The sequence below is a fragment of the Micromonospora phytophila genome (assembly GCF_023656545.1).
Taxonomy (GTDB): domain Bacteria; phylum Actinomycetota; class Actinomycetes; order Mycobacteriales; family Micromonosporaceae; genus Micromonospora; species Micromonospora phytophila.
This window is the reverse complement of sequence record NZ_JAMOKF010000007.1, coordinates 1-56090: the sequence shown is the minus strand read 5'-3', so window position 1 is coordinate 56090 and position 56090 is coordinate 1. Positions and strand designations below refer to the sequence as shown.

General features: G+C 68.6%; 57 protein-coding genes and 10 pseudogenes (1 of these 67 running past the window's edge). 30 read left to right on the top strand and 37 right to left on the bottom strand.

The annotated features are described in order from the left end of the window. Positions 1-89, top strand: a pseudogene (locus tag NCC78_RS02620) (mechanosensitive ion channel domain-containing protein) (its annotated part extends 304 nt beyond the left edge of the window); the annotation flags it as partial. Positions 90-720: 631 nt separating this feature from the next. Here NCC78_RS02620 and NCC78_RS02615 read toward each other — a convergent pair. The 4 genes and pseudogenes from NCC78_RS02615 to NCC78_RS02600 all read right to left on the bottom strand — a co-directional run. Then, the gene (locus tag NCC78_RS02615; RefSeq protein WP_250791491.1) at positions 721-990 is read right to left on the bottom strand and encodes a cytochrome ubiquinol oxidase subunit I; all 270 of its coding nucleotides are present in this window, start codon (positions 988-990) and stop codon (positions 721-723) included. A 66-nt stretch (positions 991-1056) separates the two neighbouring features. Next, positions 1057-1197: a cytochrome ubiquinol oxidase subunit I gene (locus tag NCC78_RS02610; protein WP_250791489.1), complete on the bottom strand. Its 141-nt coding sequence runs from the start codon at positions 1195-1197 to the stop codon at positions 1057-1059. Between the two features lie 101 nt (positions 1198-1298). Further along, positions 1299-2147 (bottom strand): hypothetical protein, encoded by an 849-nt coding sequence (locus NCC78_RS02605; protein ID WP_250791488.1) that lies wholly within the window; start codon positions 2145-2147, stop codon positions 1299-1301. Between the two features lie 328 nt (positions 2148-2475). Next, positions 2476-3104 (bottom strand): annotated as a pseudogene (locus tag NCC78_RS02600) (helix-turn-helix domain-containing protein); the annotation flags it as partial. Between the two features lie 198 nt (positions 3105-3302). On the opposite strand from NCC78_RS02600, the gene NCC78_RS02595 reads away from it, so the two are divergent. The 5 genes from NCC78_RS02595 to NCC78_RS02580 all read left to right on the top strand — a co-directional run bounded on the left by NCC78_RS02595 (position 3303) and on the right by NCC78_RS02580 (position 8015). Beyond that, positions 3303-3590, top strand: a complete 288-nt coding sequence (locus NCC78_RS02595; protein ID WP_250791486.1) for a dihydrofolate reductase family protein — start codon at positions 3303-3305, stop codon at positions 3588-3590. A 17-nt stretch (positions 3591-3607) separates the two neighbouring features. After that, positions 3608-3844, top strand: a complete 237-nt coding sequence (locus tag NCC78_RS32380) for a dihydrofolate reductase family protein (protein ID WP_372495036.1) — start codon at positions 3608-3610, stop codon at positions 3842-3844. Positions 3845-4290: 446 nt separating this feature from the next. Continuing rightward, positions 4291-4638, top strand: a complete 348-nt coding sequence (locus tag NCC78_RS02590; protein WP_250791484.1) for a tyrosine-type recombinase/integrase — start codon at positions 4291-4293, stop codon at positions 4636-4638. 114 nt (positions 4639-4752) lie between these two features. Then, positions 4753-6414, top strand: a complete 1662-nt coding sequence (locus NCC78_RS02585; protein WP_250791483.1) for a pentapeptide repeat-containing protein — start codon at positions 4753-4755, stop codon at positions 6412-6414. Positions 6415-7463: 1049 nt separating this feature from the next. After that, positions 7464-8015, top strand: coding sequence for a GNAT family N-acetyltransferase (locus NCC78_RS02580; protein WP_250791482.1), 552 nt, complete (start codon positions 7464-7466; stop codon positions 8013-8015). Between the two features lie 85 nt (positions 8016-8100). Here the strand turns inward: NCC78_RS02580 and NCC78_RS02575 are convergent. The 9 genes and pseudogenes from NCC78_RS02575 to NCC78_RS02535 all read right to left on the bottom strand — a co-directional run. Beyond that, positions 8101-8931, bottom strand: a pseudogene (locus tag NCC78_RS02575) (IS630 family transposase); the annotation flags it as partial. Between the two features lie 29 nt (positions 8932-8960). Beyond that, positions 8961-9191 (bottom strand): helix-turn-helix domain-containing protein, encoded by a 231-nt coding sequence (locus NCC78_RS02570; RefSeq protein WP_250791481.1) that lies wholly within the window; start codon positions 9189-9191, stop codon positions 8961-8963. 120 nt (positions 9192-9311) lie between these two features. Next, positions 9312-9588 (bottom strand): annotated as a pseudogene (locus NCC78_RS02565) (transposase); the annotation flags it as partial. 16 nt (positions 9589-9604) lie between these two features. Further along, positions 9605-9955: pseudogene (locus NCC78_RS02560) on the bottom strand (transposase); the annotation flags it as partial. Positions 9956-10004: 49 nt separating this feature from the next. Then, on the bottom strand, positions 10005-10361 hold the full coding sequence (locus NCC78_RS02555) for a nuclear transport factor 2 family protein (RefSeq protein WP_250791479.1): 357 nt from the start codon (positions 10359-10361) through the stop codon (positions 10005-10007). Further along, on the bottom strand, positions 10358-10825 hold the full coding sequence (locus tag NCC78_RS02550) for an SRPBCC family protein (protein ID WP_250791477.1): 468 nt from the start codon (positions 10823-10825) through the stop codon (positions 10358-10360). The genes NCC78_RS02555 and NCC78_RS02550 overlap by 4 nt, the downstream gene beginning before the upstream one ends. Continuing rightward, positions 10822-11172 carry an ArsR/SmtB family transcription factor gene (locus NCC78_RS02545; RefSeq protein WP_250791476.1) on the bottom strand — a complete coding sequence of 117 codons (351 nt, stop codon included), beginning with the start codon at positions 11170-11172 and terminating at the stop codon, positions 10822-10824. Before NCC78_RS02545 ends, NCC78_RS02550 begins: the two co-directional genes overlap by 4 nt. A gap of 771 nt (positions 11173-11943) precedes the next feature. Further along, positions 11944-13053, bottom strand: coding sequence for an EcsC family protein (locus tag NCC78_RS02540; protein ID WP_250791474.1), 1110 nt, complete (start codon positions 13051-13053; stop codon positions 11944-11946). 283 nt (positions 13054-13336) lie between these two features. Further along, on the bottom strand, positions 13337-14275 hold the full coding sequence (locus NCC78_RS02535) for a helix-turn-helix transcriptional regulator (RefSeq protein WP_250791472.1): 939 nt from the start codon (positions 14273-14275) through the stop codon (positions 13337-13339). Between the two features lie 175 nt (positions 14276-14450). Between NCC78_RS02535 and NCC78_RS02530 the strand changes: the two genes are divergently transcribed. The 4 genes from NCC78_RS02530 (at position 14451) to NCC78_RS02515 (ending at position 16900) form a co-directional block, all read left to right on the top strand. Next, on the top strand, positions 14451-15455 hold the full coding sequence (locus NCC78_RS02530; RefSeq protein ID WP_250791470.1) for a zinc-dependent alcohol dehydrogenase family protein: 1005 nt from the start codon (positions 14451-14453) through the stop codon (positions 15453-15455). A 292-nt stretch (positions 15456-15747) separates the two neighbouring features. Then, positions 15748-16107, top strand: a complete 360-nt coding sequence (locus NCC78_RS02525; protein WP_250791468.1) for a cyclophilin-like fold protein — start codon at positions 15748-15750, stop codon at positions 16105-16107. A 26-nt stretch (positions 16108-16133) separates the two neighbouring features. Then, the gene (locus NCC78_RS02520) at positions 16134-16733 is read left to right on the top strand and encodes an SDR family NAD(P)-dependent oxidoreductase (protein ID WP_250791466.1); all 600 of its coding nucleotides are present in this window, start codon (positions 16134-16136) and stop codon (positions 16731-16733) included. After that, complete coding sequence (locus NCC78_RS02515) at positions 16730-16900, top strand: SDR family oxidoreductase (RefSeq protein WP_250791464.1); 171 nt, start codon at positions 16730-16732, stop codon at positions 16898-16900. The genes NCC78_RS02520 and NCC78_RS02515 overlap by 4 nt, the downstream gene beginning before the upstream one ends. A gap of 425 nt (positions 16901-17325) precedes the next feature. Here NCC78_RS02515 and NCC78_RS02510 read toward each other — a convergent pair whose 3' ends face one another. Next, positions 17326-18000 (bottom strand): HNH endonuclease family protein, encoded by a 675-nt coding sequence (locus NCC78_RS02510; RefSeq protein ID WP_250791463.1) that lies wholly within the window; start codon positions 17998-18000, stop codon positions 17326-17328. Positions 18001-18125: 125 nt separating this feature from the next. Here NCC78_RS02510 and NCC78_RS02505 point away from each other — a divergent pair, with 125 nt between their 5' ends. Next, positions 18126-18428 (top strand): DUF3703 domain-containing protein, encoded by a 303-nt coding sequence (locus NCC78_RS02505; protein ID WP_250791507.1) that lies wholly within the window; start codon positions 18126-18128, stop codon positions 18426-18428. 123 nt (positions 18429-18551) lie between these two features. Here the strand turns inward: NCC78_RS02505 and NCC78_RS02500 are convergent, their stop codons facing one another. Together NCC78_RS02500 and NCC78_RS02495 are read right to left on the bottom strand one after the other, a co-directional pair. Continuing rightward, complete coding sequence (locus tag NCC78_RS02500) at positions 18552-19292, bottom strand: hypothetical protein (RefSeq protein ID WP_250791461.1); 741 nt, start codon at positions 19290-19292, stop codon at positions 18552-18554. Continuing rightward, entirely contained in the window at positions 19285-19785 is a 501-nt protein-coding gene (locus NCC78_RS02495) for a SigE family RNA polymerase sigma factor (RefSeq protein ID WP_250791459.1), read from the bottom strand. The genes NCC78_RS02500 and NCC78_RS02495 overlap by 8 nt, the downstream gene beginning before the upstream one ends. A 182-nt stretch (positions 19786-19967) precedes the next feature. Between NCC78_RS02495 and NCC78_RS02490 the strand changes: the two genes are divergently transcribed. Next, positions 19968-23198 carry a S8 family peptidase gene (locus tag NCC78_RS02490; RefSeq protein WP_250791457.1) on the top strand — a complete coding sequence of 1077 codons (3231 nt, stop codon included), beginning with the start codon at positions 19968-19970 and terminating at the stop codon, positions 23196-23198. Positions 23199-23497: 299 nt separating this feature from the next. Continuing rightward, positions 23498-24055 carry a methyltransferase family protein gene (locus tag NCC78_RS02485; RefSeq protein ID WP_308220855.1) on the top strand — a complete coding sequence of 186 codons (558 nt, stop codon included), beginning with the start codon at positions 23498-23500 and terminating at the stop codon, positions 24053-24055. A gap of 35 nt (positions 24056-24090) precedes the next feature. Here the strand turns inward: NCC78_RS02485 and NCC78_RS02480 are convergent, their stop codons facing one another. The 3 genes from NCC78_RS02480 to NCC78_RS02470 form a co-directional block, all read right to left on the bottom strand. Further along, positions 24091-24870, bottom strand: coding sequence for a transposase family protein (locus NCC78_RS02480; protein ID WP_250791453.1), 780 nt, complete (start codon positions 24868-24870; stop codon positions 24091-24093). An 87-nt stretch (positions 24871-24957) separates the two neighbouring features. Further along, complete coding sequence (locus tag NCC78_RS02475; RefSeq protein WP_250791451.1) at positions 24958-25332, bottom strand: hypothetical protein; 375 nt, start codon at positions 25330-25332, stop codon at positions 24958-24960. A 265-nt stretch (positions 25333-25597) separates the two neighbouring features. Next, positions 25598-26569: a hypothetical protein gene (locus tag NCC78_RS02470; RefSeq protein WP_250791449.1), complete on the bottom strand. Its 972-nt coding sequence runs from the start codon at positions 26567-26569 to the stop codon at positions 25598-25600. Between the two features lie 106 nt (positions 26570-26675). Here NCC78_RS02470 and NCC78_RS02465 point away from each other — a divergent pair, with 106 nt between their 5' ends. Both NCC78_RS02465 and NCC78_RS02460 read left to right on the top strand, forming a co-directional pair. Then, positions 26676-27617 carry an IS3 family transposase gene (locus NCC78_RS02465; RefSeq protein ID WP_250791447.1) on the top strand — a complete coding sequence of 314 codons (942 nt, stop codon included), beginning with the start codon at positions 26676-26678 and terminating at the stop codon, positions 27615-27617. 285 nt (positions 27618-27902) lie between these two features. Beyond that, entirely contained in the window at positions 27903-28436 is a 534-nt protein-coding gene (locus tag NCC78_RS02460; RefSeq protein ID WP_250791445.1) for a hypothetical protein, read from the top strand. Between the two features lie 165 nt (positions 28437-28601). Here NCC78_RS02460 and NCC78_RS02455 read toward each other — a convergent pair. Further along, positions 28602-28793, bottom strand: a pseudogene (locus NCC78_RS02455) (hypothetical protein); the annotation flags it as partial. 62 nt (positions 28794-28855) lie between these two features. Here NCC78_RS02455 and NCC78_RS02450 point away from each other — a divergent pair. Continuing rightward, positions 28856-30085: an IS3 family transposase gene (locus tag NCC78_RS02450; protein WP_250791443.1), complete on the top strand. Its 1230-nt coding sequence runs from the start codon at positions 28856-28858 to the stop codon at positions 30083-30085. Positions 30086-30186: 101 nt separating this feature from the next. Here NCC78_RS02450 and NCC78_RS32375 read toward each other — a convergent pair whose 3' ends face one another. From NCC78_RS32375 to NCC78_RS02440, 3 genes are read right to left on the bottom strand one after another with little or no spacing between them, the layout of a single operon-like run. Next, positions 30187-30651 carry a ubiquitination-like system serine protease family protein gene (locus NCC78_RS32375; RefSeq protein WP_372495035.1) on the bottom strand — a complete coding sequence of 155 codons (465 nt, stop codon included), beginning with the start codon at positions 30649-30651 and terminating at the stop codon, positions 30187-30189. After that, the gene (locus NCC78_RS02445; protein WP_250791441.1) at positions 30648-31820 is read right to left on the bottom strand and encodes a ThiF family adenylyltransferase; all 1173 of its coding nucleotides are present in this window, start codon (positions 31818-31820) and stop codon (positions 30648-30650) included. The genes NCC78_RS32375 and NCC78_RS02445 overlap by 4 nt, the downstream gene beginning before the upstream one ends. After that, positions 31795-32076 (bottom strand): multiubiquitin domain-containing protein, encoded by a 282-nt coding sequence (locus NCC78_RS02440; protein WP_250791439.1) that lies wholly within the window; start codon positions 32074-32076, stop codon positions 31795-31797. Before NCC78_RS02440 ends, NCC78_RS02445 begins: the two co-directional genes overlap by 26 nt. Positions 32077-32233: 157 nt before the next feature. Between NCC78_RS02440 and NCC78_RS02435 the strand changes: the two genes are divergently transcribed. The 7 genes and pseudogenes from NCC78_RS02435 to NCC78_RS02405 all read left to right on the top strand — a co-directional run bounded on the left by NCC78_RS02435 (position 32234) and on the right by NCC78_RS02405 (position 37419). Continuing rightward, positions 32234-33079, top strand: a complete 846-nt coding sequence (locus NCC78_RS02435) for a hypothetical protein (RefSeq protein ID WP_250791437.1) — start codon at positions 32234-32236, stop codon at positions 33077-33079. 19 nt (positions 33080-33098) lie between these two features. Then, positions 33099-33695 carry a MarR family transcriptional regulator gene (locus NCC78_RS02430; RefSeq protein WP_250791435.1) on the top strand — a complete coding sequence of 199 codons (597 nt, stop codon included), beginning with the start codon at positions 33099-33101 and terminating at the stop codon, positions 33693-33695. 121 nt (positions 33696-33816) lie between these two features. Then, positions 33817-34084, top strand: a pseudogene (locus NCC78_RS32370) (transposase family protein); the annotation flags it as partial. A gap of 167 nt (positions 34085-34251) precedes the next feature. Continuing rightward, positions 34252-34854, top strand: coding sequence for a nucleotidyltransferase family protein (locus NCC78_RS02420; protein WP_250791433.1), 603 nt, complete (start codon positions 34252-34254; stop codon positions 34852-34854). A 95-nt stretch (positions 34855-34949) separates the two neighbouring features. Then, positions 34950-35456, top strand: a complete 507-nt coding sequence (locus NCC78_RS02415) for an ATP-binding protein (protein ID WP_250791431.1) — start codon at positions 34950-34952, stop codon at positions 35454-35456. Beyond that, positions 35453-36277: an SMODS-associated NUDIX domain-containing protein gene (locus NCC78_RS02410; protein ID WP_250791430.1), complete on the top strand. Its 825-nt coding sequence runs from the start codon at positions 35453-35455 to the stop codon at positions 36275-36277. The genes NCC78_RS02415 and NCC78_RS02410 overlap by 4 nt, the downstream gene beginning before the upstream one ends. Further along, a complete protein-coding gene (locus NCC78_RS02405; RefSeq protein WP_250791428.1) occupies positions 36274-37419 on the top strand; it encodes an isopenicillin N synthase family oxygenase in 1146 nt (381 codons plus the stop codon). Before NCC78_RS02410 ends, NCC78_RS02405 begins: the two co-directional genes overlap by 4 nt. Before the next feature lie 411 nt (positions 37420-37830). Here NCC78_RS02405 and NCC78_RS02400 read toward each other — a convergent pair. The 8 genes and pseudogenes from NCC78_RS02400 to NCC78_RS02365 all read right to left on the bottom strand — a co-directional run. Beyond that, positions 37831-37971, bottom strand: a pseudogene (locus NCC78_RS02400) (IS110 family transposase); the annotation flags it as partial. 706 nt (positions 37972-38677) lie between these two features. After that, positions 38678-39973, bottom strand: a complete 1296-nt coding sequence (locus NCC78_RS02395; RefSeq protein ID WP_250791426.1) for a hypothetical protein — start codon at positions 39971-39973, stop codon at positions 38678-38680. Further along, positions 39970-40665 carry a GGDEF domain-containing protein gene (locus NCC78_RS02390; RefSeq protein WP_250791425.1) on the bottom strand — a complete coding sequence of 232 codons (696 nt, stop codon included), beginning with the start codon at positions 40663-40665 and terminating at the stop codon, positions 39970-39972. The genes NCC78_RS02395 and NCC78_RS02390 overlap by 4 nt, the downstream gene beginning before the upstream one ends. Positions 40666-40926: 261 nt before the next feature. Further along, a complete protein-coding gene (locus NCC78_RS02385; protein ID WP_250791424.1) occupies positions 40927-41205 on the bottom strand; it encodes a hypothetical protein in 279 nt (92 codons plus the stop codon). 253 nt (positions 41206-41458) lie between these two features. After that, a complete protein-coding gene (locus tag NCC78_RS02380; protein WP_250791422.1) occupies positions 41459-41911 on the bottom strand; it encodes a hypothetical protein in 453 nt (150 codons plus the stop codon). Between the two features lie 5 nt (positions 41912-41916). Continuing rightward, a complete protein-coding gene (locus NCC78_RS02375) occupies positions 41917-42957 on the bottom strand; it encodes a DUF4192 domain-containing protein (protein WP_250791420.1) in 1041 nt (346 codons plus the stop codon). A gap of 847 nt (positions 42958-43804) precedes the next feature. Further along, positions 43805-44647 (bottom strand): TRM11 family SAM-dependent methyltransferase, encoded by an 843-nt coding sequence (locus tag NCC78_RS02370; RefSeq protein ID WP_250791419.1) that lies wholly within the window; start codon positions 44645-44647, stop codon positions 43805-43807. Further along, positions 44640-45212 (bottom strand): hypothetical protein, encoded by a 573-nt coding sequence (locus tag NCC78_RS02365; RefSeq protein ID WP_250791417.1) that lies wholly within the window; start codon positions 45210-45212, stop codon positions 44640-44642. The genes NCC78_RS02370 and NCC78_RS02365 overlap by 8 nt, the downstream gene beginning before the upstream one ends. Positions 45213-45479: 267 nt before the next feature. On the opposite strand from NCC78_RS02365, the gene NCC78_RS02360 reads away from it, so the two are divergent. The 4 genes and pseudogenes from NCC78_RS02360 to NCC78_RS02345 all read left to right on the top strand — a co-directional run bounded on the left by NCC78_RS02360 (position 45480) and on the right by NCC78_RS02345 (position 48922). Next, positions 45480-46256 (top strand): hypothetical protein, encoded by a 777-nt coding sequence (locus NCC78_RS02360; RefSeq protein ID WP_250791415.1) that lies wholly within the window; start codon positions 45480-45482, stop codon positions 46254-46256. A gap of 197 nt (positions 46257-46453) precedes the next feature. Beyond that, on the top strand, positions 46454-46768 hold the full coding sequence (locus tag NCC78_RS02355) for a hypothetical protein (RefSeq protein WP_250791413.1): 315 nt from the start codon (positions 46454-46456) through the stop codon (positions 46766-46768). Positions 46769-46851: 83 nt separating this feature from the next. Beyond that, a pseudogene (locus NCC78_RS02350) lies at positions 46852-47972 on the top strand (IS630 family transposase). 176 nt (positions 47973-48148) lie between these two features. Further along, positions 48149-48922, top strand: coding sequence for a maleylpyruvate isomerase N-terminal domain-containing protein (locus tag NCC78_RS02345; protein WP_250791411.1), 774 nt, complete (start codon positions 48149-48151; stop codon positions 48920-48922). A gap of 65 nt (positions 48923-48987) precedes the next feature. On the opposite strand, the gene NCC78_RS02340 is transcribed toward NCC78_RS02345, so the two are convergent. Then, a complete protein-coding gene (locus tag NCC78_RS02340) occupies positions 48988-49446 on the bottom strand; it encodes a helix-turn-helix domain-containing protein (RefSeq protein ID WP_250791409.1) in 459 nt (152 codons plus the stop codon). 97 nt (positions 49447-49543) lie between these two features. Here NCC78_RS02340 and NCC78_RS02335 point away from each other — a divergent pair, with 97 nt between their 5' ends. Further along, positions 49544-50185, top strand: coding sequence for a GyrI-like domain-containing protein (locus tag NCC78_RS02335; protein ID WP_250791407.1), 642 nt, complete (start codon positions 49544-49546; stop codon positions 50183-50185). 168 nt (positions 50186-50353) lie between these two features. Then, a pseudogene (locus NCC78_RS02330) lies at positions 50354-51043 on the top strand (DUF4291 domain-containing protein). Between the two features lie 214 nt (positions 51044-51257). Here NCC78_RS02330 and NCC78_RS02325 read toward each other — a convergent pair. From NCC78_RS02325 to NCC78_RS02305, 5 genes are all read right to left on the bottom strand, one after another. Beyond that, the gene (locus tag NCC78_RS02325; RefSeq protein ID WP_250791405.1) at positions 51258-51500 is read right to left on the bottom strand and encodes a hypothetical protein; all 243 of its coding nucleotides are present in this window, start codon (positions 51498-51500) and stop codon (positions 51258-51260) included. A gap of 154 nt (positions 51501-51654) precedes the next feature. After that, on the bottom strand, positions 51655-52365 hold the full coding sequence (locus NCC78_RS02320; protein ID WP_250791403.1) for a DinB family protein: 711 nt from the start codon (positions 52363-52365) through the stop codon (positions 51655-51657). A 340-nt stretch (positions 52366-52705) separates the two neighbouring features. Next, entirely contained in the window at positions 52706-53398 is a 693-nt protein-coding gene (locus NCC78_RS02315; RefSeq protein ID WP_250791401.1) for a hypothetical protein, read from the bottom strand. Between the two features lie 198 nt (positions 53399-53596). Continuing rightward, the gene (locus NCC78_RS02310) at positions 53597-53992 is read right to left on the bottom strand and encodes a nuclear transport factor 2 family protein (protein ID WP_250791399.1); all 396 of its coding nucleotides are present in this window, start codon (positions 53990-53992) and stop codon (positions 53597-53599) included. A 295-nt stretch (positions 53993-54287) separates the two neighbouring features. Then, positions 54288-55250 (bottom strand): hypothetical protein, encoded by a 963-nt coding sequence (locus tag NCC78_RS02305; protein ID WP_250791397.1) that lies wholly within the window; start codon positions 55248-55250, stop codon positions 54288-54290. A 273-nt stretch (positions 55251-55523) separates the two neighbouring features. On the opposite strand from NCC78_RS02305, the gene NCC78_RS02300 reads away from it, so the two are divergent. After that, positions 55524-55736, top strand: coding sequence for a hypothetical protein (locus NCC78_RS02300; protein WP_250791395.1), 213 nt, complete (start codon positions 55524-55526; stop codon positions 55734-55736). Positions 55737-56090 lie beyond the last annotated feature (354 nt).

Genomic DNA, 56090 nt, shown 5'->3' with positions numbered 1-56090 from the left:
ACGTGGGCGACGTCATCGTGGGCGACGGGCAGTGGGGGCGCGTCGAGGAGGTGAAGCTGATCAACGTGGTCATCCGGCTCCGGGACGACCGGATGCTTATCCTGCCCACCACCTGGTTTACCGAACACCCCTTTCAGAACTGGACCCGGCACGAGACGCGGGTGATCGGCCAGATCCGGCTCCACGTCGATCACACCGCCGACCTGGACGATCTCCGTGTCGAGAGGAGGCGGCTCGTCGAATCGTCACCGCTGTGGGATCGGCACCAGTGGGTGCTGCAGATGGTGGACGCGACGCCCCAGACCGTCGTCGTCCAGGTCCAGGCATCGGCGGCCGACGGGCGAGTGCGTGGGACCTCCGCTGCGACGTGCGCGAGAGCCTCATCCGGTACCTGGGTGATCACCACCCCGAGTGGCTGCCCCGCACCCGCAGCGAGTACCACCCCTAAGCGCACACCCGCCGGCTCACTCCTGTTCCCGGTGGTCGGTCAACGCGGCGCTGGCGGCGGCCGGCAGCCGCAGGTCGTTATCGCTGGTAGCGGCGCGTTCCCCAGGTTGTTCGGGACGCGGCTCGAACGTGCGCGAGGTGGTGGAAGTACAGCCAGCCAGCGGTCGATGGGGCCGTTCGGACCTCGCCCGGTCCCAGTTGGACTCGGTTTGCCAGACGACGGCCGCACGTTGGTCACCTCGCCGGTGACCAGGTCGAAGCCGCGCGGCTGGTTCATCCAGGCGTTCGCGAGACCACGAAGAACGCCGACGCGACCCCGGCCACGCAGACCGGCAGGCCGGACAGCAGGTGCGCCCGCGGTGGAACCCGGCTCCACGTGTAGAGGCAAATGCCGACGAAGATCGCCTCGATGAAGAAGGCGAAGCCCTCCAGCGCGAACGGCAACCCGATGACGTCGCCGAACCGGCCCATCATCCCCGGCCAGAGCAGCCCCATCTCGAACGAGAGGATCGTCCCGGACACCGCACCCACGGCGAAGATCACGCTGATCACCGTGGCCCATCGGCGCGCCAGGCGGGTGTAGACGGCGTCCCCGGTACGCAGTCCGCGTCACTCGGCGAAGACCGTGACTGCGGGCATGCCGACTCGGAACGCCGCGATCACGATGTGCCAACCGAGGGACAGCGCCATCTGCAGCCGCGCGGCCATCAAGTCGGCCGGAGCGGCGTCCTGCGCCAGGAACTGCAGCAACCGATGCCTCCAACCCGGATCGACCCCTACATCGTCGCAGGAACCCGGAAGGTATCGGGTGAACGGCATATTTAGCGTTTAGGCACCACGGCGGACGTCGATCAGCTCTGCGGCTGTTGCCCCTGCGGTCCTACCAGCCGCGCTGTGACCTGCCTCAGTGGCTGGCTGCTGTTGACGATCTTTTTCATAAGTTGCCACGCCGCTCGGGACGGAGATCCGCCCAGCACGCCACCCAGCCCCCCCGCACCGCCGCCGGCCGCCGCCCCCTTGTTCTGAGCCAGTTGCTGGGTGGTCTGCCCGAGCTGCTGGGTGGTCTGCCCGAGCTGTTGACCGACCTGCTGGGTGGCCTGCTGCAGCGTCTGCGACAGCGGCCCCTGCGGCCCGAGCACCTGCTGAGCTGTCTGCCCGACCTGGTTCACGGCGGTGTCCACCGTCTTCACCACCGACTCGATGATCTGAGGGTTGCGCTCGATGGTGCGGAGGGCGCTGTCGAGAATGCCGCGGAGCTCTTCGAGCCGAACCTCGAGCATCGCCTCGGCTTCGACGCCCTTAATGTCGATCTTCACCGTGCCGAGATGCGCCTGAACGCCCACGTCGAGCTGGAGCAGGCTACCCAGCCGGGCTCGCAGTGAAACGGAGGCCTCCAGGTTGTCGACCTCGATGTAGATCTGTTCGACCTTGACCTGCGGGATCTGGAGGACGACGTCCGGGTCTGACATCGTCTTGCTGCTGTGCCCGCCAGCCGGCTGGGGAAGGTCGTGCTCACCACTCTGCGGGACGGCGGGGCGTTTGCCGGGTTCGGCATCCGTTGTCCCGCCGGCGGGACAGAGGTTCTGGCCCCGACCGGCGACTTCAGCGCCCTCCTCGGCGTCGCGCTGCCGATCGACCTGCTCGCGCGGTCGCGCGGGCGCCTCCCGTGTGCCCGTGTCCCGGCTCTCCGGTTCGGCCATCCCGCACTCCTCGGGCCTCGCCTAGCATGCGGACCGGATGGAGCCCACCATCGGTATGTGGCTCCGATCCTCGGCCCATCCCCTCGGACCGGGTCGCGGTCTACCCGTGTGCCGACGCATCAAACGGTTCAGGGGTGCGGCCGAGGAGACGGCGGATCAGCTGCGCCTGAAAGCGAGCGGCAAGCAGGTGAGCACCTGCTCCCACCCGTGCCCTCGCTCACGCGACCCCAACGACAGGTCGGCGTACCAGTAGCGATCGGTGTCTTCTTGCTGGCCAAGACGATCATGCCGGTCGCGCTGGTGACGGCCAGCTTGGTGGTCGTCACGGGCTGTAGCAGCCGTGGAAGTAGCGGATGCCATGCGTACGCGTGTAGGTCGCTGGCAGCCGGTCCGGTCTGCCGGCCGGCGCCCACCCGCTGCCGTGATGCGGGCGGATCGACAGCGGCCCGAACTGGTCGAAGGCGAAACACCGGTCCGCAAACCGGCGGGTCACCTCCTCGATACGGTCGAGCTTAACGTCCTTGTCCGGGTCACGGGACTCCCTCCAAGTGCGGGTGCGCTGGAAGGACACGTCGTGGTGCCGCAGGATCTGCCGCAGCCGTTCCCGACCGATGGCCACCCGCCGGGCCCGGTTGGTGGCCAGGTAGTCGGCGAGCTTGCGGGTACTCCAGTGCGTGAAGGGGCGACCCAGACTCTTCGGTCGGGTCGTGGCCGTCGCGACGATGAACCGCTGGTCATCATCGGTGATCAGGCGGGGACGGCCTCCCGCCCACTGAGGGTCCACGCGCGTAGTCCGATCTCGTTGAACCGGTGGATCACATCCCGGACGGTGTCCTCGTGCGCGGCAACCAGGCGGGCGATCGCCGGCACCGGGGTGCCGGACGCCGACGCCATGATGATCATCGCCCGGCGGACCCGGATCGACTCGTGCTTGCCGCGCCGCACGAGCTGCTGCAGCCGGCGGCCGTGATGCCCGAAACGCCTGCGGGCAGCGGCAGAGCCGGATGCCGCTCGTGCCTCCTCATGACCGCTGGGCACCACGGTTACTGGCCCGTGGATGGCCCGGCCGATCCGATCCCATGCACGGTGGCTTCGGCGACCCGAGTACGGGCCGGCCGGACAGCGGGGCCGTGCGCTCGGTCCTAGTGTCCGTGCATGACCCTGACGCAGTATTTCGTCGCCATGAGCATCGATGGGTACATCGCCGAACCCGCCGAACAGCTTGACTGGCTCTCCCAGTTCAGCAACCTGGAGGGCAAACGGCGGCGCTACGAGCGGTTCTTCGATCAGGTAGGTGCCATCGCGATGGGGGCGCGGTCGTACGAGTTCATCTATCGCCATAACGCCCCCTGGTTCTACGGCGACCGACCTACCTGGGTCTTCACCCATCGCAAACTGCCGCACCACGACGGCGCTGACCTACGCTTCACGACAGCGACGTAACCGAGGTACACCCGCAGCTGGTCGAGGCGGCCAGGGGAAAGAACGTCTGGATCCTCGGCGGTGCGGAGCTTGCGACCCAGTTCCTGCAGGCCGACCTCGTCGACGAGCTTCACATCGGCGTCGCACCAGTCCTGGTCGGCTCCGGCACCCGACTGCTGCACGCAGAGGCGTACACGCCGTGGGCCTTGGCAGAGATCAACCAGTACGGGTCATTCCTTGTGTTGCGCTACGTCGCGCCCGGCCGTGACTCCTGACCGCCCGGGTTCAGCCGGTCGCGCAGTGGTAGGCCATCCGTCTCTCGGCGGAAGGTGCCGCCAGTCTCCCCCCATCCCCCGGATAGGTGCCAAAGACTGCGGCGCCCGGTCGGGGTCAAGGGTGGCCGTAGGCCATCGGCGTGCCGACGCGCAGCGCCCTTGACGCCGAGCGGGTGGCGTAGAGGATCGGGCATCCGGGGGATGGGTCACGCCCTGGTCCTCGTCATTGAACCGCGGGCGGTTCCCACGAGAGTCCGGGGGCAAGCAGCTCTGCTGCGCGGCAGCGATCGCCCTGCCCTCGATGGAGAGCACCCCGACGGCGATCGTCCCGCCTCAGCCCTTCGTCTCTCTGGTCCTCCGCAGCGTGGCCGGCCGGCCCGGCCGATGCCGGCCGGAGGTCGCCAGCAGGCCGGGGCGGGGCCGGCGCGGCCCGCTTGCGGGCCGCCTTGTATGAGTACGCGGGCAAAGATCGGCTGTTCATCAGCCGCGACGGGTCCCCCCTGCGGGGGGACAGCCTGTATCAGGCCTTCGTACGGGCACGGACGAAGGTGGGTCTGGATGACCTCACGTTCCACGACCTGAGGCACACGGGTCAGACCCTCGCTGCGCAGACTGGCGCGACGTTGGCTGACCTGATGAAGCGGCTGGGTCACTCGTCGATGGCGGCGGTTCGTCGATACCTGCACGCCGTGGACGGGCGCGACCGGGAGATCGCCAAAGCCCTGTCCGAACTGGCCGCGCACGGCGATGTCGCACGCCTCCCCCGACGCATCACCACCCATGGCCAGTCATGATGTGGCGTTTGCTTCCGCTTTGCGGCGGGGCATCTCAGCCAGCCCACGACCGGTCCACGCTTCGATGCGCTCATCGGCCACCATGCTTATGTGACAAGCCAAAGGTCTGCCAAGATGCTGCTGGTCGCTAGTGCCGTGCTGCTTGTGCTGGCAGTACTCGTCGACATCGGGCCGTGGCGATGGGTCTCGTGGGGCATCGCGGCGGAAATCATCGGTGAGCATCGCAGCTTGGCGATAATCGGCTTGCCGGCGGCGGCACTGTTGGCGGCGTCCCTGGTCCGACTGATCCGTACCCGCAACGCTGCGGCACCTACGAACGGGGCATCCAAAATCCAGTGGCCATGGCTACTGTCTGACCAGGGCATAGGAGCGATCGCGGGAACCGTCGCGACCGTGGGCGTCATCGCCCTAGCGGTGATGCTCGTGGTCGCGGAGAGCGCATCGGGAGTTGAGCGCGCCAAGCTTCAGATCGAGGCAATCAAGTACGGCATTGGAGCGGTTGCCGCTGGCGGCGCGGCAGCCGCCTTGCTGCTGGCCGTGCGGCGCCAGCGATTCTCCGAGCACGCCCATGAACACACAGTGAGTGATGCAGCCGAGCGACGGGTTACTGAGCTGTACACCAAGGCCGTCGAGCAGCTCGGCTCCAATGACGCGGCAGTACGCCTCGGCGGCCTGTACGCCCTCGAACGCCTTGCGCAGGACAACCCTCATCAGCGGCAAACCATCGTCAACGTGCTGTGCGCCTACCTGCGCATGCCGTACTTGCCACCGCCAGTTCCCGCCGCCCACTCGCCTTCGGCCGATAAGCCCCGATTGACCGAGCTACCTCTCCTGACCAACAAGGAAACCCCGGACACGACCCGCGACGCGCGCCAAGAGCTCCAGGTTCGGCTGACCGCGCAACGCATACTCACCAGGCACCTGAGCGTGCCCCCGGGCCTTGAGCCGCAGCACGCCACCACCCTGGCGCAAGATTCACATCAACCGTTCTGGCTGGGCATCGACATCGATCTCACTGGTGCCACCCTCGTTGACTGGAACCTCCAACGCGGCCACGTACGTGTTGCCACCTTCACTCAGGCGACCTTCGCCGGCGACGCGAAGTTCGAGGAAGCAAGTTTCACCGGCGACGCGCGGTTCCTCAACACAAGCTTCAACGGCGACGCGGAGTTCAGGAACGCCAGCTTTACCGGCCTCGCCCAATTCGACAATGCAAGCTTCAGCGGCGGCGGGTGGTTCGATGACGCCGTCTTCGCCGGCGAGGCTTGGTTCAGCAACGCCACCTTCGGCGAGTTCGCAGGGTTTAACAGGGCGACCTTCGGCGAGTTCGCGTGGTTCGACGAGGCCACCATCGACGGGATCGCGCTCTTCGACAAGGCGACCTTCGGCAGCGTCGCGGCATTCCACATGACCACGTTCGCTCTCGAGGCGCGGTTCGTCGAGGCCACCTTCAAAGATGACGCGGCGTTCGGTGAGGCCAGCTTCAATGGCAGCGCGCGGTTCGAAAGGGCCAGCGTTGTGGGCGACGCGCGGTTCGACGACACCAGCTTCAACGGCGACGCCTGGTTCAGTGAAACGGTCTTCTTCGGCGACGTCCCTGATTTTTCAGGTGCACACGCAGTTCTGCGGGACAGGCGGGAAGACTGCTGGCCGCCAGGCTGGCACCTCAAACCAGCCAGCGAAAGGCCAGGAATGAGCCGACTGGTCCGCGATGAGCCTGCGACAGACAGCGGGAGGGGACTCGACGAATCGCAGGGCCCCGGCGACACTTCGTAGATCATCTTTGGTCCGCTTGCCTTCCGTGGCTGCGCCGAAAACTGCACAGTTGCTGCACGCGGCAGGGTTGCGACCGCCTTGACCACCAGAAATGCAGGTGCCTGAAAATCGGAAGGTCGGCGGTTCGACCCCGCCCCTGGCCACATAGCCTTTCGCCGGGCTACAGAGGTCCCCACCAGCGGAAACGCCGGTGGGGATCTTGCTTTGTGCGCCCTTGCCGGCTGGATCGCCGGTGCCCGTGGTTGACCGCTCTTGGCCCTTGATCGCCGCCGCTAGTTGCACGTTCGCTGCACGCCGCTCTCCGGTGAACCGGTCACATCGGCCCTGGACGTAACCCGCCACCCCTCACAATGAGCCCGATCTCGCGCAGACGAGCTGACCGCCGTTGATCCTCGGCTCCCGTGTCAACGGACACGCAACGGGCACGGCGACCGAGGGATTATGAGATCAAGATGGGCGACCCGGCGAGCTGCCCGGTTGGTCTTCTAGCAGCGGAAACGCCTCTCGACATCTCTCACCACTCCCCCGCTGTTCGTCGCCCTCTTGCGGACTAGATGCGGACTGCGCCGCTGGGACTCCACCCCCCGGCGATCTAGGCTCGTTTCATGGTGTCAGTGATCGAGACGGTGAGGCTTGTTGTCGTTGTCGCGATCCTGCTGCCCCTCCTGGTACTCATGGTGATCGCTCTGTTGAAGTCACGAAACTCCCGGTCCGACGACGGGCCTCCTGATTTGCTTCACCCTCGGCCGGACGGGGGCGGTGGCGGCGATGCAGGTGGCGGTGGGAACTAGTTTCTAGCGGCCCACAAAGGCAGATCGTCAGTTTGGAAGAGCGCTCCCTACTGGTCGTGATGCCCGAAACGCCTGTCGCCGACCGTTGACCCCGGTGCGTCTCGTGCCCGCTCGTGCCCGCGACGCGCCTCGATTACTGGCCCATGGATGGCCCAACCCTGGAGGTCCCTTTGAGTCGCAGGAGACCGCGGGGACGACGGTTTGACGGTGGCAGGCTGGGCCGGCAAACGGTGTCGAGTCTCGCTTTATGATCAGCGCATGACCCTCAGACTCCGGGTCGCCACTGAGGCTGATCTCGACCGTCTTCTTGCCATCCTCAACGGCGCCGTCATCTGGTTGCAGCAGCGTGGCCTGGACCAATGGGGCGGATGTCCATGGCAAGCTGACGAGTTACGTCCGAGCCTCGAAGCCGGCACCCTCTACTTGGCGGAGGCTGGCGGCGGCCCGCCGATCGCGACGATGACCCTAGACGCCCGGCCCGATTTTGACTTCTGGACGGCTGAAGACGACCCGCAGTCAGGGCTCTACCTCAGCCATGTCGCCGTTGACCGATCCTGCCGCGGGCGCGGCATCGGCTCCTGGCTGCTCGACGAGGCCACGCGCAAGGCTGCGCACGACGGCAAGAAGTGGTTGCGACTTGACGCGTGGAAGACGAACACTCAGTTGCACGTCTACTACCGGCGACATGGCTTCCAGCAGCTACGAACCGTCCATGTCCCCGGCCGCAACTCTGGGACGCTCTTCCAGCGGTACACCACGGCAACGCCGGTTGTAGTTGCCCCCAAACTCCGGCTCACCGAATCCTCGTAGCCGACAATTCGATCCCCTCAGAAGCGCTACGCGGCGCTGCCCCTGACGCGCCTGATGCACCGAACTCATCGGAGCTAGCGCCCCGTCATGCAGACTTGAACGGGTAATCGGGGTGGCGGATCTTGGAGCCTGCGGCGAATCCGGATTTCGGTCTGGCGCGCTGGTTGCGCCAGCGGATGTAGTCGCCGATGGCGGCGTCCTGCTCGGCGTGGCTGCGGTGGTCGGTGCCGTTGAGGGCGAGGTAGCGCACGGCAGCGAACTCGGCCTCGATCCAGTTCAGCCAGGACGCGTAGGTGGGGAGGAACACCAGCTCGACGCGGTTGATCGCGCACCAGGCGCGGACCTCGGGGTGCTTGTGCGGGGAGAAGTTGTCGCAGATCAGGTAGAGGCGCTGGTCGGGCCAGCGGCGGCGCAGGGTCTTGAGGAAGGCCAGGAACTCGCGCCAGCGTTTGCGGTCGCGGATGCGGTAGTGCAGCTTCCCGGTGGCCAGGTCGAGGGCGGCGATCATGTGCCGAACGCCCTGGTCGCGGGTGTAGGTGGCCCGCAGCCGTACCGGTTGGCCGTGGGGTCGCCAGGCGCGGCCGGGGCGGGGTTGCAGGTTCAGCGGCCCGAACTCGTCGACGCAGATCACCCGGCCGTCCGCGGGTGGCTGGTCGTAGAGGTCTAGGATCCGGCGCATCTTCGACGTGAAGTCGGGGTCGGTGCTGGCCTTCCACGTCTTGGTGGCCTGCCACGACACACCCCGCTCGTGCAGGATCCGCCGGACGGTCTCGACGCTGATCGCCGTGACGTAGCCAGCCTCGATCAGGTAGTCACGCAGCTTCGACAGGGACCAGCAGGAGAAGGGTTCGCCGAGGAAGCGGGGGTCGCACCGGGCGATGACGCAGATCCAGTCGCGGGTCTGCTCATCGATCCGTCTCGGTGCGCCCCCGCTCCATTTTGGGTCTAACGCGTCGAACCCCGCTCGTTGAACGCGTGGATCACGTCACGGACGTAGTCCTCGCTGGTCTTGAGCAGGTGAGCGATGTCCGGGGCCGGCTGCCCCTGGGCGGACATCAGCACCACGATCGCCCGCCGCAGCTTCACCGGATCCTTCGCGGTCCGGGTGATCCGCTGCAACCGCTGCCCCTCGGCCATCGACACCTGCCGGACGAACACCTCCGGGCGTCTGCCCACCGGCCACCACCTCCCACCGTGAACGATGAGAGACAGCCTGCCCGACACGTCCTCAGAACCGACGGATTACACGATCAACGTTCAAAGACGAGGCACTAGTGTCCTGCGCCGGAAATTCGCCTACAAAAATCGCGCGAGTGATTCGAGGATCTCTTCGGCGGTCTTGGTCCAGGTGAACGGCCGTGGGTCGCGGTTCCAGTCGGCGATCCAGGAGCGGATGTCGGCTTCCAGGGCTTGGATGCTTTTGTGGGCGCCGCGGCGGATCTTCTGCTGTGAGGTGGCCGAACCAGCGCTCGACCTGGTTGATCCAGGACGAGCCGGTCGGGGTGAAGTGCATGTGGAACCGGGGGTGTCTGGCCAGCCAGGCCCACACGGTGGGGGTCTTGTGGGTGCCGTAGATGCCCCTATGTTTGTCAAGCCGTTGTTGCAGCTGGATCGGTTGATGCGCTGGCGGCTTGAAGTAACGGGTAGAGCTCGCGGGCGACGTAGCGCTTGAGGCACCGGATGGCTTCGCGGCGGCTCTTGCCGTCGCTGATGCGCCGGTCGAGGTAGGTGCGGGTATGCGGGTCCCAGCGCAGGCGGGTCAGGACGATGCGGTAGAGGGCGGCGTTGGCCTGCCGGTCGCCGCCGCGGTTGAGGCGTCGGCGTTGGGTCTTGCCGGAGGATGCCTCGACCGGGCTGGCTCCGCACAGGGCGGCGAAGGACGCCTCGCTGGCCATGCGCTCAGTGTGGGCCTGCAACATGGTGCTCGCGAGACGGTCCCTGACGAGCAGGAACATGTTTCCTGAGTGCTTTCCGCCTGAGTCGCCCACCTCAGGGCAGCGGGACGACGTAGGAATCGACGCGGGCGATAAGCCCGTCCCGGAACGTGAACAGGTCGTTGAAGGCGAAGCGGAATGGCCCCTGATCGACGCTGACGCCGCGGCCCTCGCCGGTGGTGATGACGACCGGGCCGTCCTCGTGGATGCGCTGTAGGTCGAGTTCGGGGCTGCCGGTGAAGCCCGGATTTTCAATCTCGCCGTCGAACTCGGCCTTGCCGCGGGTGGTCCGGTGGCCGTGGATGACCCACTCGACGTCGTCTGTGAGGGTCGCGAGGATTCGCGGGTGGTCGCTCATCCGGAATCCTTCGAAGTACTCTGCGACGAGGTCGCGCTGGGTCTTCTGCGTCATGGTGTTCTCCGATCTGTTGGGGCATCGCTGCCCTGCAGGTGTGCGGCGAGCGCGTCGAGGATCGAGGCGAGCCCGTCGGCTGCTTGCGTGGTCCGAAGCTCAGGGGGAAGCCGACGCTGGTGGACCGTAAGATCCGTACCGTCGACGGCGGGCCGGACGTTGACGGTTGTGCGAAGGCCTGTGACGGGCTCGTCGAACACGAGTTCGTGCGGTGCGGCGACGCTCACGTAGATGAACCGGAGCCGGCGGGTCGCACCGTTCGGTCCGCGGGTGTCGAGCGCGAACTCCCCACCGGGACGCAGGTCGACGGTCACGGACCCAGGGGGCACGGTGGCGTGCGAACCGCCCCAGAACGCCGCGATGCTTGCCGGCGTGGTGAAGGCGGCCCAGACGCGTTCGGGCTCGGCCGGGAGGTGGCGCTTAGCGATCAGTTCGTCGCCACGGAGCTCTGAGTTGGCGCTCAACGGACCGCTCTCTTATCAGCGAGGTGCTGCTCAAGGGCGTCGAGCCGGTCGTGCCAGGCGCGGCGCTGGTCGTCGATCCACGTGCCGAGCAGCGACAGCTGATCGACTCTCAGCCGGCAGGGGCGCCTGGTGCCCTCGCGCCGCTGCTCGATCAGGCCGCATCGTCGCAGCACACCGACGTGGTGGGAGATCGCCTGTGGGGTCAGGTCGAACGGCTCGGCGAGCTCGCCCACCGTGGCGTCACCCTGCGCGAGACGGGTCACCAACGCGCGACGGACGGGGTCGCCGAGCGCGGCGAAGGCCGAGTCGAGGTCTGGCTCGGGTGCCACGAGCGAGGAGAGGGGCATGGCTTCACCCTAGAGCAAATGCGTATTTGCGCAAGCCACCATTTTCAAAGGTAGCCATGCCAGCCCTTGCGGGCAGCACCGGTGCACCGCGGTGAGACGGTGGAGTGTTAGCAAGCGGCGCGGGCGGAGCCGCCCGGCATACTGCGCGAACTGGCCGCTGACGTCCTGCCTGCCATCATCCGCCACCCTGCGCCACGAGCCGCTGCCAGGCCACCGCGACGAGGCTGATTGAGCAACGACCGCTATGCCGCGAGTTGCTCGGTTATGCAACGTGTCGCTCGTCGGCACCCCGCGATCAACGGGCTCGTTCGTCAAGCCAGATGGCATGGTCAACCATCCACGGCGTAACCGGCCGCCCCAGACGATCGGTGAGCTCCGCCGCCACCTCGGCCACCAGCCGACGCGCCTCGTCGGCGCCGACTCCCGACCCGAACCGAGAGAGCCACATGCTGGAGATCGACGCCCTGAGGCAGCTGCGGCAGCGCATCCGTTCCAGCAGCGAGGACGGGCTGCGGCACAGTGCCACACTCGCCACGACCGAACGGGACAGCGCCGAGCACCGCCAGGCAGGGGCCGCCTTTCGGGCCGCCTACCCGTTGCTGCCACAGGTCGCCAACATGGCCAAGACTAGGCGCAGCACAGCCGCTCCCCCAGGTGCTGCCTTAACGCCGTCGTCGGCGTCGAGCGGGCCATCCGCCTGATTCGCGACGGCCAGCGCATCCGCGTGCAGGGCACCGACGGCTTCGTCGAGCTCATGCCGTAAGTTCTGGTTCAGCGCAGGTCGGGCCCGCCCTCCTCAGCGAGTTCGTCGAGCACGCTGATCCTGTCGTCGTCTGTGTCGTCGACAACGAACGCTTCGAGTGGCTCCTCGTCACGCAGCTGTGGGTACTTCTCGAGAAGGAACCGTTGCCGGTACGCCATGTCGGCGGTGTCGACGATTCCCTCCAGGGTGGTCCAGTTGAGGGTGCCGCCGACCAGGATTCCGGCGACCGGCACGACCTTGCCGAGGCCCTTTTTGGTGAGGTCGCGGCCGAATGCCTCCGCGAACTTCACGGCGACCCGGGCGACAACCGACTCGTTCAACACCTTCCATGTCTTGCCCCGGACGAGTGCCTGGGTGAGACGCGAGATGTCGGCCAGGGCGGCGCTCTTCGCGCTGGTCGACACCGCCGTCCCGGCGTTGACGACGGACAGCACGAAGAGTTTCTCGGCCGGCTCCTCGGGGTCGTAGCCATGAAACAGCGACACATGGCCGACAGCGCGAGACGCCAGTCCGAGAACGATCGCGGCGTCGCCGGCGAAAGCGCCGGCGATGACACCTGCCGAAGGCGCTGCAGCGGCACCGGCGGAGGCTGCGGTTGCCAACTCGCCTCCCGAGATCAGCAGCCCCGCACCCATTCCAGAGACTGCGGCGGTAGCCGGGTAGTACCAGCTCAATGCCCGCCCGCGGACCGCGTGGATCTGCTCGAGGTCGAGGCGCCGCAGGTCGGAAAGCTTGGTGACGTCGTGCCCGCGCTTCTGGTGGAGTTCCACCACCCGCTTTGGGGAGAGCCCCGCTCGCGAAATCTTCGCCACCGTGCGTTGCACCGAGCCCAGAGCAGTGCCACTCCAGTCCGCCGCGCTGGTGGGGAGGACGCCTGCGGCTTTGCGAGCCCCGGTGCCGATGGCGCTCGCACCCTTGGCGACGATGCCGCGCCCCCGCGAGACGGCTGATTGGGCTCCCGGGTGTTTTTCCAGGTACGTCGCCGCACGCCGACCGAGTGCCGCGGTGCCGTTGGACACGCCCTCGCCGGCGCTGCGCAACGCGGCCGACAGCGGCCGGCCCTTGAACCGCTGGATGTCACGCCATGCCGCAAGCTCGTACTCCGAGGGTTTTGCCATGGCGCCCAGGTTAGTGACCCGAACCGCCGCTCATGATCGGGTAGGCGGCGGAGTCGGCGTTGGCCCGATCGGCCTTGACCGGTGGTGCAGGGCTACCGTGACGAAGACGGTCTGGCCGAGGGGGTGACGGTGCCAGTGGGTGCGGGCACCGGGCCTGAAGTGCACCAGGTTCGCTGTCACCCGTGAGGGAGGGGCGCGGCGGCGACCGCGTCGATGTAGACGTCTCCGGTGAACCAGCCGTCGGGTCCCTTGGCGGTGGCGATGGAGCTGCGGGTGATCTGCATCAGGTTCCTTCGGTGCCGGGGACAGTGCTGGGGGTGCCGCCCCGGAGCGGCCCGGCCGATGCCTCGTCGGGGGACCATGCGGCAGCGCCGGTGGCCGCCCAGGAGGCGAGCAAGCGGAGGCGTTCAGCGGACGGCGAGCCGGGTTCGGCGGTGTACACCAGGAGTACAAGGCCCGGTTCGGCGGTGATCGCAAGCTCCTCGTAGGCGAGGGTGAGCTCACCGACGATGGGGTGGTTGAACCGCTTGGTTCCGGCGCCGTGGGTTCGCACGTTGTGGTCGGCCCACAGCTGGCGGAAGACTTCGCTCTGGGTGGAGAGCTCGCCGACGAGGTCCTGCAGCCCGCGGTCGTGCGGATCGCGGCCGGCCTCGGTGCGCATGACGCCGACGCACATCTCGGCGAACCGGTCCCAGTCGGGGTAGAAGTCGCGAGATGCTGGGTCGAGGAACTGGAACCTGGCCAGATTCGGCAGGCGTCCTCCGTCGCCGATCACCGGTGAGTAGAACGCGCGGCCGAGCGCGTTGGTGGTGAGCAGGTTCTGCTGGGGATCGCGTACGAACGCGACCGCGTCGGTGATGGCCTCCAGGGCCCAGCGCAGGCTCAGGCGTGCACCGGCCTTGGTGGCGGTACGGCGCCAGGGTCGCCCGGAGGTGGGGATGCCGTCTGCGGCGCGGGCGAGGTCGAACAGGTGCGCGCGTTCGGTCTCGTCGAGCTGCAGCGCGCGGGCGAGGGCCTCCAGGACGGTGGACGACGCGCCGGCGATCTGGCCCCGTTCGAGCCGTGCGTAGTACTCGACGCTCAGTCCGGCGAGGGAGGCGACCTCGCTGCGCCGCAGGCCGGGAACGCGGCGGCTGCGCGTCGGCGGCAGGCCGACCTGCTCGGGAGTCAGCCGGGCCCGACGCGTGGTCAGGAACTCGCGCACCTCGGAACGGTTGTCCATTTTTCGAGCCTAGAACGCGCCGACTCGGTGCGAGGTGGACGAGGGGTGCCCTGTCAGTACACCCATCCAGAGGGACTTCTCGGCGCTCGTAACAGGGCGTTCACTGATGTCGTGGCCCGCGGGGCCGGTCTGATGGAAGCGGTGGAGGGAGCACGCCACGATGCGTGGAGTTGTCATGTACGGGCCTGGGGACGTGCACGTCGAGGAGCGCGAGGATCCCACGATCGTCGAGCCGACCGACGCGATCATCCGCTTGGCGGCGACCTGCATCTGCGGCAGCGATCTGTGGCCGTACCGCGGCGCCGAGCCGGTCGAGCACCAGGTGATGGGCCATGAGTACGTCGGCGTCGTCCAGGAGATCGGGTCAGCGGTCCGCACCGTCAAGGTCGGTGACTTCGTCGTCGGCTCCTTTTGGGCGTCCGACAACACCTGCGACATCTGCCGGGCCGGCTACCAGGCGTACTGCGTTCACCGTGTCCTGATGGGCACCCTCGGTACCCAGTCCGAGCTGGCTCGCATCCCGCTCGCCGACGGAACGCTGGTCGCGACTCCCGGGCAGCCCGACCCCGATCTCATCCCGTCGCTGATGGCGGCCTCCGACGTGCTCGGCACCGGCTGGTTCGCGGCCGTCGCCGCCGAGGCCGGGCCGGGCAAGACCGTCGCGGTTGTCGGCGACGGCGCGGTCGGCCTGCTCGGGATCTTGGCCGCGCGGCAGCTCGGCGCCGAGCGGATCATCGCGTTCAGCCGCCACGCCGACCGGCAGGCCCTCGCCCGGGAGTTCGGCGCCACCGACATCGTCGCCGAACGCGGCGACGCCGGCGCCGAGAAGGTCAAGGAGCTGACCGGCGGCCTCGGCGCGCACAGCGTGATTGAGGCGGTCGGCACCCAGGAAGCCATGATGCAGGCCATCCACTCGACCCGACCGGGCGGCCACGTCGGCTTCGTGGGGGTGTCGCACGACGTCGCCATCCCCGGCGACGAGCTGTTCATGGCGGGCGTTCACATCCACGGCGGCCCCGCCCCGGTCCGACGGTTCCTGCCCGAGCTGATCCAGTTGATCTGGGACCGCACGATCGACCCCGGCAAGGTCTTCGACCTCGCCCTGCCGCTCGAGCAGGCAGCGGAAGGCTACAAGGCGATGGACCAGCGCACCGCCATCAAGGTCCTGCTCACGGTCTGAAGCGGTCCGAAGCGGCTGCACGCCGCCTGAAGCACCGATCTTGACGCCCCCGAACGCCCGTCCGAGCGCCGTCCCGGACGGATCTCACCTCATACCTGGAGACGCCATGCCACCCGCACGCGCAGCCGTCTGCGCAGCGCTGTTGACGGCCGTCGCACTGATCGTTGCCGGCTGCGGTGACAACAGCCGATCTGGCGACACCCGTGTCGGATCACCCTCCACCGCCGGGCAGGCACCGCCGCAACAGAGCAGCACGCCCAGCCGCACCGACGCCTCGCCTCAGGGAGAGCAGATGAAGATCCAGATCACCGTCAACGGTCAGCGCCTCCAGGCCACCATCTTCGACAGCGCCGCCGGCCGTGACCTCATCGCCCAGCTGCCCCTGACCGTCGACATGGTCGACCACGGCTCGGTGGAGAAGACCGGCCCGCTGCCCTCACCGCTCTCGTTGGCCGGCCAACCAGACGGTGCGGACCCCGACGTGGGAGACGTCGGGTACTACGCACCCGGCAACGACCTCGTTTTCTACTACGGCGATCAGTCGTACTACCCCGGCATCGTGATCATCGGCCGCCTGGACGGCGACGCCGCCAGCGCCATCGCCGACATCAACGGCGCTATCACCGCAACCGTCGAAACACGCGCCGCCTGAGCCCACACTGCCGCCCAGGAGACACCATGAACCCCACCTACGACTTCACCGGCCGGGTCGCGCTCGTCACCGGCGCCAGCTCGGGCATGGGACTGGCCACCGCGCAGGCGTTCGCCGAGTCCAAAGCGGCAGTCGTCCTGGCCGACATCAACGACGAGTCCCTACAGGCCGTCACCGCAGAGCTCCGGGCGCACGGGCACCAGGCCCTCGGCATCCGATGCGACGTATCCGACGAACGGCAGGTCGCCGCCCTGATCGACCAGACCGTCGCGTCCTACGGCCAGCTCGACATGGCCTTCAACAACGCCGGCATCCAGGCCCCGCCATCCGACGCCGCCGACGAGCCCGCCGAGACCTTCGACCGCGTCAACGCCGTCAACCTACGCGGGGTCTGGGCCTGCATGAAGCATGAACTGCGGCAGATGCGCGAGCAGGGCAGCGGCGCCATCGTCAACTGCTCCTCACTCGGCGGACTCGTCGGCCTGCCCGGACGCGCCGCGTACCACGCGTCCAAGCACGGAGTGCTCGGACTCACCAGCAGCGCCGCCTTGGAGTACGCGCCGCGAGGGATCCGAGTCAACGCCATCTGTCCCGGCACCTTCGAAACCCCATGGTCACCGCCATGATCGCCAGCGGTGAGCTCGACCCCGCCGCAGCGCTGGCCAACCAACCCATCGGCCGGTTCGGCCGGGCAGACGAGATCGCCTCCACCGTGCTCTGGCTGTGCAGCCCCGGCGCCAGCTTCGTCGTCGGGGTCGCCCTCCCCGTGGACGGCGGATACACGGCACAGTAGAGCCAACGGGTCCTGAGGGGCTGAGTCGTGCCAGCGGCCAGGACGGAAGGGGTCGCTGGCCACGGCTGGAGCGGTGAGCAGTAGCCATCGATGGCGCGTTCACGGGGCCGGCTGCCGGGAGGCGACCACGACCGCTTGCCGACCCTGGGGGCGCTTGGGCCGCCGGGATGTGTGGCTGACCCGTGAGGTCCGGTGAAAGGTCGTCGCCCGCGCCGGCGACAGCGAGAACGGCCGGGTGCTGCGCTGGGCGTTTGAGACTGAGCCGATGCCCTGGCGATGGTCAAGCGCCTTCTCGCCGCCGACGCGGGCGGCAGCTGGCGCAAACAAGACGCCGATGCCGCATCGTCCCCACCGCAGTAACGGGCGTGCGCCCCGACCGGCGGCACGTAAGGCGAACGCCGCCAGCCGGTCGGGGATACGGGGGGTCAGGAGCTGCAGGTGTTGAGCATGCTCTGCAGGGCGGACTTCTCCGACGACTGCAGGGTCAGGGCCCAGCTGTACTTCACGGTGATCCACATCTTGCTGTAGGTGCACCGGTACGACGACAGCGGCGGCTGCCAGGTCGAGGGGTCCTGGTCGCCCTTGGCCTGGTTGACGTTGTCGGTCACCGCGATCAGCTGGGGGCGGGTGAGGTCGTTGGCGAAGCTCTGCCGCCGGCTGGTCGTCCAGGAGTTGGCGCCGGAGCGCCACGCTTCGGCCAGGGGCACGACGTGGTCGATGTCGACGTCGGAGGCGGCGGACCAGGTGGCCCCGTCGTACGGGCTGTACCAGCGGCCCGAGATGGCCGCGCAGGAGCTGTCGACCACGACGGAGGTGCCGTCGCGCTTGAGGACCTGCTCGCGGGTGTTGCAGGTGCCGCTGATGGTGATCCAGTGCGGGAACAGGTCCCGCGAGTAGCCGCTGGTCGAGCCTTGCGCCGCCACGGTCAGGGCGTTGAGCTGGGACTGCGCCGTGGTCTTCGACGGGATGCCGGGAGGCGTGGCCGATGCGGGCTGCGCGTTCACGCCCGCGAGCAAGGTTCCCGCGAGTGCCGCGACGGCGAGCGCGGCGGCGTGTCGTCTGGCGCGCGGGAATCGGGGTGAGGTTTGGGTGCTCGACATGGCGGGCCTCCTCGTGGTGGTGGATGGCTACCGTCTCTAACGATCATGTCGATCGAAGGGCATGCCTGTAAAGGGATGTCGTACAGCCATCGACTGTTCGGCATCTTCCTGCGCCGCCCGCCGAACTGGCCACGGCCCGCCGGTCCGCCGATGCGGCGGCGGCGTGGCGGGCGGCCGAGCGGGCCCACATCCTGTCCCAGCCTTGGCCCTGGCCACACACCGTCGTCCACGCCGCCATGCTGCGCCGCGCCCTGCGCGAGCGCGATGTCGTCGAGGCCGTCGGGCAGGTCATCCGCCTCGCGGTCGCCGGCCCCGGCTCGGCGACGGGCCGCTACCCGCAGGGCAACACCGGCCGGGCGCGGGTGCCGCTGACCGAACCGATGCCGATGCCCGACGACCTCGCCGCGCTGCTGGCCGCCAGCCGGTAGACCGACCCCCATACCCCGCGTCCGCGTCGCCGGGGCTCCGCCACAACGGGTCTGGCGCGAACCGTGCCAGCCCGCTCATGAGCGCTACCTCACATGGGCAGGGCAGGTGTGTCGCTCCTCTGCTCAGCGGGTGGGGCTGCTCCCCCCGCCTGACCAGTCAGTGGCGGCGGGACCGCGGTCCTCGAACTCGTACGTGGTGGTGAGGCCCTCGGGCAGATCGGGGACCAGGGCGTTGGTGCCGTCGACCACCTGGACGTAGCGCCGCCCCTGGAAGATCGAGTGGCTCCCGTCAGCGACCTGCTCGATCTTGAAGAGCTGTGTCTGCGCGGCCGGGTCGCACACCCGCCCGCGGACGCTGCCCGGCGCGGCGTCGTGCACGACCGTCATGCAGACCTGGCTGGTGCCACGCGGCGTAGCCAGCATGATCCGGAATCTGCTCCCCTCGGGGTGCAGGACCCACAGCGCCCGGTCGTCGATGTCCTGCTCGGTGGTGGCCCGCACCCGGTCGTCGTCACGGCCGATCGCCAACGCGGCTCCGCCCAAGCCGGGCACCACGATGCGGACCTGCCGCTGCCCGCCGAGGATCTCCTGCGCTCCCGCCGACGCGGTCACGGACGGGACGACCGACGGCGCGACCTCGCCCGCTGGGCCGGCACCCCGGTCCCGCGTGCCTACCTGCTCCCCCGCCGGCAGCAGGGTGGCGCCGGCGGTCACGACCAGCACGGCCAGCCCCGCGCCGGTGACGGCCGCCCGCCGTCGCCGGCGCTGGTCGCTGCGGCGGCGCAACATCTGCGCGGCGGGCAGTGTCGTGACTCGCCGGACCTCGTCGGCGATGGCGGTGAGGGCGTCGCGCGGATCAGCCATGGGAGGTCTCCTCCTGGTGCGCCTCGGTCAGCAGCCCGGCCATCGCTCTCCGGCCGCGGGCAAGGTACGTCTTGACGGTCCCGACGGGCGCCTGCATCTCGGCTGCCACCTGGGCGACGCTGAGATCGTTCAGGTGGTGCAGCACGACGGCGCGGCGCTCGTTGGCGCTCAGCCGCTGCAGCGCCTGCAGCAAGGCGACGTGGTCCTCGTTGAGTGCGGGCACGCTCTGGTCGACGGCGGCCCGGTGGTGCGCGCGGATCCGGTTGATCGTCTTGCGCCAGCTGCTCACCGCGATCCGGGAGGCGACCCGGCGGACCCACGCCTCCGGGCTGTCCGCGTCCCGCACGGTCGACCAACGCTGCCAGGCCCGCATGAACGCCTCGGCGACAGCGTCCTCCGCCTCACCGCGGTTACTGGTCAGCGCGTAGACGTGTCCGACCACCCGGCCCGCACAGGCCGCGTAGAAGGCGTCGAAGTCCTCGGCGTCACGCATCTGACTGGTGCCCCCCGAAGCCTCGTCCCGCGGTCACCGGGGAATGCAACAGGGCAGGGGCAATCAGGCGCGCCGGCACGGGTCACGACTGTGACCGCTATCACACCCTCGAAGATCAACCCCCCGCTCGGGCCAGGCGTCATCGTGCCGTCCCGGGAGAGACCCGTGGCGGAGAGGACGATGTGCGACGACGGCAACGACGCGCCCTGACAGCCGGGCTGCTCGCGACCGCGCTGACCGCGGCGGGCCTGACGGCTCACTCGGCGGACGCGCAGGAGCGGCCCGAGGCCACGCTCCCCGGCACGCCCGGCACCTTCACGCTGATCACGGGGGACCGGGTGTCACTGGACGCCGACGGCCGTCCGGAGATCCAGCGGGGACCGGGGCGGGCCGGCATGCGGTTCGTGAGCAGCCAGGAGGGCGGCCACCGGTACGTCGTCCCGGCCGACGCGATGCCGCTGCTGCGCGCCGGGCAACTCGACCGCCGGCTGTTCGACCTCACCACGCTGGACCAGTTCGGCTACGACGACCGCAGGGCCGAACTGCCACTGCTGGTCGCGTACCCGGAACAGATGGCGGCGCAGGCGCGGTCCGCCGCGGTCGCGGGTGCCGCACGGGTGCGGGCCGACCTGCCCGCCGCCCACGCGCTGGTCGTCCGGGCAGACCCGGACGACCGGGCCACGCTCTGGACGTCGCTCACGCGCGGCACGTCGTCGGAACGCACCCTCGCCACCGGGATCACCCACGTCTGGCTGGACGGCAAGCGCCGCGTCTCCCTGGAGCGCAGCGTGCCGCACATCGGCGCCCCGACGGCCTGGGACGCCGGCTTCGACGGCACCGGCGTCACGGTCGGCGTGCTGGACACCGGCATCGACGCCAGCCACCCCGACTTCGCCGGGCACCTCGCCGCGGTCCGGGACTTCACCGGCGGCAACGACCCCGGCGACACGGTCGGCCACGGTACCCACGTCGCGTCGACCATCATCGGCAGCGGCGCCGCCTCCGGCGGCAAACACCGCGGCGTGGCCCCGGGCGCGAAGCTGATCGTCGGCAAGGTCTGCGCCACCTACGAGTGCCAGGACTCGGACATCATCACCGCCATGCAGTGGGCCGCCCCGCAGGCCAGAGTGGTCAACCTGAGCGTGGGCGGCACCGACACGCCGGGCCTGGACCCGCTGGAGACGGCGGTCCAGGACCTGAGTCACCGGTACGGCACGCTCTTCGTGGCCGCCGCCGGCAACGAGGGCAAGCCGAAGTCGGTCTCCTCGCCGGCCTCCGCCGACGACGCCCTCGCCGTCGCCGCGGTCGACGCCGACGACCAGCGGGCGTACTTCTCCAGCAGAGGTCCCCGGATCGGCGACAACCACATCAAGCCCGAGATCAGCGCGCCGGGCGTCGACATCGTGGCGGCTGCCCCCGGCGGCGGCTACGCGACCATGTCGGGCACCTCGATGGCCACCCCGCACGTGGCGGGTTCGGCCGCGATCCTCGCCGGACAGCACCCCGACTGGTCCGGCCCGCAGCTCAAGGCCGCCCTGCTCGGCTCGACCGAGCCGGCCGCCGAGAACACCCTCTACGAGCTGGGCGCCGGCCGGGTGGACATCGGCCGCGCGGTCGCCCAGCCGATCGCCGCCGAGGTCGGCGCGATCGACTTCCCGGTCCAGCGCTGGCCGCACGCCGACGACACCCCGTTCTCCCGCGTCATCGGCTACCGCAACACCAGCACCGCCCCGGTCACCCTCTCCCTGGCCGTCACCCCGGCGCCGGCCGGCATGATCACCGTCAGCCCGGCCACCCTGGTGGTGCCGGCCGGTGGCCGCGCCGAGGCGACGATCACCGTGGACACCCGGGTGGACGCCCCCGACGGCGTCTACCAGGGCGCGCTGATCGCCACGGCCGCCGGCGACCTGCGGGTCCGGACGCCGTTCGCGCTCAACCGGGAGATCGAGAGCTACGACGTCCGGCTCGACCACACCCGACGCGACGGCGGACCGGCCACCGAGTACGAGACCGTGGCGGCGAACCTGGCCACCGGCGAGTTCAGCAAGCTCGTCGGGCAACCCGGCGGCGGTACCCTGCGGCTGCCCAAGGGCCGCTACGCGCTGTACAGCACCATCCACGAGGGCGACGTGTCGACCCTGCTGGTGCAGCCGGTGCTGGACGTACGCGGCCCGGTCACCGAGGCGCTCGACGCCCGTACGGCCCGCCCGGTCGCGCTGACCGTGCCCCAGTCCGACGCCGCACCGCTGGCGATCAACGTGAGCGCGAACTGGGACGACGGTGTCCGCTACCCGGGTGTCCAGCTCAGCGGGGTGTCCTTCGGGGACGTCTTCTTCGGCCGGATCGGGCCCGCCGTCGCCGCCCCCGAGTTCACCGCGACGCTGGGCATCGGGCTCGCCCGACCGGGCCCGGACGGAACCTTCCGGAACAGCCCCTACACGTACGACCTGGCGTATGTCCGTGCCGGCGACATGTTCACGGGCTTGACCAGGAAGCTGTCACCGGGAAATCTCGCCACCGTCAAGGCGACCTACCGGAGCCAGTCCACCACCGCGACCGCGGTCCGGTTCCACCGCGCGGCGTCCCCCGGCGGCCCGGGCCCGATCGGTTCGAGCACGTCGTTCGACCTGCCGTTCCACGCCACCGAGTACTACAACACCGATGGCGGCCTCGTCTGGACGTCCACGTTCCTCGAGGGCGACAACCTCACCACCCAGGAGAACACCTACCAGCCGGGCAGGACCTACACCCAGACCTGGAACGCGGCACCCTTCGGCCCCACGGTGGGCCAGGCCCCGGCTTGGTCACCGCTGGGGTACGCCGGCCGCGACGGCGACACCATCTCGGTCGCATCGCCGCCCCTGTTCGGCGACGCGACCGGCCGCCCCGCCAGCCGCGACGACCTGCAGGTCCACCTCCGGCTGTCGCGCGACGGTAAGGAGATCGCCACCGCGGACGGCCCGTACGCGGACTTCCCGGTGCCCGCCGCCAAGGCCGCCTACCGCCTGGAAGCCACCGTGACCCGCGGCGCCCCCGACACGCTGTCGACGTCGGTCTCGGTGGCCTGGACCTTCACCTCCGGGCACACGTCGACGCCGCAGCGGCTGCCCCTGACGACGGCCCGGCCGATGCCCGCACTCGACGACACCAACACGGCACGGGCCGGCACCACTATGACCATCCCCGTAGCGCTGGACCGGCAGGCCGGCTCAGCCGCCGCGCCGGGCCGCACGCTCCACGTCGCCGCATCCTTCGACGACGGCAGGACCTGGGTCGCGTTGCCGGTCTTCCGGGACGTCGCCCGCATCGCCCATCCGCGACGGCCCGGCTTCGTGTCGCTGCGCCTGACAGCCACCGACACCGCCGGCAACACGGTGACGCAGACGATCCAGCGGGCCTACCGAATCGCGTGAACGACGGCCGAGTCCGGGGCGGCTACATGGCGATGCCGCCCCGGACTCCGGCGTCCGACGATCAACCGTACGTCCCGGGGCGGACCGGCGACCGCGATCGGCTGCAGAGTCTCTGCCGGGCTGTGGTGCGCACGTGAGGATCGGTCGCTGATCGCGGCTGGGCGTGCTCGGCATACCGCACCGGCCAGCGTTTCGCCGCGGCAGCCCTTCCCCAAGCGCCGCCACCCACCGAAGCCACACTGACCGCATCCCACCGTCCGACTACGAGACGCGGTCAGTCACCCTCCTCATGATCTTCGATAGCTTCCCGTCCCAAGCTGCCCACCCTGGTAGCGGCCACCCTGCGCTGGTGGGCCAAGCTGCTGTTCGTCGCCGCCCTCGCACTCGGTTTCGCCGGCCCGGCCGCTGCCATCGCGGGCCTGCCGCCACTGCCCGGCCTCGACCACCGACCGCTGCACATCGTCGGCCTGGTCGTGTCCGTCACCGGCACCGCCGCCACGCTCGCCGCCCAACTCGCCATGGGCACCTCCTGGCGCATCGGCGTCGACCCGTCCGAACGCACCGAGTTGGTGACCGACGGCGCGTTCGCGCTCGCCCGCAATCCCATCTTCACCGCCATGGCGGCCAGCACACTCGGGCTGACACTCATGGTCCCCAACGCGGTGGCACTCGCCGCCTTGCTCGTCCTGGTAGTGGCGCTGCAACTGCAAGTTCGCGCGGTCGAGGAGCCTTACCTGATCGCCACCCACGGCGACGACTACCGACGCTATGCCGCCAGAGTCGGACGCTTCGTCCCCCGGATCGGCCGGCTACGCCAGACTTACAACGGCGCCGACACGCTAAGGGACGTCTCGTAACTGGGTGAAGGCGTTGCCCGGGGCCAGACCGGCGGTCAGCCAGCGAGGATGATGTTGTGGAGGTTGGCGATGCCGGAAGCGGCGTCAGCCAACGTGTGGGCGGCGCGGCGGTAGTCGCGAAGGATCTTGAAGCACTTCATCCTGGCCAGGGCGTGTTCGACCCCTGCTCGAACGGTTCGGTGGTGGACGTTCAGGGCTTCCTTCCAGGCCGGAAGGTCGCTGCCGTCGGTGGGCTTGCGGTACGGCATGATCACCTCAGGGTTGCCGCGGTAGCCGCCGTCGGCCATCACCGGCCGCCCGTCGAGCTTCTCCTGGATGCCAGAGCTGCGGTAGACGATGGTGTCGTTGCGGTTGCCGGGCTGTGGGTCGCCGACGGCGATGACCAGGCGGGTGCTGGCGTCGATAGCGACCTGCAGGTTCGTCGAGTACCGGTAGTTCTTGCTCCGAGCGGCCAGGCGATGGTCGCGGGTGGGGACCAGGGTGCCGTCGACGATGGCGATCTGCTCGACCGGTCGCTTACGCACCGGCGCCAGGGCCAGCAGCGGCGCGAGGGTGTCGATGACCCGATGCGCCGCGGAGTGCGACACCCCGAACAGCGGGCCGATCTGGCGTATGGTCAGGTTGGTGCGCCAGTAGGTGGCCACCAACAGCACCCGGTCGGCGAGGTCGAGGGCCCACTGCCGGCCTGGCCGGCCGTCGGCGATGGCGTCCCCGCCACGCTCGGCGACCAGGCGGACCAGCTTGCGGAACTGGGCGGGCTGCAGCCCCGTGAACGGAAAGATCCACCCAGGGTGCGCTGCGGTGATCACCTGCACCCGAGCATCCTGACCGACCGTCCTCAGCAGACACCACCGGGGTTACGAGACGTCCCTTAGTCCGCCAGGCGGACCAACCCGGGCGGGTCACGGAGACGTGGCCTGCCCCTTCGGGTCGCAGTCGGCGGCCACCGGCGGGTCCGCCAGGACGTCGGGGCAGCGGCGGCAGCGCAGCACGAGGTGCCCGCCGCAGGAGCAGGGCCACCAGTCGCGGACGGGCCGGGTCGCCGAGCCGCCCGCGTAGGCGTGGCCGGCGCGGCAGTGCTGCGGCTCGTTGCCGACCAGCGCGCGGACCTGGCGGTAGGGGAAGGCGACCACGTGCGGGTCGGCGCGGGCCCGCGCGATCAGGTGGCGCAGCCGGGCGGTCGAGTCCACGAGGCGCTCGACGACGGTCACCCCGGCGGGCGAGTTGTCGGCCCGGTCCCAGCGGATCGTGATGTGCCAGCGCGTCCGCCACTCCACGAGGGCAGGCTACTCGTACAAATGTTCGATCAGGCCGGAAACCTACTGATCTGTGGAGCCCGGGACGCGCACGCCCCTTCCGCCGCGCGACCGTTCACGCACCGGCGGCGGCGCCCCAGAACGGGTCGGCCTCGTCGCCGAGCAGCAGCGGCACGTCGTACACCGACAGGTCCAGTCGCGGTCGGCGGAAGGGACAGACTCCCGCCACGTCGATCTCGCGACGACGGCGCCGGGAGGACAGGCGAAGATCTACCGGTGGTGCGCCTCAGGGGTGCACCACCGGTGTTCCGGTCAGAATCTCCAACTGCACCTGCGGACAGACCAATCGGAAGTTGTCCCAGTCGAAGTAGCTGGTCCCCGATCCGTCGTAGCCGCTGTAGTGCATCCGCAGACCAACCTCGAACACCACCACGCCGTTCGCTGGAACCCACAGGGTGTCGTAAGCCACGTGGGCGCTGCCGGAGATCGGCAGGAGCTCCGAACTCCCGGGGGACCAGAAGCTCCAGCCTCCGCTGACGGACAACGAGCCGACCCTGTTGATCTGGTCGACCTGCGGCAGGGGCTGCGTCGGCGGCTGCTCCCACCACTGCCGCACCGTCAGGTGCGCCTCGGCCACGCTGGTGCAGTGCCCGAAGGTGCTCGCGCCCCAGAACGGCGACCAGAACCACCCGGGCTCGGCGTAGGCGCCCAAAAGGCCGGCCAACATGAGGAAGGAGTGGACGTTCACGACCGCGTCGGTCGCGGTGTTCTGCCAGAAGAAGTAGAAGTTCACCTCGTCGGAGGCGAAGAAGTCGCTGTCCGAGCCGTGCCTCGACCAGAACCTGACCCAGCTAGCGCCCGCCTCGTAGTGGACTTCTTCGAACAGGTTCACCGCGTCCGTGCCGCCGAGGGGGCCGTTGCGCAGCCCCCAAATCAGAAACGGTGTGTCCAGCGTCGTGAACTCCGGCGTGGCGGGGGGCCGTGCCGTGCCGAGCACGGCCAGGGCCCGGCGGCGGTCCCGCAGGCCGCGCCGGAAGTCCTCCTGCACGCCTTCGAAGTAGCCGGCCGCGTCCGGCATGTGCCGGCGGAAGGCCTGATCCAGCTCCTGCCGAGTGCGGTCCCGCACGTCGCCGCCGCGTCTGCGGCGCCGCCCCCGCTGCGACTGGGCTACGGCGTGGAGCCTGCGGACGTCCTCGAAGCGCCTGGTCTTCTCTGCGGTCAGGACCCGCTTCAGCTGGTCGACGTCGATGCTCTGCATGGCGACCTCCCTCCCCGATCGTCGACCCCGGGCGACCGGGCCGTCAATATGAGGCTTTCACCCGCACGATCAGCCGTACGCGACGAGGCCGCCGACCCGCGGGTCGTTGGCCTCGTCCTGTCCCACGAATCCGGCCGACTTCGTCGACTCCCAGAAGGCCGAACACGGTGTCCAGCCGGTCCTGCAGGCGCTCGAAGACACGCCGGCACAGATCGCACCGTCGACCTACTACGCCGCCAAGACCCGCCCGGCCTCGGCCCGGTCGCGGCGCGACGAGGAGCTGACCGCGATGATCGAGCGGATCCACGCGGAGAACTACGGCGTCTACGGCGCTCGCAAGATCTGGCACGAGCTGCGCCGACGCGGTGTGCGAGTGGCCCGCTGCACCGTCGAGCGGCTGATGCGCGAGTCCGGGCTGCGCGGGCTGCTGCGCGACAAAACGCCGCGCACGACCCGGCCCGCAGCCGAGACCGGCCGCCCGGGTGACCTGGTCAAACGTGACTTCACCGCGGAACATCCGAACCATCTGTGGGTCGCCGACCTGACCTACGTGCGCACCAGCGTGGGCTGGGTGTACGCCGCGTTCATTCTCGACGTCTTTTCCCGCATGATCGTCGGCTGGCAGGTCGCCACCAGCCTCTACACGGATCTGACTCTCGACGCGCTGAAGATGGCGATCTGGCGCCGCGAGAGTCAGGGCGCTGACCTGCGCAAACCGGTCCACCACTCGGACAGGGGAGCCCAGTATCGAGCGATTCGCTACAGCCAACGGCTCGCCGAGGCCGGCGCTGTCGCCTCGGTCGGGTCCAAGGGCAACTCGTACGACAACGCGATGGCCGAGGCGTTCAACTCCCTATACAAGGCCGAGCTCGTCCGCAACCGAGGTCCGTGGCGCGGGCTCGACGACCTGGAGATGGCCACCGTCGAGTACATCGACTGGTACAACAACCGCCGCTTGCACGGCGAGCTCGCGCACATCCCGCCCAACGAACACGAGGCCCTACACGCGATGACCCAGCCGGTCACCGCACCCCTGAAAACCAGCTAACCAACTCTCCATCAAACCCGGGGCTTGACAAGGTATGCCGAAGGCGCTCGGCTAACGTTCAACGGCAAACGTCTGCCCGGACGTGCACATCGCCAAGCACCTCAGCGCCTGACCCGCCACCGCCGCCCGGGGGCCCCGAGCCTCCGGGCGGCCGGCCGGCCGGTGCCGAGGGTGGCCCTTCCATCCCGCGCCTCCCGCGAGACCGTCTTTTTCGCGTATGTCACGTTCGAGTCGTTGTGCGTCACAGGGCACACGCTCCACTAGGGACAGCGCTAGTCTGCGGCGATGATTCTCCACGACGCTCCATCCACGCTGCTCCGCAGGACGCGGAGGGCCCTGGCCCTGACGGTGGTCGCCGTCGTCGCCGTCGTCGGCATGCCGGCCACCGCCGCCTCGGCCGATCACAGCGACTGGCACCAGAACTTCCCGCGCAAGGTGCACTACTCCGGTGGAGTCGCCCGGGCCGCCGTCTCCGGCGCCACCTGGGGGAGCGACTGGCAGGGTACGCACCAACTTCAGGCATACAGCATCACCGTCGAAGACCTGAGCGCCGACGGCTACCGGGCGCGGGTCTGGGTCAACATCTACGCGGGTTGCTACTGCGTCAGCAGCGGCAACCGCGTCAAGGCCGTGGTGTTCGACAACCTGGACGGCGCCTACACCAGCAGGTTCTACACCGGGGACGACCGGAGGTACGAGCAGTACGTCAATGCCGGTCAGAGGTACACGGTGGAGGTCAAGGTGGGCCGGTACGACGGGGACACCGGCGGTTACGACTCGTCGCCCGCCGCCACGCATACCTACTGGCTCAGCAACTGACCACGTGAGAGCCCTCGGTGACGCCCCCGCTTCCGGGGACGCCCGACGGCTCTCCTGCACGTTGCCGACGAGATCCCACACCCCGTCGGCCTGCCTCCACGACTGACCGACGGCCCTGCTGGCAGACGAGCGCCCCCGGTGAGGGTGGGGCGCTCGCTGTAGGGGTCAGGCGGCCGTCGACCAGATTGCTTGGAATGCGGCGGCTTCGCCGGGGAGCCACTGCTCGATCTGGTCGGGCTTGGCACCCTCGGGCATGCGGTGGGTCTCGCCGCGGCGTACGTCGACCAGAATGGGCTCGGCGTGCGGGAGGACCGCGTCCATGTGGCGGGCCATCAGATGGAGGGTGGCGAGGGCTGAGGTCCCCCCGGTTTCACGGAGTCTTCTGATCATGGTCTGATGGCCGTGGGGAGGAGTCTTTCGTGGCAGCACCGAAGAAGTACCCGGATGAGCTGCGGCAACGTGCCGTTCGGCTGTATCGGGAGTCGGATCCGAAGCCGGTGATCAAGCGGCTGGCCGAGCAGCTGGGCGTGCATCCGGAGGCGTTGCGGAACTGGATCCGGCAGGACGAGGCCGACCGCGGTGAGGGACCGGCCGACGAGCGAGATGGCCGAGGAGAACCGCAGGCTGCGCAAGGAAGTCGCGGAGCTGCGGCGGGCGAACGAGATCCTGAAGGCGGCGAGCGCGTATTTCGCAGCGGAGCTCGACCCGACCCGGCGACGGTCATGAGGTTCATCGACGAACACCGTGACCAGTTCGCGGTCGCGCTCCTGCTACGGGTCCTGAACATCACCGCCTCGACCTACTACGGCTGGCTGCGTCAGGCCGAGCAGCCCTGCGACCGGGACCTGGTCGATCGGGGCTTGTTGAGCAACATCCACGAGGTCTGGGAGGCCTCGGATCGCACCTACGGCGCTGACCGTGTCCACCAGCAGCTACGCCGCGACGGCATTCGCGTCGGTCGTAAGCGGGTGGAGCGGTTGATGGCCGCGCAGGGTTGGCAGGGCGCGTTCCTGCGCCGGGGCTGGCGCGGCGGCTCCACCCGCCAGGACCCTCGAGCCACGCCGGCGCCGGATCTGGTGAACCGGCAGTTCACCGCGGCGGCGCCGAACCGGTTGTGGGTCGCTGACGCCACCCGCATCCCGACCGGTGAGGGCGTGTTCTGGGTCGCCGCCGTGCGGGACGCATTCTCTAATCGGATCGTTGGCTGGAAGGCCGGCGACCGCTGCAACACCGAACTGATCCTCGGCGCCTTGGAGTACGGCATCTGGTCCCGCGACGTGCGTGACCAGGAGTTGATCCACCACAGCGACCGCGGGTCGAACTACACCTCGATCAAGTTCGCGGAACGCTTGTCAGACAACGGGATCCTGCCCTCGATGGGCTCGGTCGGCGACTCGTATGACAACGCGCTGATGGAGAACTTCTGGTCCACCTTGAAGATCGAACTCGTGTACCGGAACTCGTGGCGTACCCGCGATGAGGCCGAGAACGCGATCTTCGCCTACATCGACGGCTGGTACAACTCCCGCCGCCTCCAGAAAGACCTCGGCTACCTCAGCCCCGACGAGTACGAGACCGCCTGGCACACCAACCAGGCCAACCAACCCATGACAGCTATCGTTCAACCTGAGCCAACCGGCGCCAGGTAACCACCACTCCGCGAAAGCGGGGGGACCTCAGCCGGGACATCCGCGTGGCCCCACCACCCCACCAGGCCCCGTTGCCCGCCAACAGTCGCGCGCCTGGCAGGTCACTGAGTCTGGGAGCTCGCTTCGCCATCACGCCGGCGGATGCGGCGCAGTAGGCGCTTCAGCCGTCCGAGCGGCTGGCGTACTGGCTCTACGCAATCCCTAACAACCGGCGGAAGCGTGTCGTTTACGGCGCCTTGCAGGGCGAGCCGATCCCTGCGCCGACCGGTCGCAATTCTGTCCTCATTCCATGCGCCGGCCCAGCGGACGCGGTTGCGCCTGATCCAGTAGTGGGATGAGCATGGCAGGTTCCAGTTGCCCACTGATGGGTCAAGTGAGATCGACTCGCCGTCAAACGTCAGCTTCCACTGGGCCGGGTGAAGAGGCGTAACGACTTTGTGGCCACACCCGCAGCAGCAGGCATGTACCGCCGTCGCGTACTCGACGCTGATGTATATCGTCCCGTCGGCTAGTTCAGACGGGACGTAGTCGACGAACTCGTGCCGTACGGTGTCACGGCGCGTCACCGGTTGTCCTCGTTGGTGATGTGGTTGCCGTCGATGGTGTAGGTGCTGAAGAAGTCCTCTTCCATATCTGCATAGAAGCCCACGAGCTTCTTCCACTTGATGACGGCCATCGCGGCGTTGAGCATATTGAGGTCGGCAATCTGAATGTTGCGGTTGTAGTCGTTGTCGTCATCGTCGGAGCACGGGATGCGTCGCTGGTCGGCGGGATGTTCCGGGGTGCTGGTGGTAACTCGCACGATGCCGCCCAGCGTGCCGCCAGCGGTCTGGTAGACACCCAAGCCAACATCGATGAAAGGGCGACCGTAGTCCCTGAGCTTGTTGAGGATGTGCCGCTTGGTGGCGCCGCCCTCCATGGTCAGGAACACGAAGTCCATGTCCTGCAACTCCGCGACCGTTTCGAGACTGATGTGGTATTCATGTGGCATGATGCTGGCCCGCATCCGACTGTACCGTTCGTAGTGGTATGCGACCTTGCTCGGCTTGCTGCGCAGTTCCTCGATCGATGCCGCACCGGGGGCGCGGAAAGCGTTGTGCTGCAGGAAAGTATCGCCGTCGAAGAGGTGTATCTCGCCGACCGGCGTCTTGGCTAGCAGGTCGAGCACGTAGGCGCCGGTGCCTCCCAGACCAACGATCGCGATCTTGCTGACTTGCAAAGTCGCGGAGATGGCGCTGATGCCGGCTCGGCTGGAGGCCGTGTCTTCGTAGAGGAAGACCGACTGGTCTACGGCAGCTTCGATGACGGGGAAGGTGGTGGCCGTGGCTTGCGGTTCGATGGCCTGGGCGTGCCCAGCGAGCATTCGGATGTAGCTGGTCATCTTGTGGTGGTAGTCGGTGTACCCGGCGGCGGGCTTGCTGGAGAAGAGGTGCTGCGCGGTGATGCCGGGCGCGAGGGTGAACGCCTGACTGTTGTTGATGACCTTGCGCAGGGGCTGCCCGTGCTGGTCACACGGCGTCGCGCCGTCGAAGTAGACGACGTGGTCCTCGGGTCTGACCGTCACGTCGCCGGCCAGGTTGAGCACGGAGATCAGCTTGCCGTAGGCGACCGTTCGGCCCGGCGTCACGTACGGGACGTGGGAGATGACGAGATGGCCGTTGTCGACGGCCATCTCGTACCCCTCGTCACGCAGGCGGACCAGGTCAGCGCTACGAGCGAGTCGTCGAAGTGACATTAAAGACGGTGCCGTTCTTGACCTTGACCGTGCCGCCCTCGACCAGCGTGCCGTCGTGGTGTGCGTTGTCCGACTTGCGGTACGTGATGGTGAAGGTCTTGTCCGGGTCGTCGCCCTGCGCGCCGAACGCCAGCTTGACGATCTGCGCGAAGGTCACCTCGTGGGTGGCGACAGTGAACGGCTGCGCGTTCACAACGATCGCGTAGTGCTTGTCCTTCTCGCGCGGCGGCGGGACGGCCTGCTGTTCGATGGTCATAGGGGCGCTCCTCGCTTCGTGGCGGACTTGCCCGCCGGTTTCATCGGGTCAATTTAAACAGATGATGCCGCGATCCGCCACCCTCGGTGCGGTCTGAGCGCGGCTTGACGGTGAGCCGGATCGCCCGCTCAGCGGCGCGACTGGGATGCTGGACGTCGTGCTGATCGATCTCTCCGGCCGACACCCCCTCCTGCGATCGGAGATCTCGGCAAGCTTCATCGACAGTGATCAACTAGTGCTCGACGCCCGACGCCTTCGATTCGCCGGCCCGCAAGAGCTCACCGCGATAGTCACGCTCGCGTCCAGTGCCTCCACCGACGGCCGTGACGTCGTCCTGCGAATGCCTGACGATGAGGACGTCGCGTCGTACCTGCAGCGGATGAACGTCGTAGACCTGCTCGCGCCCATCGCGACGATCGACGGCACCCTCACCTCACAGCGCCGCGTGGACTGCTCTACGAAGCTGCTGGAGGTGACGGCGCTGTCTCCTGGGAACGCCGACAGCATCGCCGAGAGCCTCGGACGCATGGGCGAGTCGCAGCTCAGCAATCGAACCGCCATGGCGGCATTCCACGGCATCGCCGAATTGATCGACAACGCAGTGACCCACGGGCGGGCGGGGTCCAGCGGCGCTTTCGTCGCGGCACAGGCGTACAGCGGCCTAACCAGCAAGCGACCGGGTCTGGAGTTCGCCGTCTGCGACGCCGGCATCGGGGTACTGCCGCACCTTCGGCAAAACCCCACGAACGCCTACATTGCTGATGACGAGACGGCGCTCCGTCGCGCCTTGGTCGCTGGAGTGACCGGGACCCAGCAGATGCGGGGTTACGGCCTGAGCGACCTTCTCGACGCCACCAGGCGAGGTGGCGTCGGCAGACTCGTACTACGTAGCGGCAGCGCGATTGCCAGCGTCGTCGTGCGTCAAAAACGGATCATCACCTGCCGCAATGTCACCACTCCGATCAGGGGCGCATGGGCGTGGCTCCGCGTTCGGGTTCCGTAACGGTCCGCAACGTGTTTCAATGACGCAGGTGAAACCGGATCCCGCGCTGCCGACCACCTACGCCGTTCGCCGGCACGGCACCTTCCTCGCAACCAGGGCGCTTGCAAAGACTGCACTGCGCGAACTTGAAGACACCCTCGCCGCTGCCACTGCTGACGGCACTGTTGCCATCGACTTCACCGGTGTCGTAGCGATGAGCATCAGCTTCGCCGACGAGTTCCTCGGCCGGTACTACGGGATGCTGAGCACCTCGCTCGACGCACCACCCGCGGTCGTCCTGCTGACCGGCCTTAACGACGACAACTTCGAATCCATGACCGTCTGCTTGCAGCGACGCGAGCTGGTAGCCGCCATGGCGAACGCCGAGGGCGTCAGACTCGTCGGCGCCCCGGCCGTGCTGAACCAGACCTATCATGCCGCCGGCGATCTAGGCAGGTTTACTGCGGTTCATCTGGCGGACCGGTTAGGGATATCAGCGCCCAATGCCAACAACCGCCTCAAGCGGCTGGTCGCAGCCCGAGCACTCATCCGCCATCGACGCGTTGCCGAACGCGGCGGCAAAGAGTTCAGCTACGAAACACCGTCCCCACCTGCCGCGATGCCAAGCGTTGCGTGAAATCCGAACGTCCCGTGCGACTCCCAGGGCACCCTTCGGGCAACGATTTCGACGATGAATCGATAGGGTCGACTGAGCAAGAGCGCGCGGCAACCCCTGAGCTGTCTGCCCGTTCACCAGGTTGCAGCCCGCCTAGTTCCGCAAGCTGGTCCGCCTGGTCGCCGAGCGTGGCGGTGACGCCATCGCCCGACGGCCGGCCGGGCCGGCAGTGCGCCCTGGACCTGCCTGATCGGGTGCTGCTGGTGGCTGCTTACTGGCGCACGAACCTGACCATGCGGTAGATCGGCCCGCTGTTCGGGTGTCCACTCTGCCACGCACCGGGGCATCGAACCCTCGGTCCACTCCTGGCCCTGGCGCCGGGGCGCCGACGACCGGTTGACCAAATCGCCCATCGTCGACGTCACCGCATGCCGCAAGACCTACAGGCAGGCCTGTCACACGACGGTTTACCGCTTTCACCCATAGGCTCCACCACAGGCAAAGACGCGCGAACGCCGTGCTGTCCTAGCCTCGCCCGGTCATGCGGCGATACCATTGAACTGTCGAACTAGCGCAGATGGGCGGCTATCCGATGAGCGATGTCACCGAGGTCGCCGGCATCGTGCTCGACGATCCGCTCCGGCGGCGTATTGTCACCACCGTTGAACAACTCGGCCTGCCCGACTGCTGGATCGCCGCCGGGTTCGTCCGCAACGCGGTCTGGGACCACCTGCACGGCTACGATACCGCGGCGCCCGTCAACGACATCGATGTCGTCTATTTCGACACCACCGACAGTGCCGGCGGCGGCGGAGGCCGTGCCGCGGAGCGGACGGCGGAGATCCGGCTCGCGGAGTGGTTCCCAGGGCTGCCGTTTTCCGTGAAGAACCAGGCACGCATGCACCTCCGCAACGGGCACGACCCCTACCGTTCAACTGCCGACGCCGTCAGCTGGTGGCCGGAGACGTGCACGGCTGTGGGGATCGCCAACGTGAACAAACCGCGGATCCTTGCTCCCTATGGCCTGTCGGACCTGCTGCGACTCGTGGTCCGGCCGACGTCCGGCGATCCGGAGACGACGCATCTCGTTCGCCGCCGAACCCTGGAGAAGCAATGGTTGCAGCGCTGGCCGAAACTCACTGTCGAGACGGCCAGTGCGGACCGCCCTTACCCACACTGATCATCGTTGGACCACCTGCGTCGGGCAAGACACTCGTTCGCAGCGCCTTGGAGGGTATGTGGCGCGAACGGTTCCCGGCCCCGCTGTCGTTCAGCATGGACGACCTGCTCAGGGAGATGCATGGGGCAGGACTGCTGGACGGTCGGGCCACGGTGAACGACGAGGGCGCACTCCTGCTGCAGTCATGGGACGACGTCGTCGTCGACGCCACCCGGGCGTTGGCGGCGAAGCTACGACACGCGACCGAACCGGCGCTTGTCGAGATGCCGATCATCGATGACCTGCTCCGACAGCTCACCGGTCCTGAGGGTTCGACCCGGCGGTACGCACTGATCTACCTGCACGCGCCACTCGACGTCCGGCTGCGCCGCAACCGGCTGCGCGGTCCTGACCGCATCAACGAGGCCAACCTGCGGGCTATGCCGTCCACAATTCCCGTCGATCTGCTCAGTGCGCTGGTACATACAGCGGTGATGGCCGGCGTGTTCGACTCGACCTGTGCGCTGGATGCTCTCGTTGCGTCCGCCCGTCATCTCGCCGAGGGGTACCTTGGCATTGACAGTCCTGTCGCGGAACGGCCGAGCCGCGGTGCGGCCCGATGATCAGCGTGGTGCTGCTCGTGGTCGCGCTCGTCTTCGCCACGTTCGGCTTCTGGTTTCGCAGCGACGCGTACCTGTTGGAGATTTCGCTGGTGGTTGCCGGAATCGCGGCGACCAACCTGACGACCCGCATCGCGATCTTCGACCGCAAGTATCTGTGGACTACCGTGCTCGCGGGCACCGTCTACCGGGCTACGAAGATCCGGGTATCCATCGCATACTTGGTCGCCGTGCCCGTCGACGGCACCCAGCTGCTCGTGCGAGGGCACCGGATCACAACGCAGTTCCAACCGGTCGGGGGGGTCTTCAAGTACTGGCTTGAGGACAGCGAGATGGTCAAGCGTTTCGACGCCGCACACGACTCGCGCTTCGCGCCCGACGCCCGGAGCAAGAAGGACCTGCGGCTCCGGCTGCCGGGCCGAAGCGTGCACCGCCTGCTGCGGTGGTTCGAGTCGCGGCAGGACCGGGAGCTGTTTCCGGTACGCGAGTTCCACGAGGAGCTGATCGAGCCGGGCATCCTGAGGGGCGAGGACTTCCCGTATTTCGACTGTGCCTACCTCGGCACGCGCAACTTTCCGCTGCGACATGACACCTTCTCCGGGCTGCGCCAGCTGATCATCGCAGAGGTCTACGAGCTGCGGCCCACCGAGCGGCAAGCCGAGGCACTGCGTGACCTCAAACGCCGGCACGAGGCGAACCCTGACCCGAACCTGCACTTCGCCACACAGGAGGAGATCGAGCGCCGAGCCGCGGCGGGAGTTACGCAGAGCACCTACGACATAGCCCCGACGGCGGTGTGGCTGCTCGGCCGGACCCGCTCGTGACCACCGCCGACGATGTAGAGACGCTGCTGCGCCGGGGCTGGTATAGGCTGCCGCTTACCGGCGCAGACCCCGCCCGTCGGCGAATCGGCGAGCTACGCGAGGCATGCGCCGCGGAGTTCGTCCGGCTGCACGACCTGCGACTGCTTGGCGCCGCGGCGATGACGACGAGTGGCCAGTTCGGGTTCACCGCCGACGGCGACGAGAGCACCGGCCCACTCCGCGAACTGCGCAGCCACCTCGTGCTCCACCAGAGCGTGCCTCCGGAGCACCCACTGCACGGTCTGACCCCGGCGTTCTACGGCCTGCCGATCGCCCGCCCCGAGTTCGAGCACCTCGCCATCCTCGCCACCGACCTCGGCGAACTACTAGACCGGCTCACCCTGGAGGCATTCGAAGCCGTGGAGATGGCACTGGCTATGCCGTTCGGACGGCTCGCCGGGCCTTTGGCGATGGGCGAACGGCTCCTGCGCCTACAGTGGTATCCGCCGATGCCGCCCGGACAGCCACGCACCCACCCGCTAGACACTGCCTACGGTGCGTCCGGCGCCGGCATCGTCGGGCTGCGCGTGGTCGGCGACGGATCGCGTGCAATCGACCTTGTCAGGGCCAGCCCTCACCGCGACATCGGGCACTGGACTTGGCAACTGCTGGCGACGGACTCGGCGCTGCGGTTCTGGGACGAGTCAGCGCGGGCGGTCAGGCCGGCGCCGGCTGGGCCGTGGATCTATGGCAACGCTTGCGAGTTCCTTGAGTTCGACGTGCCGGGAGTGCCGGCGCCCGTGCACTGGGTTGACGCCGACGCTGAGGCGACTGCCAGACCTCGACTGTCGGTGTCGTGCTTCGCTCACGTCCGGCCAACTGCGCCGTCCGGTGATATAACCGCCGGGCATCGGCTCTACCGGCGGCTGCGGGACCTCGGCTACGTCGGCGCTGGCGAGGTCGACGACGTCGCGGCGCGGCTGAGCACGCCCGGCATGGACGACGCTCTAGTGGCGGCGTGCCTGGCCTGGGAGAAGGAGCACGCCGGCCCGCCACCGGGATTCGCGGCCGGGGTCTCGCGCTACTACATCACGGAGCCGTCCGGCACTGCTTCCCGCGTCACCCTCCGCCAGCGCACCGGTGGTGACTTCCGCCCGCGCTGAGCCTCGACGGCGGTCGCGGGCGGCAACCACAACGGACGCACCGCCGAGTGGGACCCGTCACTCTACGCAAGGAATCGATACGATCTTGATAGGTCGGCGGCGACAACACTTGAAAGCCCTAGTTGGAGCGATGGCCACGACGCGCAGACACAGCACCCACCTTGCCCCGTAACGCCCGCAGACTTGGACTGCGCAGGTGGGCCCTCAACACCCACTACCCCGCTCAAGGTCCCCCAAGCTGCGCCCGGACAACGTCATCGAATCACCGATCTGCGCCAGGATTCCCGAACTGCTGATCCTCTTCCTCGTCTCCGTAGAGCAGCTCGGTGATGGCATCACGCCAGTCGAGGGCAACGACGGGGATGTCGAGTCCCCTCGAAGACATCATTGATGTCCTGAGCGGTGAGCCGCCACGAGGACTCGGCCGTGCTTGGCGAGTTTGCCGAACACCTGCCGCGGCTTGCCCTCGGTATTGACCAGAGCGGCATCGTGCAGGCGCTTGCCGTCAGCGTTCAGCGCGACGGCGTGATGGCCGTCCTTACCGACATCGAGGACACCTCGTAGTTGTCACTGTGCACTGCATCGCCTACCCGCGACGTCCCCCCGGCTCGGTCGCCAGTCTGGCGTCGACTGCCGGCACCCACGTTACGAAGAGACCTACCCCAACAGCGTGGGTGGTCGTGTCCCTATCAGCGGTCCATCCGACGCGACCCGGCCCGGCGACAACGCCCCCCGGATCATCCGTACGGCAGGGGCGGTAAGTCGTGCCGAGCCGGGCGACCGAGCAGTCCTCGGCTGGGGACGATCAGAAGGTAACGGGGGGATGGTGCACGCCCTGGTTCTCGACGTCGTCGAACCACAGGGAGCGCCCGCGAGACTTGAGAGCAAGCAGCTCTGCTGCGCGGCAGCATCGCCCCACCCTCGACGGGGAGCAACCCCGATGTCGATCGTCACGGCCTCAGCTGCTCATGCCTTACGCCTCCGCAGCGTGGCCGTCCGGCCCGGCCGATGCCGGTCGGGCGTCGCCAGCAGGCCGGGGCCGGGCCGGCGCGGCCCGCTTGCGGGCCGTCTTGAGGCACGCAAGCGCGGCCTTACTGCCGCATCGCTGGACTCGATGTCGGAGATGCCGAGGGCCTTCCGGCCGCTGATGCGGCCTGCACTCTCTTGCGTCGTCGGCTGCGGCACCCTCCCATCGGTGACCAAGCTCCCGATGTCGGCGGTGGGATGGGCTGAACTGTGCCACCGCCGACATCGCTATCTACTTATGATCTTGAGGTTTGGGTTGGTGGCTGCTGAGCATGCGTACGGTGGTGCTCAGCTTGATCGGCGCGTCGTCGGGGCCCCTGAGGAAGGGGTGGATGTAGACGGGGCGGCGCAGCGATCGGCCTGGGCCGTGGGCTTGGTTGCGCCAGTGGCCGGAGACCCAGAACCGGCTGCTCTGGGAGCGCCCTTGGCTGCCTGGTGTCGGTTCCTGATCCGGCCGTGGGTTGGTGCGGCGGCCGCGGATGCGCACGATGCGCACCTCGGGTACGGGCCGGTTGGTGCGGGCGTAGGTTTTGGCGACGGCTTTGTCGACTCCTGCCGTGGTGACTTCTGCGGTTTGCTGGGCGATCAGCAGCCACGTCGCGACCAGCGCTGCCGCCGGGTGGTCACCGGGTATCAGGTGCTGTTCGGGGAGGTGGGCTGCGCTCATGGGTGCGAGCCAGCCGACCTGTTCGCGTAGCCGCTGCAGCGGTTTGCCGTCGAGTCCCGCGCCGATGGTGCGGTAGAGGACCACCTGCCGGCCGTCGATGGTGTCGGTCCAGGATGCGGCGGTGAGCTGCCGGTGTGTCACTGGCCGGGGCCAGATGAGCATTCCGTTGGCCGAGGGGATGAGGTCGCGGCTGATGTGTACGTCGGGAAGCTGTGCTGCGGCGTGCTCGGCCAGGTCGGTGAAGTCGTTGTCGATCCAGTACAGGTGTGATCGGTCCAGGCCGGTGGCGATCTGGTCCCGTAGGTCGGTGATTCCGAGCGTGGCAGGCAGGTTGTCGGTGCCTCGGTAGAAGCGGGTGAGCCGGTCGCGTACCTTGGGCAGCTCTGCGGCGGCGATGGTGGTTGCCGGCCAGGCGGTCGTCGTGATGAGCGTCCGGCCGGGCAGTCGGGCGTTGAGGAACGCGAGGTGCAGTTCCTGGATTCGTTCTCGTGCCTGTGGATGGTTGGCGAGGCCAAGTGCCCGTACCGCGCGGTCGATGACCTTGTCGTTGCGGCCCTCGTCGATGTGGGTTTGGCAGGTCGCGCATGCTGCCCAGGAGTGGCCGAAGTCTTGGACCAGCCCTGCGGTGGGGCCGATGGCGATGGCGGTAACCTCGCCGCCGCGCAGTGCCCAGATCGGGTACGCGTCGCCGCAGAAGTCGCAGCTGCGGCGGACGGTGTCGAGCTTGCTGACCGGGACGGGTGTCGGGTCGTGTCCGTCGGTGGTGAGGTGGGTCGGGTGTACGTAGGTGGGCGGCACGCCGAGGGTGTTCAGCGGGGAGAGGCAGGTCTGGCAGGCCATCTCCTCGCGCGGGGCGGTCATGCCCTGGCCCCGTCGCTCGGCTGGCGGCGGTCGCGCAGGCGATGTCCGCGACGGTGCTGGTCGGGCGGCATGGTCATGCCCGGCTGGTAGATGGCGTGTCGGTTCCGGCCATGCCGCTTGGCGTGGTACATGGCGATGTCGGCGCGGTGCAGGGCAACCTCAGTGAGGGGGCCGCTGGTGTCGACGAGGGCCAGGCCGACGCTGGCGGTGATGGTGACCGTGGCGGGGCTGCCGTCTGCCGTTAGCGCGACGGGCTGGGAGATGATCGTGGCGAAGGTGTCGGCGATGCGGTCCAGGTCGTCGGTGCGGGCCGGCAGGAGCGCGGCGTATTCGTCGCCGGCGAGGCGCGCGGCGGTGCCACCGTGAAGAGCGGCGATGTCGGTGATGCGGTCGCCGACTTCGATGAGGACGTCGTCTCCCCGGTCGTGGCCGTGGGTGTCGTTGACGTGTTTGAAGTCGTCGAGGTCGATCAGGGCGACGATGATGGGCCGTGCGGGGGCGGTTGTGGCGAGGGTTGCGTGCGCGGCCTGCAGGCCGGCGCGGTTGAGCATGCCGGTGAGCGGGTCGTGGAGCATCGCCGAGGTGGCGTCGGCGAGTTGGGTGCGGAGGCCGTGGATCGTCGGGCAGGCGGTGAGCCTGCCCAGGGCGAGGGCCACCACCGTGGTGGCGATCATGATCAGTGGTAGGGACACTGGGTTCCTCCTTTGCAGGAGAACCCGGGACGCGGACGTTTCCTAGGCGGCGCGTCCCGGGTCCTGATACGACGACGGCCCGCCTATGGCGGGCCGGGTTACGGGTTCGTGCGCTCGGGCTCACGGCATCGGTGATGGCGACGACCTCCCCCGAGGAGGCCTCATCGGGGCGATTCAGTCAGCAGTGCGCGTAGCGGCGTACCTGCGAGTTGGTGGCAGCCGTTGGCGGCCGATGCGACGTCAGCCAACCGGGGGTTGGTGTCAGCGGCGCACCGGGTGCGCGGCCTGGTCGGCGCGGAGTCTGGCCGGTAGGTCGGCTGGTATCTCGGCGTAGGGTTCGACGGCCAGAAGCACCTCGGCCGGGTCGAGAATCGCCTCGATCCGCCCGAGGTGGACGGTGTCGGGTTCGTGGTCAGGGTCGGTGACCGGGTCCCAGGTGAAGTCGACGACGGTGGCGACGTACGTGCGGTGGGGGTTCCAGCCGACCTGGATGGTGTACCGCTCGAACCCGGGTTTGGGTGTGAGGGTGTACAGGCTCATGGGTTCCTTTCCTGGGGTTGCTGCCCATGCCCGGCACGTCATGCGCCCGCAGCAGGTGGTGCAGCTACGGCCACTGACCTGGATGGTCTTGCCGGGCGGAGAGTTGCGTCGTCGTGGCTCACTCCCCCGTCGTGGCCCACGCCGTTGGGCGCCTGCGGGGTCTGGTCCGCCCGCTGCCGGGCAGGGAGCACGGCGCGCTGATGCGCCCCGAATAGGGGGCGAGCAGGGGTGCCGGCGGCGGGTGCGCCGATGCTCATGCCGGCAGGTGGCGGGCGCGTTCCTCCGCCACTTCGATGATTTTGTCGCGGCGTGCGGCGGGCAGGTCGGCGAGCAGGTCGACGTAGTGCTGTTCCTCGGCGGTGAGCGGCTCGGCGAACGCCGCCTTGTAGGCCAGCCGCGCTGCCTCGTGTGCGGCCTCGATCGGGCCGCTGTGGTCGTAGGCGGAGGTCACCTGGCGAAGCTGCGCGGCTGCGGTGAGGGGGTCTCGGGACAGGGTGGTGTCGTAGAGGCGGAAGTTCGCCGGAAGGTCGGCCGCGGTGATCGCGGTGATCAGGCAGAGGTTGGCTTGGACGTCGTAGGCGAATGCCTGGGTGCGGGTGGGCGTTTCGCCGCGGGCGCGCAGGGCGGCGCGTTCGGCGTGCCAGCGCAGTCGGGCTTCTTCGGCGGTGCGGGCGAGAGACAGCAGGATGCTGCGAATGGGATCCACCGTGGTTACTCCTGTCCTGAGGGGGCGTTCGGGTTCGATGGGTTGGGGTGGGTGCCGGTGATCGCCTGCTCGACGACGGAGGGCGGCAGACCGGCGTGCAGGGCCTGCAGGAGCAGGTCGGCGAGCTGGTAGTCGGGGTCGAGCTGCAGGGCACGCTCGGCGGCCAGGACGGCCAGGACGCCGTCACCGCAGCGCCATGCGGTGAGCGCGAGTACGGTCGCGGGCGCCGGCACGAGCGGCTTGTCGGCGCGGCGGGTGACCTCGGCCCAGAAGGTGACGTGCTGGTCGTGCGGTTGGGTGAGGTCAACGGCGAGGTCCCGCACGGGCCTGTGCGTCAGCAGCACGGTCAGCCAGGCCACCTCGTCGTCGGTGAGACGTGCGCCGCCGTCGTGCTGTCGCAGCGCGCCGCGGAGCGCGTGGGCACCGGCCTCGTACACCGCGGTGCTGCCGGCGGTTTTCAAGGCCGCCATGCGGGCGGTGGCCTCGTTCGTGGCGTGTCGGATGCCGTCGCCGGTGGCGTCGTCGGTGGCGTCGTCGGTGGTGAAGCGGCTGGCCACCGCCGCCCGGTCCGGCCGTGCGACGAGCCCGGCGACGGTCGCGTGCACGGCGATGAGCGAGCCGGTGGGGTCGAAGGGGGTGCCGTGTGGTGGGCAGCAGGCGGGATCGTCGCAGGTGAGGTTGAAGATGCGGGTTTCGGTGACCCGCAGCAGTTCCCGCACGGCCAGGCCGGTGGCGGTGAACGCATCGTCGACGGCGCGCAGTGCCGGGTCGACGTGTCCCTGGGCGCCGTAGCCGACGATCACGAGGTCGGTGATCGGTTGCTGCCGCTGCACGACCGGGACGAGGTGTGCGGTGAGCTCGTGCAGGTGGTGTGCGGGGGATCCGGGGGCCGGTAGGTCGCCTCGGGCGGCGAATACGATCCGCCGGTCTCGGCAGGCGATCACGACGATGCTGCCGTCGCCGGGATGGAAGCCGATCAGGTACGGCACCGCGGTCGCCAGGTCGGCTGAGGATCGGACCGTCAGTTTGTTCTCGGAGAACGACACGAGGGTCTCCCAACAGAGAGTGGGGTCGGTGAAGGAGTGGGACGCCGGCGGGACCGCGCTGTCGTGGCTGCCGCCGCGCGCAGCGCCGATCCGCCAGCAGGCGCCAGCCGCAGGCCGCCCGTGGGAGGCAGGGCTCGGATGGCACCTGCTCAGGGCCGCAGAGATATCCGCGGCGAACGGTTCAGTCGAGCAAAAGGCGGCCACCGGTTGGTGGCCGCCTGAGGAGATGGTGGTGCCGCGCCCCGGGCGCATGGGCGAGGGGCGTGGGGTTTGTGGGTGCCAGATCCGAGGCTGGCGGCGGCGGCCGACCGTGGCTGGTGGGCGCGATGCCGTCGCGCGAGGCGTCAGATCAGAGGCACATGGAAAGTAAGGAGAGCCCTCAAGTTAGCCGTTCCGGAAGCGTCGTCGGCCGGGCTGTCAGGTTCGGCCTCTGGCAGAACCTGACAGCCCGGCAATCCCCTCCCCCGTGTCGGATCTGCTGGCCGAAGCGGCACCCGCCGGGACTGAGGCCCGCCTGGCTGATCTCGTCAACCAGCACGCTCGCGCTGCTCGGGCCAGTGACGGGAGACCCGCTGCGGGACTCCTGGCCGCGAGCGGCGCAACACCGGGCCGGGGCGGGCCCACCGGTCACCTGGTAGGCAGCTGGTGACCGGTACAGCGGGACCGGCAGCGGGATCGCCCCTTCTGGGACATCGCCGCGACGGGCCAGACATAAGGCGGGCGATGGTGGCTTGCGCCGCCGCCCCTGGCCCCTCAGACGGGGTCGCCGCGGGCCGCTTCCGCGGATTGGTGAAGCCCTCCGGCGTCTGCCTTGCCAGGTCCAAAGCTCCTGCACCTGGCGAGGCTCTCAAGGGCGGCGAAGGACCAGCACGTCCTCGTGCGCCACCAGGTGCACGGGGATACCGTCGTCGCGGGCGCGGCGGACGGCTAGGAGCCCGAACATGCTGGCCCGGTGCACGATCTGCCCGTCGCGGACGGCGGCGAGCATCGCCGCTGTCCGCTCTACCGGGGTCAGCCCGGCTGACTGCGCGACGGCGAGCAGCTCGCCGGGCAGGTCGATCAGGTCGTCGCGTTGGCGGCGTACCGGTCGGGAGGTGATCACCACGGTCCCGCCGGGGCGCAGCATCTGGTAGCTGGCGGCCAGGATCGAGGCGAACCCGTCGAGCAGGCGGGACCATCCCGCGTAGGCGAGATTGCCGCGCTCCCGGTCTCCGTAGAGGTGGTCCCGCTTGCGTACCCCGGTGTTCGTCGTCTGCACGAGGCCGTGGGTCCCGCGCCCGTACGGTGGCGAGGTGAGCACGAGGCTCACCCGGCCGACCGCGGGGGCGAGCACCAGGTCGAGCCCACCGGTGGCGTCCCCGGTGAACACCGTCGCCGTGCCGGCGGCGCCCTGCGACGCGGCGAGGGCGATGTTGGCCTCGGCCAGCGCGGTGTAGCGGGGCTCGATGTCGATCCCGATGCCCTGCCGGCCGAGGTGCATGGCCTCCACCAATGTGGTGCCGCACCCGCACATCGGGTCGAACACCACATCGCCCGGCGCCGTGTACGAGCTGATCGCGTGCGCGGCCAGGTGAGGCAGCATCTTGGCCGGATGGCTGGAGGTCTGCCGGACGTAGCGGCCTCGCCGCTGATCACGGGCGGGTATCTGGCAGGTCAACCACACCGAGGTGATTGGAAGGGTCTCAGCCATCGACGTCCCCGGTCTCGATCGCGCTGCGGGTCAGGATCAGCACGTCGGTGTGGATCGCCAGCTGCGCCTGCTGGCCACGCTGGGCCGGCCGGTCGGCCGCCACGATGTGCTGCAGGTACGCCAGCCCGGCCCGCTTCGCGGCGATGACGACGTCGACCGGCAGGGTCACGTCGCCGTGCGGCAGCAGCACCGCCACGCAGCCGCCCGGCACGAGGCTGTCGCGGCAGCGAAGAAAAAAGCCGACCGGAGAGGCGTTGGGGAGCGGCCAGCCGGCGACGATCAGCGTCGCCGGCTCGCGGCCCCAGCCAACCGGGCGGGCCGCCTGCAGGTCACTGTGGCGGTGTGCCGCGATGACCGCGCGGGCCAACTGCGGCCCGTCGGCCAGGTCGATGATGAGGTCGCACGGGTGGGTGAGGTTGTGGACAAGCCGCACGCCCATCGCGTTGGACATGGTCTCGCCCTCGTGCGGGGCAGGGACCGGCCAGACGGTGATCGGCACAGGAGGGTCGCCGGGCACCACGTCCCCCATGGGGACCGGCGCGCGGTGGAAGTTTCTATCGGTCATGGGCAGGTGACCCCCGGACCGGCGGGCGTACTGACGATCCCCAGTACGCCGCTGACAGGCCGATCCAACCCGCCCCTCCCCTGACAGAAACGGTCAGCCCGGCCGCCTGAGACCCCCGGGGTGGTCGGCGCAGCGGCGAATCTGACACGAACCGCCAGGATCTGTCCCGGTCTGACACACGCTCGTGGTGTCAGGTCCGGCTGTCCCAATCGGGGGTCTCGAAGCCTTCGCGCAGGGCGAAGCGCTCCCCGTCGAGGAGGCATCACCATGGCCACACCCACCCGCACGAGGACAGGCGACACGGCGCTGACGACCGCCGAGGCAGCCTTCGAGCTACTGACCTGCGAACCGGCGCCACTGGTGTTCGACGCCCGCCCGGTACCAGGCCTGCCAGACACGACGATGCCGCTCGACGAGCTGCGCAAGCTGCTGGTGTACGGACGCTACGACAGCGACACCACTGACGAGCTGTGGCGGCAGTTGGCCCACCACGCCCGCGAATGGGGACCGGCCTGGGTCGTCGGCGCGATCGGCGTGGCCTTGCCCGCCCTGATGCACCTCGCGGCGAGGATCAGCCGCGGCTACACCCGGCATGCCGACGACGTCGACTCCGAAGTCCTCGCCGGGTTCCTTCAGGCACTGCGTGCGGCGGACCTCACCCCGCCCCGGTTGTGGCTGCGGCTGTGCTGGGCGGCGTGGCGCGCCGGGGCCGCGGTCGTCAAGGCCGACGCCGGCGAGGAGCTACCGCTGGACCTGTCCACCGGGTCGCGTTCGCCGAGGATGCCCTACGGGCATCCGGACCTGTTGCTCGGCCGGGCGGCCGCCGCCGGCCTGATCACGGCCGAGGCCGCTGAGCTGATCAGCGCCACCCGCTTCGGCGACGCGATGATTGCGCAGTTGGCCGCCGAGAAGGGTGTGACCGCGCCGGTCCTGCGGATGCGGCGCCGCCGCGCCGAACGCGTCGTGGCCGCCGCCGTCACGCGGGGCGACCTGTCCGGCCCGATTCGCTCATCCGGCCATCGCGAAGCCGCCATGGCGCCCTGACATCACCGCCCGGTTGGGCACGGCGGCTCGTTCACGCGTCGAGCTGCCGCCCTCGACGGCAGCTGAGCCGGCAGAGCAAGAGCACGAACGCACGCGATCGGCGGCATGAACGCCCCTGATGGCTAGTGCTGCGACCGGAAAGGTTCACCGGGTTGAGGTCGCACTGCACCGTCGCGTGCCCTGGCAGGATCTGCCGCATGTTCGAAGTGAGGCTCGACGCGCTGTCGCAGATGATGGCCGAGCACATGGCGATGCCATTCCCGCCGGGCTTCCGCGGCCTGGACATCGAGGGCCAGGACATGGTGCTGCTCGATGCGGACGCCTACGGCTACGCTTCCAGCGCCCTCAAAGGCCCGCTCGATGAGCAGCGTCGCGCGGGCTTGCTGAGGCTCACAGCGGTGTTCGAGACCGTTCTCCCGGCGATCGACGACGAGTACGCGACCACGTACTACACGCGCGTGCGCGACATGGTCGTGCTGGCCGCCGAAATCGAGGCCTTGCGCGGCAAGTAGGCCTCCGACCGGGAAGGGTCGCCGGGGCGGCGGTCGGGGCTGTTGGATGTGCGATGACGTCCGTTCCGACCGCTGGAGGTGCGGTGGCCGAGCCTGTCCGTGTGCGCAGACTGGCCGACCAGGAGGGGCAGAAACTGCAGCAGATCGTGCGCCGGGGCAGCACCAGCTCGGTGCGATACCGACGCGCGATGATGCTGCTGGCCTCGGCCGGCGGGAACCGCGTCCCGGTGATCGCACAGCTCGTGCAGGCCGACGGGGACACGGTCCGCGACGTGATCCACCGGTTCAACGAGATCGGCCTGGCTTGCCTGGACCCTCAGTGGGCGGGCGGCCGTCCCCGCCTGCTCAGCCCTGACGACGAGAGTTTCGTCATCCAGACGGCCACCACCCGCCCGACGAAGCTTGGCCAGCCCTTCACCCGCTGGTCCATCCGCAAACTCGCCGCCTACCTGCGGAAAGTCCACGGCCGCGTGGTCCGCATCGGCCGCGAGGCGTTACGCGGCCTCCTCGCCCGGCGCGGCGTCACCTTCCAGCGCACCAAGACCTGGAAGGAATCACCCGACCCCGACCGCGACGCCAAGCTCGACCGCATCGAGGAGGTCCTGGACCGCTTCCCCGCCCGGGTCTTCGCCTTCGACGAGTTCGGCCCGCTCGGCATCCGCCCCACCGCCGGCTCGGGTTGGGTCGCCGCCGGCCACCCCCAGCGGCACCCGGCGACCTATCACCGCACCCACGGTATCCGGTACTTCCACGGCTGCTACTCGGTCGGCGACGACACCCTGTGGGGCGTCAACCGTCGCAGGAAGGGGGCCGCGAACACCCTGGCCGCACTGAGGTCCATCCGAGCTGCCCGACCCGACAGCGCCCCCATCTAGTGATCTTGGGCAACCTGTCCGCCCATAAAGGTCAGAAGATCCGCCACTGGGCCAAGAAGCACCGGGTCGAGCTGTGCTTCACGCCCACCTACGCCTCCTGGGCCAACCCGATCGAGGCCCACTTCGGACCCCTACGGCAGTTCACCATCGCCAATTCCAACCACCGCAACCACACCGGCCAGGCCCGGGCCCTGCACGCCTACCTGCGCTGGCGTAACACCAACGCCCGCCACCCCGACGTCTTGGCCGCCCAACGTCGCGAAAGAGCCCGCATCCGCAGCGAGAAGGGCATCCGCTGGGGCGGACGCCCACTCACTGCGGCGGCCTGACCGACCCGGCGAACGTATGCGGTCGGAGCACTACCTGGGAAACCCACAAGCGGCATATGTGGAGCAGTGCGCGGAGTTTCAGGACGGCTTCGGCGCCGGCGCTCCGCCCGGCTGTCGACGCGTTCGTCCGACAAATTCGCTACCCGGCGGCCGGAGCGCAGTGATACACAACCGAGGTGCAAAACATTTTGGAGTTCCCCGAGGTCCTGCGGCTGATCGAAGACCGCTCGGCCGCGTTCCGCGCCGCGATCGCGTCCGCCCCCGACCTTGACGTCCAGGTCCCGACCTGCCCGGACTGGACGCTGCGCGAACTGGCGCAGCACCTCGGCGACGGCCGCCGCCGCCAGGCCGCCATCATCGCGGCGGGCCCGGGCGCTGAGCCCCCGGCGAGGACGGACCCGAAGGGCGCCCCGACCGCGCCCCGCGACCGCGAAGCCCTGGACGCCTGGCTCGCCGAGTCGACCGAGCTCATGCTCGACGCGATGCGCGAGGCCGGCCCGGACCGCGGCTGCTGGACCTGGTGGGGCCGCTCGCAGGCCCCGGAGAGCAGCGGAGCCGTGGCCCGGCACCAGATCCAGGAGATCGCCGTCCACACCTACGACGCCCAGCTCACCCAGGGGGCCGCACAGCCGCTGCCGACGGACGTCGCGGTCGAGGGCGTCGACGAGTTCCTGACGACCGTCTCGGCGACGACCGTCCCCTGGCCGTTCAAGCCGGCGACCATCGACCTGCACACGACCGAGGGCCGCTCCTGGCGCCTGACCCTCAACGCCGACGGTGTCCGCTGCGACAACCTCGCCGCCGACGCGGAGCCGGGCGACATGGCGATGCGAGGCGCAGCGAGCGAACTGGTCCTCTACTTCTACGAGCGCGTCCCGCTCGACGGCCTGGAGACCACCGGCGACACCGACCCGATGGAGCAGCTCGCAGACTGGGACCCGAACGCGTAAAACGCGCACTTGTGACGCATCTGTCGGTTGTGCGCGCGCTCCTGCGGGCGCCACTGGGCCCGGGGTTAGCGCAGGGCCTCGCGGCCGATGCGGATCACCCGGCCGTGCACCTTGCGCAGGTAGGCGAGCAGTTTGCGGATGGACCAGCGGGTGAAGGGCTGGCTGAGCTTGGTCGGGCGGGTGGTGGCCGTCTGGACGACGAAGTCCTCGTCGTCAGGGCCGAGCAGGCGGGGACGGCCTCCCGCCCACCGGGGGTCCAGGCAGGCCGGGCCGATCTGGTTGAACCGGTGGATCACGTCCCGCACCGTGTCCTCGTCGGCCTGCACCAACTGGGCGATCACTGGAACTCGGTTGCCGCCGGCCGAGGCCGGCAGCATCATCGCCCGTCGATAGCGCACTGTGTTGGTGCTGCCCCGGCGCACGATCCGTTGTAACTGCTGGCCCTCCTGGTCGGTCAGCCTCCTAATCTTGACCAGCTCCGGATCGACGCGGTCCAGGTCGTCCAGGCGGGGCAGCAGACACAAGCCCCCCTCCCGCTCGCAGCGCGTGAGGTGTACTCCTACTCCCTGAGCCCCATGGAGGCAGAAAGGCAGTGGCTCGCCACCCGAGTCCAGGCGCCCGATGACGAACAAAACTAACGACAAGACTGACTTCAAGAAGACCCTCGACGCCTACCAAGCGCAACGAGGCCGGTTCCGGATAGTCGACGTACCCGACATGCAGTACCTCATGACCGACGGCCACGGCGACCCCAACACCTCGCCCGCTTTCACAGAGGCGGTCGAGGCACTCTACCCAGTGGCGTACAAGCTGAAGTTCGCCAGCAAGCGGCACCTCGGGCGCGACTACGTCGTCCCGCCGCTGGAAGGCCTGTGGTGGGCCGAGGATATGGACTCCTTCACCACGGTTCGGGACAAGTCACGCTGGGACTGGACGCTGATGCTGATGGTCCCCGACTGGATCGACCAGACCATGTTCACGACCGCCGTCGAGCAAACCGGGGCGAAGCACCAACCGGCGCGTCTCAACGACGTCCGCCTCGAGACGCTGGCCGAGGGGCGGTGCGTGCAGACGCTGCACGTCGGTTCTTTCGACGACGAGGCCGACGTGCTCGCGCAACTGCATCATGAGTTCATCCCTGGCCACAGCCTTCGCATGGTTGGCACACACCACGAGATCTACCTGAGTGACTTCCGCAAGGTCGCACCCGACAAGCGGCGCACTATCCTCAGGCAGCCGATCACCGTCGGCACTGGAGCGTGAGCGGCTGGAGTCGGGCGTTGGGCGTCGGACCCCCGACCACGCCGATGACCGCACACCCGCCCGTCACAACGACAGCTTAGGTGCGGATGCAGCCGTATCACCGGTCAGGCACGGGTTGCGTGCGAATCTCGGTGGAGCGGTCGAGCCCCGATCGGTGAAGATGCGGTCGTGTCCGTTCCCGCCCGTCAGATCCGTGCCCGCTACTCGGCCGACACGGTGACCGTGTACCAGGCATATTCCCCGCAGGTGGCGGTGCCGGCGGTGGCGGCCGGTCGCTTCGTGGCCCCTTCAAACGGGACCGGATGACGTGGATCAAGCCGTCCTTCCTGTGGATGATGTACCGCTGCGGCTGGGCCACCAAGCCGGGGCAGGAGCGCGTGCTCTCCATCGACATCACCCGAGAGGGCTTCGAGCGGGCGCTGGCTCGAGCCTGCCTGAGTCACTACGACCGGGACGTGCACGGCGACAAGACCACGTGGGCGCGGCAGCTGAAGACCAGCCCGGTACGAGTGCAGTGGGATCCGGAACGGACACTGCACCTCAAGGCGCTCCCGTACCGCTCGCTGCAGGTCGGGTTGTCCGGCGAGGCCGTCCACCAGTACCTCGACGACTGGACGGTCGCCATTACGGACATCACCCCCACCGTCCACCGCATCCGGGAACTCCTACACGCCAACGACAGCGGCAGCGGCCCACCTCCCCGTCGAACATGTCTACCCACTGCCGGCTCCGATCGGCGTTCGCCTCGATGCCAGCCAGGACGCCACGGTGAGGAGGCACCCGGACAGTGTCAGGGCAGTGGCCATCGCCCGGCAGGCCACGGCCGCTCGGCGGCAGAAGGGTAAGCAGGTGATCTGACAAAGAATCGATGTTTGCCGCGACCCAAGGGCCGTACTACGTACGACGTGGTCGGGTGTCGAGCAAGCCGGCTCCCGCCTCCACCTCTGCCCTCTGCCCTCTGCCCTCTGCCCAGATCCAGTGACGCGCCATTACCCAGAGGTACGAACGTATGCCTAGTCCCACTAAGCGGCTGATCACGAGGATCAGACGCGACTTCCCGGCCCCAGGCAGCTCAGACGAGGTCATCCGGTGGCTCACCCAGTTGCCGTCGGATGCGTACGGACGTCAGGATCCGGAGCGCGTGCAGACCGCCCTGGTGCTCGCGGCGTCGGGCCAGTGGGGTCAGTTCGTCGCCGGAATAGAACTGCTTCGAGTGGATTGGCGGGATGTACTCGTGGCGGGCGGTCTTGCTGAGGGTGACTGGCCGGCACGTCTCAATGTGGAACTCCCCGATCAGGACAGCGTGGACTGACATCCAGTGCCCCTTCGGCAGCACCTGCCACGCGCCGGTTCCGCCGGCTGAGGCGTACTCATCTCGGAAGACCCGTGCGCGGAGCGCCACCGCGTGACGCGCGGATAGCGGCATGAGAGTGGATCCTTGCTAGTCGCACGCAACCTCGCGGCGAGGGTCAGAATTTGAGTAGATCGAGGTCACGAACGCAGAAACCGTGGTGCGCCCACTCCTCGTCCAGTACCACCTGAACGCACTCCAGCACCGACTTTCCCCTGGCATACGGCGGCCAACCCGGGCCCGCCGGCACTGGCGCGAGCGCCGAGAGCTGATCGGCCGTCACCGTCGACAGCCAACGCTCTAGCTCAGCGCCTTGCACGTCTCGCGCGGCCAGCACCTCGTCGAGACTGGGGGCCGCCGCTCGGTCCAGGCCCTGCTCCTCCTGGTCAGGGACGAACTCGGACGCCAGCCCGATCGCGGTGAACGGCTCGGTCGATCCCAGACAGCAGCGGCGGAACCACGAGTCGTGCACGAACACCAGATGGCGCTGGGTCTCTACCGCCGACCATTCGCCGCCGACGCGCTGCTGCTCCGAACCCCTGGGCATCGCTCGCAGCCGCTCGATCGTCTCCGCCCAGCCGGCCCGCAGCTGCCGGACAGCCTGCAACAGGTCCGCCGGATCGGCTGAGCGGAGCAGCAACCGCACCGGATACCGGCGGTCAAGCTCGGCTTCGACATACGACGTCACCTCGACTCCGTTGACCACCAGATTGGTGACCAGCCCGTCGATCACAGCGTCCTGCATTACCACCCCGATCAGACGAGCGCGGGTCAAGTCACACTCGCGGAACTCGGCATCAGTCAAGTCCTGGTCCTTGAAGCTCGCCATGCCGGGCAGTATCCACCGGCGTACCGACAACCTCGCAGTTACCGCGGGTAGAGGGTGCTGTAGCCGGGCCTGGAGGCTGCCAGCGGAAACACGCCGAGCCGGCGACCTCGCACCATACGAGACGAGGTCAATGTTCGGCTGGGTACACGCGAGCGACCGTCGATGTCCAGATGCGCACGTGGGCGTGCCATGAGCAGCCACTCGCTGAACGTCCTCAATTCGGCACGTCGACGCCCGCGATCGGCGCCGAGATCACCATCGGTGACGAGCCCTTCGCGGCATAGCGGACGGGGTTAGCGGAAGTCCGTTGTCGAATCAAGCGCGTACTGTCGCCAGCTCATCAAATCTGGCCGTTCCGGCTCCAGATCATGACGCCGGTGGGGCGCGGTTGACTACTGGTCCACACCTGGAACAGGCGGATAGCGAGTTCGTCGGAGCGCCACCATCGATCACACGGCCCCGATGCCTCCGGGACTGGCGGCAGTGCGGCGAGGAGCTCGCCAAGGTGTGCATTGGTCATGTCATTGGGGACCCACGCCTCCAACGAACTGGGTGGCACAGGCTCCCAGTCGTACAGCTCGTCCATGAGCGCGTGTCCCTCGATCAGGTGATTGATCGAGGGACAGACGTCCAGGAAGGGGCCGCCATCGCTCACCCCGAATCGGCCGTCAGTGTGCGCGAGGTAGAACACGGGTGACGACACGCGCTCCCCGTACCACGCGAATGACCACCCCGTGCGCTCCGCCCGAACCAAGTCGAGCAGGTCAAATTGCCAGCGGCGGAGGGTGTCGAGGCGCTCGTCGCCAATGCGGACCTTGCGGCGAACGTCGTAGCACAGCCCGCCGAAGCGGGCCGCGAAGCCTTCCCTCCTGACCATCAACTCAAGGGGTGCCGCAATCAGCCGTCCCGACCGGTCTGGCACTTGCATAAAATCGGTCAGCAGCCGAGGCTGCTCAGGCTGCCGGGTCCCGACGCGACACAGGAACGCCTGAGCCCTCGGGGACAGACCGTCGGGGTCGTCGAGCACATGCACATGAACTTCCCAGCTGACTGGTGCTCCGCTCTCGCGAGCCTAGGACATGCGCGTCAATGACTGCCAGCGGACATCAGACGTACGCACATCGGCAGATCCGCGCGCCGAGCAGCCGGACGGAGTTGTCACACAGCCTAGCGATCGCATCGCGGCATGCGCGAGCGTCTGCGGCGGTGCCCGGTGAACGAGGTCTGGCTGCTAAGCGTGGTCGATGGAAGTCGCCTGCGACCAACGCACCCTCCAGAGCCCACCGTCCCGGTCGCGGCGATAGCAGTCGACATGCCAGCACTCCAGCAGCCCCGCCTCTTGTCCCCCGACCGCGATGTCGATGAGTGACCGGTAGCGCAGAACGGCCAGGTCGCCGTCCACCATCACGTCGATGCTCGACACCGCCTCGAAGCGACGGTAGTTGATGTCACCTGATGCGATGCCGCCGAGGTACTGCTCCTTGGACCAGACCCCGCCGCTGGGATGAACGAGCTCGAAATCCGGAGCGTGCAAGGCATCTGCTTCTGCCAGTCTCACTTCGACCAGCGCCCGAAGCCGCCGCCGTTCAGTGTTCGCCATCTCCGTTGCCAGGGCATCTGCTGTCACGTCGGCAACCTAACCACCTGGGCGCTCGTGTGACCGTCCGCATCGCGCTTAGGCAGGCGTCAGCGTCCGATGCCGTCCGTGGCACGTCCTCACATCGGCACGACCGGACGCCGACCCGAGCGAGCATCGTGACGTTGCGTAGCGCGCGACTTGCGGCAGATCCGTGCGTGGCGGTGGACACGTGATGACGGTGATGATCTCCTGTCTCGCTGGCCACGCCGCCGTGGGATGGGTAAGGTCGGCCACCGCCCCGGCCTTGTGACCGGGAACCCGCTGGTGGTTGTATCGATAGGGTTCAATCGGTCAACGAGCGGGCAAGCACTTGCTTGGTCCGGTTGCGAAGGGCATCGAGCTCGGCGGAACTGCCTCTCACCCCGATGAGGAGTTCGATGGCGGCCTGCAGGTACTCCAGGGCGATGATGTGCTCGTCGAATGGAGCGTCGACCTCGAACTGATCGAGCAGAACCTCGAAGTCGGCCAGTACCGCCTCGGCGCGAGTGGCGGCTCGGTCCGGATCGCCGTTGCGCTGGATGCAGCGGGCCGACTCGATCATCGCTCGTCCGACGAAGGCGTGAGATTGGCCCAGCAGGCGGGTGACGATGCGTCCCACCAGTGCGAGGCCACGCTCCTCAAGCTCCGGGTCGGGTTGGGCAGCGAACTTCGCGGTGACCTGACGGGCAGCCGCGGCGAGCGCGACACCGTCGACCCACTCCTGGGAACCCTCCGGGGCACAAGGCTGCTGCCCCAACCGGGCGATGCACGCTTCGGCTGCGACCGATAGTGACGTCGCTGCTTCGAGGAGGAGGTGGAAGCGTATCCGACCCGTCTCCTGCGACGCGACTGCCAACCGTGCGACCTCGAGCGCCACGGCGACGTCCTCGGTGCCATGCGTGGGCTCGCCACGCCTGGCCCGATCCAGGAGAGCCTGCGCCCGCGCCCGCTCCTCGGGCGATGGCCCAAGAGCTCCATCATCGACGGTCAGTCCGAGCTCAAGCCGGTATGACGTCCACGCCAACGGGTCCTTGACGGGATCCGGCTCGTTCGCAGGGTTGCCGGACGCGGCACGAACGACTCCACCCCCGACACGGTCCATTGCGAGCCGTGCATCATCGAACGGCAGCGCGAACCGCTCGGTCAAGACGGCAAGGACATCGCGACGGCGCGTCCCCTCCTCGTCGGCCGCCCGGAGATACACGACAAGGGCGCGTACCGATGTTCCCCGAGCAAGGCGCACAGTCAGGTCGTCCGTCCATTCCACGGCACGAGGATGCCCGTCCCGACCTCGAACCACAAGCGAGCCGACTCTCGGCGCCCAGCGACTCGCGCTTCACACCGCGGCACGTCGTTCCCTGGGCTCAGGACCGGCAGTGGAGATTGTCCGATTGGCGGGCTGGCCACTCCCAGATCATCACGCGAGTTGTCGATCGCCATTGCACGCTCGTCACAAGCAGTGACGGCGTACGTTGCTCGAGTCGCGGCAGATCCGCATGCACAGGTGGCGATGTCAACGGGCTCAGCGTAGGTTCGGCGCGTGCTGGATGCGTGGCTACTGACCCTGACCACCGACATCGCGCGGCAAGTCAGGCAATGGCGGGCTGAAGGCTATACATGGCGCGCCATCGCAGCATGCGCCGACGACGCATGGGGCACCGACTCCCGTGGCAACCAACTGTTCGGCGAAGACTTGTGCCTGGCGAGCGCCCGGATGCTCGGCGAGAATCCGAACGCCGATCCGTGGAACTGACCCGGTTTCACGAGTATCCCTCGACCGACGCTGCTCCACCGCTGTGACAGCCTAATCTGGTCCGCATGCACGGCGCGCTGTCATCGGCATGTCCGGCTACGTCTAAACGCCCACTCCGTGGCAGCCGACTACGCTGCGTGACGCCCGGTCGGCGGCATGAGAGTTAACGGTTCCTGGCGGAGTCTACCGGTCAACATGGTCCTGCCCTCGTCGCTGCGTCAGAGCAGAGTGACCGCGTCGCGGCGGCGATGTAGCGGCGGCCGTGCGGCGCACGATCAGAATGGTGCGGGTCCGCGGCCTGCCAACGACATCAACACCTGCGTGGCGAGTAGCTTGCGTATGCCGGTGACGGCG

Bases quoted from the DNA above. Each gene is read 5' to 3' on its own strand.
- NCC78_RS02595 (WP_250791486.1), top strand. From the start codon at position 3,303: ATGACCCTGACGCAGTATTTCGTCGCCATGAGCATCGATGGGTACATC.
- NCC78_RS02515 (WP_250791464.1), top strand. From the start codon at position 16,730: ATGATCGCCAGCGGTGAGCTCGACCCCGCCGCAGCGCTGGCCAACCAA.
- NCC78_RS02385 (WP_250791424.1), bottom strand. From the start codon at position 41,205: ATGAGCCTGTACACCCTCACACCCAAACCCGGGTTCGAGCGGTACACC.
- NCC78_RS02395 (WP_250791426.1), bottom strand. From the start codon at position 39,973: ATGACCGCCCCGCGCGAGGAGATGGCCTGCCAGACCTGCCTCTCCCCG.
- NCC78_RS02605 (WP_250791488.1), bottom strand. From the start codon at position 2,147: ATGGCCGAACCGGAGAGCCGGGACACGGGCACACGGGAGGCGCCCGCG.
- NCC78_RS02520 (WP_250791466.1), top strand. From the start codon at position 16,134: ATGAACCCCACCTACGACTTCACCGGCCGGGTCGCGCTCGTCACCGGC.
- NCC78_RS02325 (WP_250791405.1), bottom strand. From the start codon at position 51,500: ATGTCAGTCCACGCTGTCCTGATCGGGGAGTTCCACATTGAGACGTGC.
- NCC78_RS02460 (WP_250791445.1), top strand. From the start codon at position 27,903: ATGATTCTCCACGACGCTCCATCCACGCTGCTCCGCAGGACGCGGAGG.
- NCC78_RS02420 (WP_250791433.1), top strand. From the start codon at position 34,252: ATGGGCGGCTATCCGATGAGCGATGTCACCGAGGTCGCCGGCATCGTG.
- NCC78_RS02440 (WP_250791439.1), bottom strand. From the start codon at position 32,076: ATGACCATCGAACAGCAGGCCGTCCCGCCGCCGCGCGAGAAGGACAAG.
- NCC78_RS02495 (WP_250791459.1), bottom strand. From the start codon at position 19,785: ATGCGTGACGCCGAGGACTTCGACGCCTTCTACGCGGCCTGTGCGGGC.
- NCC78_RS02580 (WP_250791482.1), top strand. From the start codon at position 7,464: ATGACCCTCAGACTCCGGGTCGCCACTGAGGCTGATCTCGACCGTCTT.
- NCC78_RS02530 (WP_250791470.1), top strand. From the start codon at position 14,451: ATGTACGGGCCTGGGGACGTGCACGTCGAGGAGCGCGAGGATCCCACG.
- NCC78_RS02320 (WP_250791403.1), bottom strand. From the start codon at position 52,365: ATGGCGAGCTTCAAGGACCAGGACTTGACTGATGCCGAGTTCCGCGAG.
- NCC78_RS02470 (WP_250791449.1), bottom strand. From the start codon at position 26,569: ATGCAGAGCATCGACGTCGACCAGCTGAAGCGGGTCCTGACCGCAGAG.
- NCC78_RS02500 (WP_250791461.1), bottom strand. From the start codon at position 19,292: ATGGCTGATCCGCGCGACGCCCTCACCGCCATCGCCGACGAGGTCCGG.
- NCC78_RS02365 (WP_250791417.1), bottom strand. From the start codon at position 45,212: ATGACCGATAGAAACTTCCACCGCGCGCCGGTCCCCATGGGGGACGTG.
- NCC78_RS02525 (WP_250791468.1), top strand. From the start codon at position 15,748: ATGAAGATCCAGATCACCGTCAACGGTCAGCGCCTCCAGGCCACCATC.
- NCC78_RS02535 (WP_250791472.1), bottom strand. From the start codon at position 14,275: ATGGACAACCGTTCCGAGGTGCGCGAGTTCCTGACCACGCGTCGGGCC.
- NCC78_RS02355 (WP_250791413.1), top strand. From the start codon at position 46,454: ATGTTCGAAGTGAGGCTCGACGCGCTGTCGCAGATGATGGCCGAGCAC.
- NCC78_RS02410 (WP_250791430.1), top strand. From the start codon at position 35,453: ATGATCAGCGTGGTGCTGCTCGTGGTCGCGCTCGTCTTCGCCACGTTC.
- NCC78_RS02510 (WP_250791463.1), bottom strand. From the start codon at position 18,000: ATGTCGAGCACCCAAACCTCACCCCGATTCCCGCGCGCCAGACGACAC.
- NCC78_RS02585 (WP_250791483.1), top strand. From the start codon at position 4,753: ATGCTGCTGGTCGCTAGTGCCGTGCTGCTTGTGCTGGCAGTACTCGTC.
- NCC78_RS02445 (WP_250791441.1), bottom strand. From the start codon at position 31,820: ATGTCACTTCGACGACTCGCTCGTAGCGCTGACCTGGTCCGCCTGCGT.
- NCC78_RS02360 (WP_250791415.1), top strand. From the start codon at position 45,480: ATGGCCACACCCACCCGCACGAGGACAGGCGACACGGCGCTGACGACC.
- NCC78_RS02545 (WP_250791476.1), bottom strand. From the start codon at position 11,172: ATGCCCCTCTCCTCGCTCGTGGCACCCGAGCCAGACCTCGACTCGGCC.
- NCC78_RS02335 (WP_250791407.1), top strand. From the start codon at position 49,544: ATGACGAACAAAACTAACGACAAGACTGACTTCAAGAAGACCCTCGAC.
- NCC78_RS02415 (WP_250791431.1), top strand. From the start codon at position 34,950: ATGGACGACCTGCTCAGGGAGATGCATGGGGCAGGACTGCTGGACGGT.
- NCC78_RS02540 (WP_250791474.1), bottom strand. From the start codon at position 13,053: ATGGCAAAACCCTCGGAGTACGAGCTTGCGGCATGGCGTGACATCCAG.
- NCC78_RS02370 (WP_250791419.1), bottom strand. From the start codon at position 44,647: ATGGCTGAGACCCTTCCAATCACCTCGGTGTGGTTGACCTGCCAGATA.
- NCC78_RS02430 (WP_250791435.1), top strand. From the start codon at position 33,099: ATGACGCAGGTGAAACCGGATCCCGCGCTGCCGACCACCTACGCCGTT.
- NCC78_RS02555 (WP_250791479.1), bottom strand. From the start codon at position 10,361: ATGACGCAGAAGACCCAGCGCGACCTCGTCGCAGAGTACTTCGAAGGA.